At 68.8% G+C, this 55287-nt stretch carries 53 protein-coding genes (2 of these 53 cut by a window edge); 23 read left to right on the top strand and 30 right to left on the bottom strand.

Annotated elements, in window-relative coordinates; translation table 11 throughout:
- Positions 1-347, top strand: the 3' portion of a protein-coding gene (rnc, locus tag ACX938_RS11085; RefSeq protein ID WP_232753782.1) for a ribonuclease III. Its footprint begins 340 nt before the window's first position; 347 of the gene's 687 nt are visible here — the last part of the coding sequence; its start codon lies beyond the left edge, outside the window; its stop codon occupies positions 345-347.
- On the top strand, positions 344-1234 hold the full coding sequence (locus ACX938_RS11080; protein WP_459431099.1) for a DMT family transporter: 891 nt from the start codon (positions 344-346) through the stop codon (positions 1232-1234). Before rnc ends, ACX938_RS11080 begins: the two co-directional genes overlap by 4 nt.
- 157 nt (positions 1235-1391) lie before the next feature.
- Here the strand turns inward: ACX938_RS11080 and ACX938_RS11075 are convergent, their stop codons facing one another.
- On the bottom strand, positions 1392-1784 hold the full coding sequence (locus ACX938_RS11075) for a DUF1801 domain-containing protein (protein WP_459431098.1): 393 nt from the start codon (positions 1782-1784) through the stop codon (positions 1392-1394).
- Positions 1785-1899: 115 nt separating this feature from the next.
- On the opposite strand from ACX938_RS11075, the gene era reads away from it, so the two are divergent.
- From era to ACX938_RS11045, 6 genes are all read left to right on the top strand, one after another.
- Entirely contained in the window at positions 1900-2808 is a 909-nt protein-coding gene (gene era / locus ACX938_RS11070; RefSeq protein ID WP_459431097.1) for a GTPase Era, read from the top strand.
- Positions 2801-3136, top strand: coding sequence for a DUF1491 family protein (locus ACX938_RS11065; protein WP_459431096.1), 336 nt, complete (start codon positions 2801-2803; stop codon positions 3134-3136). Before era ends, ACX938_RS11065 begins: the two co-directional genes overlap by 8 nt.
- A 295-nt stretch (positions 3137-3431) precedes the next feature.
- Positions 3432-4169 carry a DNA repair protein RecO gene (recO, locus tag ACX938_RS11060; protein ID WP_459431095.1) on the top strand — a complete coding sequence of 246 codons (738 nt, stop codon included), beginning with the start codon at positions 3432-3434 and terminating at the stop codon, positions 4167-4169.
- A 43-nt stretch (positions 4170-4212) separates the two neighbouring features.
- Positions 4213-4878, top strand: a complete 666-nt coding sequence (gene pgsA, locus ACX938_RS11055; RefSeq protein ID WP_232753776.1) for a CDP-diacylglycerol--glycerol-3-phosphate 3-phosphatidyltransferase — start codon at positions 4213-4215, stop codon at positions 4876-4878.
- Positions 4878-5123, top strand: a complete 246-nt coding sequence (gene moaD / locus ACX938_RS11050; protein ID WP_459431094.1) for a molybdopterin converting factor subunit 1 — start codon at positions 4878-4880, stop codon at positions 5121-5123. Before pgsA ends, moaD begins: the two co-directional genes overlap by 1 nt.
- On the top strand, positions 5123-5560 hold the full coding sequence (locus tag ACX938_RS11045) for a molybdenum cofactor biosynthesis protein MoaE (protein WP_459431093.1): 438 nt from the start codon (positions 5123-5125) through the stop codon (positions 5558-5560). Before moaD ends, ACX938_RS11045 begins: the two co-directional genes overlap by 1 nt.
- Positions 5561-5942: 382 nt before the next feature.
- Here the strand turns inward: ACX938_RS11045 and ACX938_RS11040 are convergent, their stop codons facing one another.
- The 4 genes from ACX938_RS11040 to ACX938_RS11025 form a co-directional block, all read right to left on the bottom strand.
- Positions 5943-7142 carry a surface lipoprotein assembly modifier gene (locus tag ACX938_RS11040; protein ID WP_459431092.1) on the bottom strand — a complete coding sequence of 400 codons (1200 nt, stop codon included), beginning with the start codon at positions 7140-7142 and terminating at the stop codon, positions 5943-5945.
- Positions 7143-7204: 62 nt separating this feature from the next.
- Positions 7205-8089 carry a transferrin-binding protein-like solute binding protein gene (locus ACX938_RS11035; RefSeq protein ID WP_459431091.1) on the bottom strand — a complete coding sequence of 295 codons (885 nt, stop codon included), beginning with the start codon at positions 8087-8089 and terminating at the stop codon, positions 7205-7207.
- Positions 8090-8707: 618 nt separating this feature from the next.
- Positions 8708-10102 carry an aspartate aminotransferase family protein gene (locus tag ACX938_RS11030; RefSeq protein WP_459431090.1) on the bottom strand — a complete coding sequence of 465 codons (1395 nt, stop codon included), beginning with the start codon at positions 10100-10102 and terminating at the stop codon, positions 8708-8710.
- A gap of 154 nt (positions 10103-10256) precedes the next feature.
- Positions 10257-10955, bottom strand: a complete 699-nt coding sequence (locus ACX938_RS11025) for a GntR family transcriptional regulator (RefSeq protein WP_459431089.1) — start codon at positions 10953-10955, stop codon at positions 10257-10259.
- Positions 10956-11121: 166 nt separating this feature from the next.
- On the opposite strand from ACX938_RS11025, the gene ACX938_RS11020 reads away from it, so the two are divergent.
- The 5 genes from ACX938_RS11020 (at position 11122) to ACX938_RS11000 (ending at position 16427) form a co-directional block, all read left to right on the top strand.
- The gene (locus ACX938_RS11020; protein ID WP_459431088.1) at positions 11122-12207 is read left to right on the top strand and encodes a polyamine ABC transporter substrate-binding protein; all 1086 of its coding nucleotides are present in this window, start codon (positions 11122-11124) and stop codon (positions 12205-12207) included.
- Positions 12208-12277: 70 nt separating this feature from the next.
- A complete protein-coding gene (locus ACX938_RS11015) occupies positions 12278-13402 on the top strand; it encodes an ABC transporter ATP-binding protein (protein ID WP_232753768.1) in 1125 nt (374 codons plus the stop codon).
- A gap of 3 nt (positions 13403-13405) precedes the next feature.
- Entirely contained in the window at positions 13406-14296 is an 891-nt protein-coding gene (locus tag ACX938_RS11010; protein ID WP_232753767.1) for an ABC transporter permease subunit, read from the top strand.
- A complete protein-coding gene (locus ACX938_RS11005) occupies positions 14293-15114 on the top strand; it encodes an ABC transporter permease (protein ID WP_459431087.1) in 822 nt (273 codons plus the stop codon). The genes ACX938_RS11010 and ACX938_RS11005 overlap by 4 nt, the downstream gene beginning before the upstream one ends.
- Positions 15111-16427, top strand: coding sequence for an NAD(P)/FAD-dependent oxidoreductase (locus ACX938_RS11000; RefSeq protein WP_459431086.1), 1317 nt, complete (start codon positions 15111-15113; stop codon positions 16425-16427). Before ACX938_RS11005 ends, ACX938_RS11000 begins: the two co-directional genes overlap by 4 nt.
- Before the next feature lie 467 nt (positions 16428-16894).
- On the opposite strand, the gene ACX938_RS10995 is transcribed toward ACX938_RS11000, so the two are convergent.
- From ACX938_RS10995 to ACX938_RS10980, 4 genes are read right to left on the bottom strand one after another with little or no spacing between them, the layout of a single operon-like run.
- On the bottom strand, positions 16895-17911 hold the full coding sequence (locus ACX938_RS10995) for a phosphotransferase family protein (RefSeq protein WP_459431085.1): 1017 nt from the start codon (positions 17909-17911) through the stop codon (positions 16895-16897).
- Positions 17908-19143, bottom strand: coding sequence for an acyl-CoA dehydrogenase family protein (locus tag ACX938_RS10990; protein ID WP_459431084.1), 1236 nt, complete (start codon positions 19141-19143; stop codon positions 17908-17910). Before ACX938_RS10990 ends, ACX938_RS10995 begins: the two co-directional genes overlap by 4 nt.
- Positions 19143-19595 (bottom strand): MaoC family dehydratase, encoded by a 453-nt coding sequence (locus tag ACX938_RS10985; protein WP_459431083.1) that lies wholly within the window; start codon positions 19593-19595, stop codon positions 19143-19145. The genes ACX938_RS10990 and ACX938_RS10985 overlap by 1 nt, the downstream gene beginning before the upstream one ends.
- On the bottom strand, positions 19585-21216 hold the full coding sequence (locus ACX938_RS10980; protein WP_459431082.1) for a long-chain-fatty-acid--CoA ligase: 1632 nt from the start codon (positions 21214-21216) through the stop codon (positions 19585-19587). The genes ACX938_RS10985 and ACX938_RS10980 overlap by 11 nt, the downstream gene beginning before the upstream one ends.
- Before the next feature lie 104 nt (positions 21217-21320).
- On the opposite strand from ACX938_RS10980, the gene ACX938_RS10975 reads away from it, so the two are divergent.
- Positions 21321-22337, top strand: coding sequence for an NADP-dependent oxidoreductase (locus tag ACX938_RS10975; protein WP_459431081.1), 1017 nt, complete (start codon positions 21321-21323; stop codon positions 22335-22337).
- 217 nt (positions 22338-22554) lie between these two features.
- Here the strand turns inward: ACX938_RS10975 and ACX938_RS10970 are convergent, their stop codons facing one another.
- The 4 genes from ACX938_RS10970 to ACX938_RS10955 all read right to left on the bottom strand — a co-directional run bounded on the left by ACX938_RS10970 (position 22555) and on the right by ACX938_RS10955 (position 28519).
- Entirely contained in the window at positions 22555-23283 is a 729-nt protein-coding gene (locus ACX938_RS10970) for an SDR family oxidoreductase (protein ID WP_459431080.1), read from the bottom strand.
- Entirely contained in the window at positions 23280-24818 is a 1539-nt protein-coding gene (locus tag ACX938_RS10965) for an ATP-dependent DNA helicase (RefSeq protein WP_459431079.1), read from the bottom strand. The genes ACX938_RS10970 and ACX938_RS10965 overlap by 4 nt, the downstream gene beginning before the upstream one ends.
- Before the next feature lie 910 nt (positions 24819-25728).
- Complete coding sequence (gene ccrA / locus ACX938_RS10960) at positions 25729-27012, bottom strand: crotonyl-CoA carboxylase/reductase (RefSeq protein ID WP_459431078.1); 1284 nt, start codon at positions 27010-27012, stop codon at positions 25729-25731.
- Between the two features lie 142 nt (positions 27013-27154).
- Entirely contained in the window at positions 27155-28519 is a 1365-nt protein-coding gene (locus ACX938_RS10955) for a 1-acyl-sn-glycerol-3-phosphate acyltransferase (protein ID WP_459431077.1), read from the bottom strand.
- Between the two features lie 303 nt (positions 28520-28822).
- Between ACX938_RS10955 and ACX938_RS10950 the strand changes: the two genes are divergently transcribed.
- The 3 genes from ACX938_RS10950 (at position 28823) to deoD (ending at position 31979) form a co-directional block, all read left to right on the top strand.
- Positions 28823-30817, top strand: a complete 1995-nt coding sequence (locus ACX938_RS10950) for a methylmalonyl-CoA mutase family protein (RefSeq protein WP_459431076.1) — start codon at positions 28823-28825, stop codon at positions 30815-30817.
- 146 nt (positions 30818-30963) lie between these two features.
- On the top strand, positions 30964-31275 hold the full coding sequence (locus tag ACX938_RS10945; RefSeq protein ID WP_232753755.1) for an H-NS histone family protein: 312 nt from the start codon (positions 30964-30966) through the stop codon (positions 31273-31275).
- Positions 31275-31979 carry a purine-nucleoside phosphorylase gene (deoD, locus tag ACX938_RS10940; protein WP_232753754.1) on the top strand — a complete coding sequence of 235 codons (705 nt, stop codon included), beginning with the start codon at positions 31275-31277 and terminating at the stop codon, positions 31977-31979. The genes ACX938_RS10945 and deoD overlap by 1 nt, the downstream gene beginning before the upstream one ends.
- A 218-nt stretch (positions 31980-32197) precedes the next feature.
- Here deoD and ACX938_RS10935 read toward each other — a convergent pair whose 3' ends face one another.
- The 16 genes from ACX938_RS10935 to ACX938_RS10860 form a co-directional block, all read right to left on the bottom strand.
- Entirely contained in the window at positions 32198-33046 is an 849-nt protein-coding gene (locus ACX938_RS10935) for an urea carboxylase-associated family protein (RefSeq protein ID WP_459431075.1), read from the bottom strand.
- A gap of 169 nt (positions 33047-33215) precedes the next feature.
- On the bottom strand, positions 33216-34385 hold the full coding sequence (locus ACX938_RS10930) for a type III PLP-dependent enzyme (protein WP_232753752.1): 1170 nt from the start codon (positions 34383-34385) through the stop codon (positions 33216-33218).
- Positions 34386-34645: 260 nt separating this feature from the next.
- Positions 34646-34840, bottom strand: coding sequence for a hypothetical protein (locus ACX938_RS10925; protein WP_459431074.1), 195 nt, complete (start codon positions 34838-34840; stop codon positions 34646-34648).
- Complete coding sequence (locus ACX938_RS10920; RefSeq protein ID WP_459431073.1) at positions 34840-36477, bottom strand: FAD-binding dehydrogenase; 1638 nt, start codon at positions 36475-36477, stop codon at positions 34840-34842. The genes ACX938_RS10925 and ACX938_RS10920 overlap by 1 nt, the downstream gene beginning before the upstream one ends.
- A gap of 352 nt (positions 36478-36829) precedes the next feature.
- A complete protein-coding gene (locus tag ACX938_RS10915; protein WP_459431072.1) occupies positions 36830-36991 on the bottom strand; it encodes a hypothetical protein in 162 nt (53 codons plus the stop codon).
- Positions 36992-37667: 676 nt separating this feature from the next.
- Positions 37668-38447, bottom strand: a complete 780-nt coding sequence (locus tag ACX938_RS10910; protein WP_232753748.1) for a succinate dehydrogenase iron-sulfur subunit — start codon at positions 38445-38447, stop codon at positions 37668-37670.
- Between the two features lie 5 nt (positions 38448-38452).
- The gene (locus ACX938_RS10905) at positions 38453-39298 is read right to left on the bottom strand and encodes a hypothetical protein (RefSeq protein ID WP_459431071.1); all 846 of its coding nucleotides are present in this window, start codon (positions 39296-39298) and stop codon (positions 38453-38455) included.
- Between the two features lie 90 nt (positions 39299-39388).
- Positions 39389-39703 carry a hypothetical protein gene (locus tag ACX938_RS10900; protein WP_459431070.1) on the bottom strand — a complete coding sequence of 105 codons (315 nt, stop codon included), beginning with the start codon at positions 39701-39703 and terminating at the stop codon, positions 39389-39391.
- Entirely contained in the window at positions 39703-41508 is a 1806-nt protein-coding gene (sdhA, locus tag ACX938_RS10895; RefSeq protein WP_459431069.1) for a succinate dehydrogenase flavoprotein subunit, read from the bottom strand. Before sdhA ends, ACX938_RS10900 begins: the two co-directional genes overlap by 1 nt.
- 22 nt (positions 41509-41530) lie before the next feature.
- The gene (sdhD, locus tag ACX938_RS10890; RefSeq protein ID WP_459431068.1) at positions 41531-41902 is read right to left on the bottom strand and encodes a succinate dehydrogenase, hydrophobic membrane anchor protein; all 372 of its coding nucleotides are present in this window, start codon (positions 41900-41902) and stop codon (positions 41531-41533) included.
- A 14-nt stretch (positions 41903-41916) separates the two neighbouring features.
- The gene (sdhC, locus tag ACX938_RS10885; protein ID WP_232753743.1) at positions 41917-42300 is read right to left on the bottom strand and encodes a succinate dehydrogenase, cytochrome b556 subunit; all 384 of its coding nucleotides are present in this window, start codon (positions 42298-42300) and stop codon (positions 41917-41919) included.
- 240 nt (positions 42301-42540) lie between these two features.
- Complete coding sequence (locus ACX938_RS10880) at positions 42541-43584, bottom strand: MaoC family dehydratase (protein WP_459431067.1); 1044 nt, start codon at positions 43582-43584, stop codon at positions 42541-42543.
- A complete protein-coding gene (locus tag ACX938_RS10875) occupies positions 43581-43784 on the bottom strand; it encodes a DUF1737 domain-containing protein (protein ID WP_459431066.1) in 204 nt (67 codons plus the stop codon). Before ACX938_RS10875 ends, ACX938_RS10880 begins: the two co-directional genes overlap by 4 nt.
- 19 nt (positions 43785-43803) lie before the next feature.
- Entirely contained in the window at positions 43804-44349 is a 546-nt protein-coding gene (locus ACX938_RS10870) for an NnrU family protein (protein WP_459431065.1), read from the bottom strand.
- 5 nt (positions 44350-44354) lie between these two features.
- Positions 44355-45206, bottom strand: coding sequence for an HpcH/HpaI aldolase/citrate lyase family protein (locus ACX938_RS10865; protein ID WP_459431064.1), 852 nt, complete (start codon positions 45204-45206; stop codon positions 44355-44357).
- A gap of 398 nt (positions 45207-45604) precedes the next feature.
- A complete protein-coding gene (locus ACX938_RS10860; RefSeq protein ID WP_232753738.1) occupies positions 45605-46357 on the bottom strand; it encodes a sulfite exporter TauE/SafE family protein in 753 nt (250 codons plus the stop codon).
- Between the two features lie 174 nt (positions 46358-46531).
- Here ACX938_RS10860 and mdh point away from each other — a divergent pair, with 174 nt between their 5' ends.
- Positions 46532-47494 (top strand): malate dehydrogenase, encoded by a 963-nt coding sequence (gene mdh, locus ACX938_RS10855; RefSeq protein WP_232753737.1) that lies wholly within the window; start codon positions 46532-46534, stop codon positions 47492-47494.
- 87 nt (positions 47495-47581) lie between these two features.
- Here mdh and ACX938_RS10850 read toward each other — a convergent pair whose 3' ends face one another.
- Positions 47582-48544, bottom strand: coding sequence for a glycosyltransferase family 2 protein (locus tag ACX938_RS10850; protein WP_459431063.1), 963 nt, complete (start codon positions 48542-48544; stop codon positions 47582-47584).
- 371 nt (positions 48545-48915) lie between these two features.
- On the opposite strand from ACX938_RS10850, the gene sucC reads away from it, so the two are divergent.
- The 5 genes from sucC to odhB form a co-directional block, all read left to right on the top strand.
- Positions 48916-50109, top strand: coding sequence for an ADP-forming succinate--CoA ligase subunit beta (gene sucC, locus ACX938_RS10845; RefSeq protein WP_459431062.1), 1194 nt, complete (start codon positions 48916-48918; stop codon positions 50107-50109).
- A 219-nt stretch (positions 50110-50328) separates the two neighbouring features.
- A complete protein-coding gene (locus ACX938_RS10840) occupies positions 50329-50673 on the top strand; it encodes a hypothetical protein (RefSeq protein ID WP_232753734.1) in 345 nt (114 codons plus the stop codon).
- A gap of 52 nt (positions 50674-50725) precedes the next feature.
- On the top strand, positions 50726-51613 hold the full coding sequence (gene sucD / locus ACX938_RS10835) for a succinate--CoA ligase subunit alpha (RefSeq protein ID WP_232753733.1): 888 nt from the start codon (positions 50726-50728) through the stop codon (positions 51611-51613).
- A gap of 309 nt (positions 51614-51922) precedes the next feature.
- Positions 51923-54898 (top strand): 2-oxoglutarate dehydrogenase E1 component, encoded by a 2976-nt coding sequence (locus ACX938_RS10830; RefSeq protein WP_459431061.1) that lies wholly within the window; start codon positions 51923-51925, stop codon positions 54896-54898.
- A 5-nt stretch (positions 54899-54903) separates the two neighbouring features.
- Positions 54904-55287, top strand: the start of a protein-coding gene (odhB, locus tag ACX938_RS10825) for a 2-oxoglutarate dehydrogenase complex dihydrolipoyllysine-residue succinyltransferase (RefSeq protein WP_459431060.1). Its footprint extends 1230 nt past the window's final position; only the first 384 of its 1614 coding nucleotides appear in the window; its start codon is at positions 54904-54906; its stop codon lies beyond the right edge, outside the window.

The following is a 55287-nucleotide window of genomic DNA, read 5'->3' as shown; positions in this document are numbered from 1 at the left end:
CGCTTCTGGGCGACGCCATGGAGGCGGTGATCGCCGCGGTCTACATCGACCAGGGTTTCGAGACCGCCAAGGACTTCGTGCTGCGGCTCTGGGGCCAGCGCATCGACAGCGTCGAGACCGACGCCCGCGACCCCAAGACCGCGCTGCAGGAATGGGCCCAGGCGCGCGGGCTGCCGCCGCCGGCCTATGTCGAGACCGCGCGCTCGGGCCCCGACCACCAGCCGATCTTCACCATCGAGGCGCGGCTCGAAAGCGGCGAGACCGCCGAGGCCAGCGCCGGATCGAAACGCCAGGCCGAGCAGAGCGCGGCCAAGGCCCTTCTGGACGCGCTCGAAGGCGGGGCATGAGCCCCAACCTGCAAGGCAGCCTCTTCATGGTGGCGGCCATGCTGGGCTTCGCCATCGAGGACGCTCTGTTCAAGGCCGCGGTGGCGGGCATCTCGCCGGGGCTCGGCACCTTCTTCTTCGGGGTGATCGGCCTGACGATCTACGCGGGCCTCGTGCGCCGCGCCGGCGAGCGGGTCTGGACCCGCGCCTATCTGTCGAAAACCCTGCTGGTGCGCTCGGGCTTCGAGGTCATGGGCCGGCTCTTCTTCGCGCTGGCGCTGGCCTTCGCGCCCCTTTCGGTGACCTCGGCGATCCTGCAGGCGGCGCCCCTGGTGGTGACGCTGGGCGCGGCGCTGGTCCTCGGCGAAAAGGTCGGGCCGATGCGCTGGACGGCCATGGCGGTGGGCTTCGCGGGCGTGCTTCTGATCCTGCGCCCGACGCCCGCGGGCTTCGAGGCCAGCGCGCTTTTCGCGGTGCTGGCGATGATCGGCTTTGCCTGCCGGGATCTCGCCACCCGCGCCAGCCCGCCGGAGATCTCGGCGATGCAGCTCGGCATTCCGGGCTTCCTGACGGTGACGGCAGCGGGGCTGGTGATCCTGGCCTTCGAGCCCGGCGCGCCGTCGCTGCCCACGGGCTCCTCGGCGCTGCTGATCCTGGCGACCGGCGTCACCGGGGTCTGCGCCTATACCGCGCTGACCCGGGCGATGCGCAGCGGCGATGTCGCGGTGGTGGCGCCCTTCCGCTATTCCCGGCTGCTTTTCGCGCTGGTCATCGCGGTCCTGGTCTTCGCCGAGACGCCGGACGCGCCGATGCTGGCCGGGGCGGCGCTGATCGTGGGGTCTGGCCTCTTCACGCTCTGGCGCTCGGACCGGGCCGCGCGGGCCGCCCGCGCCGCACGCTCGAGCTGAGCCGATCGGGTCGGGCCGTCCGGCCCCGCGCTGCCAGCTCTGGCCAAGCGGTTCCAACCGCCCGTCACGACCTCGCCCCGCGCGCAGATCCAGCGACCCTTCCGGGCCCGGCGCCGTGCGCCCTCGCTGACCTGCTCCAACCGCGTCCGGCCGCGCCCTAGTTCAACCGCTCCAACCGCCCCTTCCGGGCGACGATGTTCTTGTAGTCCCATTGCACCGCCCGCGCCTCGGCGAGCCAGGCTTTCAGGGCCCCGAGGTCGATCTCGCCCACCGCCGTGTAGCGCCGCTCGGCGGCCTTGAAGTTGCCGGTCGCCTCCAGCCCCGGCGTCTCGAAGCCCTGGCCGCTCCAGAACATCAGCCGCAGCGCGTCGCGCAGGCGGCTGTAGCCCACCACCGGGTTGTCGGCGAGGAACCAGACCGGATGGGCATGCCAGATCCGCCCCTGGGCCTCGGGCAGCACCTCCGAGATCGTCTCGCGCAGCACCGCGCAGATCGCCTGGTCGCCGGGGGCGAGGCGCGCGTGATAGGCGGAGATCATGTCCCGTGGCATGGCCCCAGTCTAACCGCTTCGCGCGCGGAAATCCCGCCTTTCGCGACACCGGGGCCTCTGGCCAGCGACATTGGCTTCCGCTAGAAGGCACATCTTGAGTTTCAGGAGACTGCCCATGACCACCCGCGCCGGTTTCATCGCCCTCATCGGCGAGCCCAATGCGGGCAAGTCGACGCTGACCAACCGCATGGTGGGCGCCAAGGTGTCGATCGTCACCCACAAGGTGCAGACCACCCGCACGCGCATCCGCGGTGTCTCCATCGAGGACGACGCCCAGCTGATCTTCGTCGACACCCCCGGCCTCTTCAAGCCGCGCCGCCGGCTCGACCGCGCCATGGTCGCCGCCGCCTGGGGCGGGGCCGCCGATGCCGACATCGTGGTGCTGCTGGTCGAGGCCCACCGCGGCGTGACCGAGGGCGTCGAGGCGATCCTCGAAGAGCTCGACACCGTCGGCCACGGCCGCCCCGTGGCGCTGGCGATCAACAAGATCGACCGGGTGAAGGCCGAGACGCTGCTGGCGCTGTCCAAGGCGCTGAACGACCGCTTCACCTTCGCCGAGACCTTCATGATCTCGGCCGAGAAGGGCTACGGCGTCGATGACCTGCGGACCTGGCTGGGCCAGACCCTGCCCGAGGGGCCCTGGCTCTATCCCGAGGACCAGATCGCCGATCTGCCGATGCGCATGATCGCCGCCGAGATGACCCGCGAGAAGCTGACCCTGCGGCTGCACCAGGAGCTGCCCTACCAGCTCACCGTGGAGACCGAGAGCTGGCAGGAGCGCAAGGACGGCTCGGCCCGCATAGACCAGGTGATCTACGTCAGCCGCGACGGCCACAAGGGCATCGTGCTGGGCCACCGGGGCGAGACGGTGAAAGCGATCTCCAAGGCCGCGCGCGAGGAGCTCGAGGAGTTCCTGGGCCGCCGGGTGCATCTCTTCGTGCAGATCAAGGTGCGCGAGAAGTGGCTCGAAGAGGCCGAGCGCTATTCCGAGATGGGTCTCGACTTCCGCGACGGCGATGGCTGAACCCCGGCTGACGGCGCGCTTCTGGGTCGATGCCTACCGGCGGCGGCTGGCGCTGATGGACATCCCCTGTTTCGTGGTCGCCCATGGCGACGACACCGCGGGCGCGGTGCTGGTGAAGCTCTCCACCCTCGACGGGCGGGCGCGGGCCTTCACCCGGGCCTTCGACCTTCAGACCGGCGCGCGCATCTGGACCGAGCTGACCGCCGGCCCCGAGGGCGAGGTCGACGCCGCGATCTCGCGCCAGCGCGGCTTCGACCCGGACCTCTGGGTGATCGAGGTCGAGGACCGCGAAGGCCGCCACCAGCTCGACGCCGAGGGGTTGGGCTGAGCGTTTGGCGGCGGACTGCGGGGCGGGATCGCCTCGCCCGCAGGCCAGGACGTGACAGCGCCGTCGCGCTCCTCAGCTCCAAACGGGCCGACCTTTGGAGCCAGCGCGCAGCTCCCCCGGTCGCAACCGCCCGCGCGTCACTCCCGCCGCCCACCAGAGCCGCACGCCTCCCAGCAACCAGAGTCCCCAAACTCCTGCCCGCCAAAGCCCAAAGCCTCCCAACCACCAAATCCGCCACACCGCCCCTCGCCGATCCCCCCTTGCGCCCGGGCCCGGCGCATCCGACCTTGCCCTCATGGACTGGCGCGACACCGGCATCCTTCTTTCCGCCCGCCGCCACGGCGAGACCTCGGCGATCCTCGAGGTCTTCACCCGCGCGCATGGCCGCCACATGGGCGTCCTGCGCGGCGCCAGCTCGCGCCGGCTCGCCGCCGCCCGCCAGCCCGGGGCCGAGCTCGACCTCGCCTGGCGCGCCCGGCTCGAGGACCACATCGGCACATATACCGTCGAGCTGAACCGCTCGCGCGCGGCGGTGGCCATGGGCGACCCGCTGGCGCTTGCGGGGCTGAACGCGCTGACCGCGCTTCTCTCCTTCACCCTGCCCGAACGCGAGGCCCATCCCGACCTCTACACCCGCACCGGCACGCTGCTCGAACTGCTGGCCCAGCCCGAGCTCTGGCCGCTGGCCTACCTGCGCTGGGAGATGGCGCTGCTCGACGAGATGGGCTTCGGCCTCGACCTCAGCCAATGCGCCGCCACCGGGCGCGCCAACGACCTGGCCTATGTCTCGCCCAAGACCGGGCGGGCGGTCTCGCGCTCGGGTGCGGGCGACTGGGCGCCGCGGCTCCTGCCCCTGCCCGAGGTCATGCTGGGCGCCGGCCCCGGCGATGACGCCGAGGTCCTGACCGCGCTTGGCACCACCGGGCATTTCCTGGCCCACCACCTGGCGCCCTCGCTCGGCGAGAAGCCCCTGCCGCCCGCGCGGGCGCTGTTTCTCGACCGGCTGGCGCGCCGCGCCCGGGAGACGGACTGACATGCCGCTTTTCCACGGCCCCAAGGCAGGATAGGACAGGCACATGCGTTGGACCCTGCCGAATATCCTCACCGTTCTGCGCCTCGCCGCCGCGCCCGGCGTCGCGGTGATGTTTCTCTATTTCGCCCGCCCCTTCGCCGATTGGTGCGCGCTGATTCTCTTCATGGGGGCGGCGATCACCGATTGGTTCGACGGCTACCTGGCCCGCGCCTGGGGCGCGGAGACCAAGCTCGGGGCCATGCTCGACCCGATCGCCGACAAGGCCATGGTGGTGATCGCGCTCATGGTGATCGTGGGCTATTCCTCCTATTCGCCCTGGCTGGTGCTGCCGGCCACCGTGATCCTCTTCCGCGAGGTCTTCGTCTCGGGGCTCCGGGAATACCTCGGCGACACCGCCGGCACGCTGAAGGTGACCCGGCTCGCCAAGTGGAAGACCACGCTGCAGATGGTCGCCATCGCGGTGCTCTTCGCCCAGGGCATCTTCGAGCATTACCTCGTCGCCTCGACCTACGGGATGGACCAGGCGCTGGTGCAGTCGATCCTCGCGGGCGAGACGCCGGACGAGCTGGGCCTCGGCTGGAAGGAGACCGGCATGATCTGGACCGGCAACCTGGGGCTGCTGCTCCTCTGGGTCGCGGCGGTGCTGACCGCGATCACCGGGCTCGATTATTTCCGCAAGGCCCTGCCCCACCTGACGGAGGACCGCTGATGGATGTGCTCTATTTCGCCTGGTTGCGCGAACGCATCGGCGCGCCCAAGGACCACGTCGAGACACAGGCCGCCACGGTCAACGAACTGGTGGAGGAGCTGCGCGCCCGCGAGGAGCGCTACGCCTTGGCCTTCGCCGATCTCTCCGCGCTGCGCGTGGCGCTCGACCAGGAGCTCGCCGATTTCGACGCCCCGCTCGCGGGCGTGCGCGAGGTCGCCTTCTTCCCGCCGATGACGGGCGGCTGATGCGGATCCTGGTGCAGGAGAGCCCCTTCGACTTCGCCGCCGAGGCCGAGGCTTTCGCCAAGGGCCGCGCCGATCTCGGCGCCGTGGTGACCTTCAGCGGCCAGGTCCGCGACAGCGGCGGGCTCGCGCGGATGGAGATCGAGCACTACCCTGGCATGACCGAGAAAGCCCTGCGCGGCATCGCCGAGGAGGCCCGCAGCCGCTGGTCGCTCGGCGAGGTGCTGGTGATCCACCGCCACGGCCGACTGCTGCCCGGCGAGCGCATCATGATGGTCGCCACCGCCGCCCGCCACCGCCGCGACGCCTTCGAGGCCGCGGAGTTCCTGATGGACTACCTGAAGTCCCGCGCGCCGTTCTGGAAGAAGGAACACTTCGCCGAAGGCGCCGCCTGGGTCGAGGCGAAGGACGAGGACGAGGACGCGCTGACCCGCTGGTGAGCGGCGGGGCGGTGATGGGCGGAGAGGCACTCGTCCGGCGGTGAGCCCCGCCGTCGCGACCCCGCCGATGTGCTCCGCGCCGCGCTCCCACGCGCCACAGGTCAAACCCCACGCGCCAAACCGCCACCACCCAGCCAATCAAAAGCGCACCGCGCCCACCAGGGCGCCACCCCCAGCCCCTTCAGCTTGGCCAAAATACCTCGGGGGTGAATGCGGGCCGCAAAGGCCCGCAGAGGGGGCAGCGCCCCCTGCAACGGTCCGGGGGGCCACAAGCCCCCAGGACCCGCCCAAGGCGCTTTCACAAAGCGCCACGGGCCAGACATGCCCCCGCGCCCCAAAGGCGCGGGGACCGCCGGATCAAAAAACCGACCCGACCCCGCGCTCAAAACGCATTGGTCAGCCCCGCCCCAAGGCTCAGGTCGCGATAGCCATAGGCCTCGATCGAGCTTTCCCGCCGGGCCGCGCCGAGGTCGACGTAGGGTGAAAACCGCCCGAGCAGCACCACGTCGGTCTTCTCGATGCGCATCTCCACCCCGTATTCGGTCTCGATGCGCCGCTCGGACAGCCCCGCCGTGGGCTCTTCCTGGCGGAAGCCCTGCAGGTAGACCTCGGGCGCGACGCGCCAGCCGCCGGCGAACTCCTTGCTGTAGCCCAGCCGCAGCTCGGCGAAATCATAGGCCTGGCTCGGGTCCTCGGCGTTCTGGCGCTGGTAGCTGCCCTCGAGCGAGAGCTGCGCGCGGCCTTCGAGCGGCCGGGCCACCTCCAGCGCGATCTGCCCGCGCGTGGCCTCCTGGTCGCCCTCGCGGCCGAAGCGCACCTCCTGCAGCCCGGCCTCGAGGGTGGTCCGCAGCCCGCTGGCGCGCTGGAAGCTGACGCCGCTGCGCATCCCCACGCGGGTCTCGGAGAGGTCATGCGCCGCCCAGGAGCGTCCCGCCGTGGCCTCGACGAAGACCGTGCGCTGCGGCCAGGTGAACTGCAGCCCGAGCGCCAGGTCGCCGCTCTCGCGGTCGTAGGTCTCGCCTTCGGTCTGGTAGAGGTCGCCCTCGATCTGCGCATAGGCCGCGGCCCCGGCGTCGCCCGGCGCGAGCTCCAGCGCCCATTGCCGGCGCAGCCCGCCCTCGAGCGCCAGCCCGGTGTCGGGCGGGGCTTCGCGGTCCATCTCGAAGACCAGGGTCTGGCCGCCGAAGGTCACCTCGATCTCGTCGGTGTCATAGGCGCGCCCGGCGCCCGGTGGGGCCTCGAAGCCCAGGGTGAAATCCAACCGCCAGCCGCGGCGATCGTCGATCTCGCGGATGTAGCGCAACACGCGTGCGCGAACCGGATCGGGCAGCCCGCCGCCCGAGAGCACGAGGCGGAACTCGTCGCGGGCCTGACCGAACCGCCCGGCCTCGAAAAGCGCCCGCGCCAGTTCGAGACGCACGCGGACAAGGCTCGGGTCCTCGGCCAGGAGCGCCCGGAGCCGCCGCGCGGCGCTCTGGGGCCGGCCCTCTGCCATGGCGCGCAACGCGCCCTGGAACTCGGCCTCCATCTGCCCCGGCGCCCGGGCGGGCGTGGCGGCACTGGCCTGGGCCTCCGCCCGCATCGGCAGGGCGGTCGTGAAAACAGCGGCCGCCAGGGCGGCCGCTGTCAGAATGCGCAGGGCGTTCACGGCTGCTGGACCCCGCCGAAGGCGCCGATGTAGCCGTTGTCGTTCGCGTCCATCACGAAGGTGCCGCCGACTTCTTCCGCCTCGGGGCCGTAGAAGCGGCCGGTGACGGTGCCCGAGACGTCACCCTGGGACGTGGCCTCGAAGCTTGCCCGGTTCAGCTGACCGGTGGCGGTGAAGTCGAGGTCGCTGAGCGAGGTGGTGCCCGAGCTGGTGTTGCTGCTGTTCACGGTGATTGCCGAGAAATCGGTCGTCACTTCGATGTCCGAGGTGGTTTCGAAGACATTGCCGTCCGCGTCAGCGGTCTGACCGTAGCTCTGGCCGTTGTAGGTCGCCGAAGCGTCATCGTCCGGCAGCTGGCTCGCCATGGTGTAGGAGCCGAAGGAGCCGACGCCGGCCGAACCCGACAGGCCATCCACACCGGTCTGCCATGCGCCGAAGCTCTGGTATTCGAGGCCCTGCCCTTCGGGATCGGCGAAGACCGCTGCGACGCCGCGATCTTCGTCGATCGCCACGATGGTGTCGCCGTCGGTGGTGATCTCGCCGCCGTCAGCGGTGTCGACGACGAAGTCGCCCTTGGAGTTGCGGACCCAGATCTTGGTGGCTTCGCCGGTTTCAGCGTCCCAGGTGACGTCGATCACGGCGCGGTTTTCGGTTTCCGGCTCACGGGTCACTTCCACGTCGCCGTTCTCGTCCGCGGCGAAGTCCGCCGAGGTCACCTGGCCCGCGGCGCGATAGGTGCCGCCGTCTTCCTGGGAGGCCTGGAAAGACTTGAATGCCGGCTGTTCGGGCAGGACTGCGGGGCTATCGGAGCTGCTCCCGCCACCGGTGCTGCAGGCCGCAAGAAGAGAGAGCGCGGAAGCGCCCAGAATAAGAACTCGCATGTATTCCTCGTTCACGTTGCTTGAATAACGCCGGTCTCATGGCACAAAAAATCGTGCCTCCGGATCAATTCCGGAGCGGGGTTTTCTTTATTGTTCTGGAAATCCCGCTTTTCTTTCCGACGCGCCCGGTGAGCCCGAGCAATCGCAAAGAACCACAAGCGAAAGTAGAGTGTAAACCCCGGTGCATTTGAATTTTTCAATTGCCCGGATTTGCATATCCGCAATAAAAACAATCGTTTATGCGAATATCAATATAAAACAATTCTTGAATTAGAGTGATAAATCCATGCAATTATTTATTTGCGTATTCTTGAATACGCAGATCCAAAAACCGCAAATCCCCGCCATCACCAATAACAAAAACACTCACCACCCGGGCGCACCCACAAAAGCCCGCGCCACGACCAGCCCCTTCAGCTTGGCCAAAATACCTCGGGGGTGAATGCGGGCCGCACAGGCCCGCAGAGGGGGCCGCGCCCCCTCAACCGGTCCGGGGGGCCACAAGCCCCCAGGACCCGCCCAAGGCGCTTTCACAAAGCGCCGCGGGCCAGACATGCCCCCGCGCCCCAAAGGCGCGGGGACCGCCGGATCACCGGCTTATCAGCGGGACACCACCCATCACGCCGGGGCGAAGAGCCCCTGCGCCTTGGCTTCTGCCATGGCCTCGTCGAGGCTCTTCCAGGCGCGGGCGATCAGCGCGTCGATCTCCTCGCGGGAGATCACCAGGGGCGGCGAGATGATCATCCGGTCGCCGACGTGGCGCATCACCAGGTTGTTGGCGAAGCAGCGCTCGCGGCAGAGGTAGCCGACGGTGCCGCCCTCGCCCTTGAAGGCGGCGCGCGCGCTCTTGTCGGGCGTCAGCGCCAGCGAGCCCATCATGCCGACGATCTTCGCCTCGCCCACCATCGGGTGTTCGCCCAGGCTCTTGAAGCGCTCCTTGAGGTAGGGGCCGGTGTCCTCGCGGACGCGGGTCACCACGCCTTCCTCGTCGAGGAGGCGCAGGTTCTCCAGCGCCACGGCGGCGGCCACGGGATGGCCTGAATAGGTGTAGCCGTGGTTGAACTCGCCGCCGCCGATGACCGAGGCCACCTCGGAGGAGACGATCGAGCCGCCGATCGGCTGGTAGCCCGAAGAGAGCCCCTTGGCCACGGTCATGATGTCGGGCGCGAGGTCCAGCGTCTGCGAGCCGAACCAGTTGCCGGTGCGCCCGAAGCCGCAGATCACCTCGTCGGCGATCAGCAGGATGCCGTAGTGCTTCACGATGCGCGAGACCTCGGGCCAGTAGGTCTCGGGGGCGACGATCACCCCGCCGGCGCCCTGCACCGGCTCGGCGATGAAGGCCGCGACGTTCTCGGGGCCGAGCTCGAGAATCTTCTCCTCGAGCTGGCGGGCGCGGGCGAGGCCGAATTCCTCGGGGCTCATCTCGCCGCCCTCGGCCCACCAGTTGGGCTGGTCGATGTGGTGCACATCGGGGATCGGCAGGCCGCCCTGGGCGTGCATGCCCTTCATGCCGCCCAGCGAGCCGGAGCCCACGGAGGAGCCGTGATAGGCGTTCCAGCGCGAGATGATCGCCTTTTTCTGCGGCTCGCCCTTCATCTCCCAATAGGTGCGCACCATGCGGATGTTGGTGTCATTGGCCTCGGAGCCCGAGCCCGCGAAGAAGACGTGGTTCAGATCGCCCGGCGCCAGCTCCGCCAGCTTCTCGGCCAGCCGGATCGCGGGCACGTGGCTGGTCTGGAAGAAGGTGTTGTAGAAGGGCAGCTCGGCCATCTGCCGGGCGGCGGCATCGACCAGCTCCTGCCGGCCGTAGCCGATGTTCACGCACCAGAGCCCGGCCATGCCGTCGAGGATGCGGTTGCCCTCGCTGTCGGTCAGCCAGCAGCCCTCGGCCGAGGTGATGATCCGCGCGCCCTTGCGGCCAAGCTCGGCCCCATGGGTGAAGGGATGCATGTGATGCGCCGCGTCGAGCGCCTGAAGCTCGGCGGTGGGAACGGTGTTGGTGAGCTGGGCCATGGGCGCGCCTCTCTGGTCTCAGGGGAGTGCGCCCAAAATATGATCAAATTCCGCGCTGTCAATCTTGCGGGCACGCGCGCGGTCACTCCCGCAGTCAGCTACGCGGGCACTCGCGCGGTCAGCCACGCGGGCACTCCCGCGGTCAGCCCCGCAGTCAGCCGCGCGCAGGCGGGACGGCCCGGGGGCCGAGCCCCTCGGCGATCTGCTCCATGCCCTGCAGCACGTCTTCGTCCATGGCCCGGGCGGCGGCCTCGGGGGCGCCGGCCTCGAGCGCGGCGATCAGCTCCTTGTGGCGGTCGGGCAGCCCTTCGGTGCCGAAACGCCCGCAGACCACCCGCAGCGAGGGGCCGAAGCGCAGCCAGAGCCCGTCGACCAGCCCGGTCAGGATCGCCGCGCCGGCAAACCCGTTCAGCGTGGCGTGGAAATGGTGGTTGCCGGTCAGATAACCGCCGACGTCGCCCCGGGCGATGGCGGCGTCGAGCGCGGCGTCGATCTCGCGCAGGCGGGTGATGCCCGCGGCGTCGATCCGGGCGGTGGCGCGGCGGGCAAGCTCGGGCTCCAGCGCCCGGCGCGCCACGGTCAGCTCCTCCAGCGCCTCGGCGTCCAACTCGGGCACCGCGATGCGCCGGTTGCCGCGGAAATCCAGCGCCCCTTCGGCGGTGAGCCGGCGCAGCGCCTCGCGCACCGGCGTCATGCCCGCGTCCAGAACCTCGGTCAGCCCCTGGATGGTCACCGCCTGCCCCGGCGCCAGCTCGCCGAACAGAATCATGTCGCGCAGCTGGCGGTAGACCTGTTCGTGCACCGGCAGCCGCGCCGCGCCCGGGGTCTCCGCCTGATCTGCCGAAGTCTTCATCTCCGCCCTCATCCTGCCGTGATGCCCGCCTGCCGGGCAATGCGGCCCATCTTGCACGGGCGCCGCACTGGTGAAAACATCCCAATGTTGCGAGGTGCCGCCGAATTTGATCAAAATAAAACGGTCAGAGCGGACAGACCGCCTCGGCATGATGGGAGAATGAAGAATGACTGCGAAACTGATGACCGGCGCCGCGGCGCTTGCGCTTGTCGCCGGATCCGCGCTCGCGCAGGAGGTCCGGGTCTACAACTGGTCCGACTACATCGACGAGGATCTCCTGACCGAGTTCGAGGAAGAAACCGGGATCGACCTGATCTACGACGTCTTCGATTCGAACGAGGTGCTCGAGACCAAGATGCTGGCGGGCTCCTCGGGCTATGACGTGGTGGTTCCCTCGGGCACCTTCCTGCAACGCCAGATCCAGGCCGGCGCCTTCCAGAAGCTCGACAAGTCGAAGCTGCCCAACCTCGACAACATGTGGGATGTGGTCGCCGAGCGCACCGCCACCTACGACCCGGGCAACGAATATTCGATCAACTACATGTGGGGCACCACCGGTATCGGCGTGAACGTCGGCAAGGTGCAGGAGCTTCTGGGCGAGGATGCCCCGATCTCCTCCTGGGACCTGGTCTTCGACCCCGCCAACATGGAGAAGCTGGCCAGCTGCGGCGTGCATTTCCTCGACGCCCCCGCCGAGATGATCCCCGCGGCGCTGAACTACATCGGCGAGAACCCCGACAGCCATGACCCCGATGTCATCGCCAAGGCCGGCGACGTCTTCGAGAAGGTCCGCCCGCACATCCAGAAGTTCCATTCCTCGGAATACATCAACGCGCTGGCCAACGGCGACATCTGCGTGGCGGTCGGCTGGTCCGGCGACATCCTGCAGGCCCGCGACCGCGCTGCCGAGGCCGAAAACGGCGTCGAGATCGCCTATAACGCGCCGGACGAGGGCGCGCAGATGTGGTTCGACCAGATGGCGATCCCCACCGATGCGCCCAACCCCGAGGCGGCCCATACCTTCCTGAACTTCATCATGGAGGCCGAGAACATGGCGCAGGCCTCGAACTACGTCTACTACGCCAACGGCAACAAGGCCGCCCAGGCGCATCTGAACGAGGACGTGATCGGCGATCCGGCGATCTATCCCTCCGAGGCGGCACTGGACAATCTCTTCACCACGACGCCCTATCCGCCGCGCGTGCAGCGCACGGTGACCCGGCTCTGGACCGAGATCAAATCGGGCGTCTGAGCCCAGCCTCCGGCCCGCGCCCCATCCCGGCGGCGCGGGCCTCGTCTTGTCCGACAATCAGGATAGCTACATGAGCCAGACCGTCTTCGCCCCCTGGGAAAACCCGGAGGAAGAGCCGCTGATCCGGTTCCGCAACGTGACCAAGCGGTTCGGCGATTTCACCGCCATCGACGATCTGACGCTCGACATCTACACCCGCGAGTTCTTCGCCCTGCTGGGCCCCTCGGGCTGCGGCAAGACCACGATGATGCGGATGCTGGCGGGCTTCGAGGCGCCGAGCGACGGCACCATCCTGCTGTCCGGCCAGGACATCGCGCCGATCCCGCCGAACCGGCGCGCGGTGAACATGATGTTCCAGAGCTACGCGCTCTTTCCGCATCTTTCGGTCTGGGAGAACATCGCCTTCGGGCTGAAGCGCGAATCCCAGGACCGCGAGGCCATCGCCGCCCGCGTCGAGGAGATGCTGCGTCTCACCCGGCTGACCAAGTTCGCCAAGCGCAAGCCGCACCAGATTTCCGGCGGCCAGCGCCAGCGCGTGGCCCTGGCGCGCAGCCTCGCCAAGGCGCCGAAGCTCCTGCTTCTGGACGAGCCGCTCGGCGCGCTCGACAAGAAGCTGCGCGAGCAGACCCAGTTCGAGCTGATGGACATCCAGGAGAAGACCGGCACCACCTTCGTCATCGTGACCCACGACCAGGAAGAGGCGATGACCGTGGCCAGCCGGGTCGCAGTCATGGACGAGGGCAAGCTGATCCAGGTCGCCACGCCGGACGTGATCTACGAGGCGCCCTCTTCGGTCTATGTGGCCGATTTCATCGGCGACGTGAACATCGTCGAGGGCCGCGGCACCCGCGAGGGCGAGCGCATCCGCCTCGACTGGGCCGAGGGCCAGCCGCCGATCTGGGGCACCCCGCGCGGCGCGCTCTCGACCGACCGGGCGGTCTATTTCGCCATCCGCCCCGAGAAGGTCTCGATCTCCAAGGAAAAGCCCGCCGACCGGCGCAACATGCTCGAGGGCGAGGTCGTCGACATCGCCTATCTCGGCAATATCTCGACCTATCACGTCCAGCTCGCCAACGGGCAGATGATGAAGGCCCAGACCGCCAACACCCGGCGGCTCGCCAACCGCGACATCACCTGGGAGGACCGGGTCTGGCTCTCCTTCACCGAAACCGCCGGCATCCTGCTGGAGCACTGAGCCATGCGCCGCCTGTTCCTCATCGCCGTGCCCTACATCTGGCTTCTGGCGCTGTTCCTGGTGCCCTTCGCCATCGTGCTGAAGATCGCGCTTTCGGACATCGCGCTGGCGATCCCGCCTTACACGCCGACGCTCGACCTCTCCGAGGGCTGGGCCGGCATCCGCGCTTTCCTCTCGGGGCTCGACTTCGAGAACTTCGTCTTCCTGACCACCGATGACCTCTACTGGCGGGCCTATCTTTCCTCGCTGAAGATCGCGGCGGTGGCCACGGTGATCACGCTCCTGATCGGCTATCCGATCGCCTATGCCATGGCCCGGGCCGCGCCCGAATGGCGGCCGACGCTCCTGATGCTGGTGATCCTGCCGTTCTGGACCTCCTTCCTGATCCGGGTCTACTCCTGGATGGGGATCCTCTCCTCGGAAGGGGTGCTGAACCAGTTCCTGATGGCGCTGGGGCTGATCGACACGCCGCTGCAGATCCTCTCGACCAATACCGCGGTCTATATCGGCATCGTCTACACCTATCTGCCCTTCATGATCCTGCCGATCTACGCGACGCTCGAGAAGATGGACGACTCCCTGCTCGAGGCCGCCGAGGACCTGGGCTGCTCCCGGCTCGAGGCCTTCTGGCTGGTGACCATCCCGCTGTCGAAGGGCGGCATCATCGCCGGCTGCTTCCTGGTGTTCATCCCGACCATCGGGGAATTCGTGATCCCCTCGCTCCTGGGCGGCTCGGACACGCTGATGATCGGCAAGGTCCTCTGGGAAGAGTTCTTCTCCAACCGCGACTGGCCGGTGGCCAGCGCCGTGGCGATCATCCTGCTGATGATCCTGATCGTGCCGATCGTGCTGTTCCAGCGCAACGAGCAGAAGGCACGGGAGGCCGAGGGATGAGACGCTTTTCCTGGTTCAACGCGACCTCGCTGACGCTGGGCTTCGCCTTCCTCTACCTGCCGATGATCCTGCTGGTGATCTACAGCTTCAACGCCTCGAAGCTGGTCACCGTCTGGGCGGGCTTCTCGACCCGCTGGTATGGCGAGCTTTTCGCCGACCAGGAGTTCCTCGACGCCGCCTGGGTGACGATCCGCGTCGCGGTCTTCTCCTCGACCATCGCCACGGTGCTGGGCACCATGGCGGCCACGGTCATGGTGCGCGCCGGGCGCTTCGCCGGTCGGACGCTGTTCTCGGGGATGATCTACGCGCCGCTGGTCATGCCCGAGGTGATCACCGGCCTGTCGCTGCTCCTGCTGTTCATCGGCATCGGGCTCGACCGGGGGATCTTCACCATCGTGCTGGCGCATACGACCTTCTCGATGTGCTACGTCTCGGTGGTGGTCTCCTCGCGGCTCGCCACCTTCGACCGCGCGCTCGAGGAGGCGGCGCTGGACCTCGGCTGCTCGCATTTCCAGGCCTTCCGGCTGGTGACCCTGCCGATCATCGCGCCGGCGGTGATCTCGGGGTGGCTCCTGGCCTTCACCCTCTCGCTCGACGACCTGGTGATCGCGAGCTTCACCACCGGGCCCTCGGCCACGACGCTGCCGATCAAGATCTTCTCGGCGGTCAGGCTGGGCGTCAGCCCGCAGATCAACGCGCTGTCGACGCTGATGATCGCCATCGTGACGGTTGGGGTGATCACCGCCTCGCTGATCTCCAAGCGCGCCGCCGTCGCCCAGGCCCGCGACGAACAGGCCGCGGCCCGCGCCACCGCATGAGGCGGCTCTACGAGCCCGCGGCCTACGGGCCCGCCCCCGGCTGCTTCTGGGCCGAGGGGGTCGCGCCGCCCGACTGGCCCAGCCTTGCGGGCGCGCATCAGACCGACGTGGCGGTGATCGGCGGCGGCTACACCGGGCTCACCGCCGGGCTCTCCCTGGCCGAGGCGGGCACCGACTGCCTCCTCCTCGAGGCCGAAGCCCCGGGCTGGGGCGCCTCGGGGCGGAACGGCGGCTTCTGCTGCCTCGGCGGCGCCAAGGCGCCCGAGGCGCTCCTGCGCCGCCGCTTCGGGGCTGAGGGGCTGGCCGAATGGCACGCCACCCAGGCCGCCTCGATCGAGACCGTCGCCGGGCTGATCGCGCGCCACGGCATCACCTGCGACACCCATTCGCGCGGCGAGACGCAGCTCGCCCACAATCCGCGCGCCGCCCGGGGCTTCGAGGCCGAGGCCCGCGCCACCGAAGCCGCCTATGGCGTGACGCCCGAGATCCTGCCCGCCGAAGCGCTGCCAGGCGCGGGCCTCGGCGGCGGCTTCCACGGCGCGCTGACCACGCCTCTGGGTTTCGCGCTGCATCCAAGGAAATACCACCACGGCCTGGCCCGCGCCGCGACAAAGGCGGGGCTCCGCGCCTTTGGGTCCAGCCCGGTCATCACGCTCACCCGCGACGGCGCGGGCTGGCGGCTGGACACGCCCCACGGCCAAGTCCGCGCCAAATCCGTGCTGATCGCCACCAACGGCTATTCCTCCGAGGACCTGCCGGACTGGCTCGCGGGCCGCACCCTGCCGGTGCAAAGCTCGATCATCCTCACCCGCCCGCTCGAGGCCGCCGAGGCCGAGGCCCAGGGCTGGCACTCCGACCAGATGTGCTACGACAGCCGCGAGCTCTTGCATTACTTCCGCCGCCTGCCGGACGGGCGCTTCCTCTTCGGGATGCGCGGCGGGCTGCATGCGACGCCGCGCGCCCAGGCGCGGATCGCGCGGAAGATCCGCCGCGATTTCGCGCGGCTCTTCCCGGCCTGGTCTCACGTCGAGATCACCCACGAATGGTCCGGGCTCGTTTGCCTGATGGCCAATCTGACGCCCTTCGCCGGCCCGGTGCCGGAGCATCCCGGCCTCTTCGCCGCGCTGGGGTATCACGGCAACGGCGTCGCCATGGCGAGCCACCTCGGCAGGGAGGTCGCACGGAAGATCCTCTCGCCCGAGACGACGCTGCCCCGCGCCGTCGCCGCGCCGCCGCGTCGCTTCCCGCTCGGCCGCTTCCGCCGCGCCCTGCTCGCCCCCGCCTATCTCGCCGCCGAAACGCTGGGCCTCTGAGCCGCGGCAGAGGCGCGCGCCGCTCGGGCACCCGGGCGCCGGGCTCCGACAGCCTCCAACCCGCCACTCCGTCCGCCCCTCTCCGCTTGGACAGTCCAAGCGCCACTCACATCACCGCCGCCACCACACCAGCAATCCACCACACCGCCCGGCAAAAAATTCAAAACCCGCGCACACCCGACGCGCGGCACCAGCACCCCACCACACCGCCCGGCCCAACCCAAAACCCGCGCCGCGCCCGACCCCAAGCGCGCCCCGCACCACAAGCCTCTCACCCACCAACAAACACCAGCACCCCGCCCCGGCGCGCCCCCGCAGCAGCCAGCACCACCCCACATGCTTCAGCTTGTCCAAATACCTCGGGGGTGAATGCGGGCGGCACGCCCGCAGAGGGGGCAGAGCCCCCTACCCGGTCCGGGGCGCCGCAGGCGGCCCGGACCCCACCAAGGATGCCCAAGAGACAACCCCTACCGGTCGAGCCACTCCAGCCCCATCTCCGCGAAGCGGGGCACATAGGCGCCGAGGCGCAGCGCGCTTTCGGGGTTCGAGGCATTGCCGTCGAGCGCGCGCTTCTTCACCCCTTGCAGGATCGCGCCCATGCGGAAGAAGGCGAAGGCCACGTAATAGCCGAAGCGCGCGGGCCGGGCGATGCCGCGGGCGGCGCAATAGGCTCCGACGAACTCTTCGTCCGTAGGCAGCCCCAGGGCCTTGCGGTCGAGCCCCGCGAGCCCCCGACCCTCGGCGCCGGGGGGCATCTGCCACTGCATCACCACGCCCGCGAGATCCGCGAAAGGATGGCCCAGGGTCGAGAGCTCCCAGTCGAGCACCGCGGTCGCCCGCGCGCCCTCGGTCTCGAAAAGCATGTTGTCGATGCGGTAGTCGCCATGCACCAGCGTGCGGGTGCCGTCGTCCTCGGGCATCTCCTCGCCGAGCCGGGCGATCAGCCGGTCCATGGCGGGCAGGCTCTCGGTCTCGCTGGCGGCATATTGCCCGGCCCAACGCTTGAGCTGCCGGGCGTAGTAGTGCCCCGGCGGGCCGTAGTCCGAGAGGCCCACCGCCTCGAGGTCGACCTCGTGGATCGCCGCCAGCACCCGGGCCATCTCGGCCATGATGTCGGCGCGTTCGCCGGGCACCAGGCCGGGCATGGCGGGCTCGTCGAGGCTGCGGCCCGAGACATGTTCCATCACGTAGAACATCGAGCCGATGACGCTCTCGTCCTCGCAAAGGGCGATGACCCGGGGCACGGGAACGTCGCTGTCCCAAAGTGCCCGCTGGACGCGGAACTCCCGGTCGACCGCATGGGCGGATTTCAAGAGCGCCCCCTCGGGCTTGCGGCGCAGCACGTAGGAGCCCGATCCGGCGTTCAGCCGGTAGGTCGGGTTCGACTGGCCGATCTCGAACTTGGTCACCGAAAGCGGGCCCGCGTAGCCCGGAATGTTGTCCTCCATCCAGGCGGCGACGGCCTGCCGGTCGAGCTCGCTCATCCCGCCTCCCGCTGGCTCAGCTTGCGCAGCTCGGCGCGGGCGACCTGGCGGCGGTGCACCGCGTCGGGCCCGTCGGCGAAGCGCAGGGTGCGCAGATGGGTCCACATATGCGCCAGCTCGGTGTCCTGGCTGATGCCGGCGGCACCGAACATCTGCATGGCCTCGTCCAGCACCCGGCCCGCCATGAGCGGCGCGATGACCTTGATCTTGGAGATCCAGGGCTGCGCCGCCCGCACCCCCTGGGTGTCCATCATCCAGGCCGCCTTGAGGCAGAGGAGCCGCGCCATCTCGATCTCCATCCGGGCGTTGGCGATGATGTCGTAGTTGGCGCCCAGTTCGACCAGCGGCTTGCCAAAGGCCTCGCGGTCGAGCCCGCGGCGGCACATCATCTCGAGCGCCTTCTCGGCCTGGCCAATGGCGCGCATGCAGTGGTGGATGCGCCCGGGTCCGAGCCGCCCCTGGGCCACCTCGAAGCCGCGTCCGGGGCCGAGGACGACGTTTTCGACCGGGACCTTTACGTCGGTGAAGCGGATGTGCATATGCCCGTGCGGCGCGTCATCGGCCCCGAAGACGGTCATCGGGCGCAGGACCTCGATGCCGGGCAGGTCGGGGTCGAGGACGAACATCGTGTGGCGCTGGTGCTTGGGCGCCTCGGGATCGGTGCAGGCCATGAGGATGTAAAGCCCGCAGCGCGGGTCGCCCGCCCCCGAGATCCACCATTTCTCGCCGTTCAGCAGGTAGTGGTCGCCCTCGCGCCGGGCCTCGAAGGCAAGCTGCGCGGCATCCGAGGAGGCCACGTCCGGCTCGGTCATCACATAGGCCGAGCGGATCTCTCCGTTCAGAAGCGGCGTCAGCCAGCGGGTCTTCATCCAGTCCTCGCCGTAGCGCTCCAGCACCTCCATGTTGCCGGTGTCCGGGGCGTTGCAGTTGAAGACCTCGGCGGCGAGCGGCACCTTGCCCATCTCCTCGGCGAGATAGGCGTATTCGACGGTGGTCAGCCCGTAGCCGCGCTCGCTGTCGGTCAGCCAGAAGTTCCAGAGCCCGCGCGCCCGGGCCATCTCCTTCAGCCCGTTCAGGATCTCGAGCTGGCGGTCGGTGTGGAAGAACCGGCCCTTGGGGTGCTTGCCGACCTCGGCGTGAAACTCCCGGTCGAGCGGCGCGATCTCGTCCGTGACCATCTCGCGCACCGCCTCGATCAGCGGGCGCACCCGCTCCGTGACACCCAGATCCATCAGCTCTCGTCCTCCGTCCAGTTGACCAGCGTCAGCCAATCGGCCGCCAGCGCCGGTTTCTCTTCGCCCTCGCGTTCGACCGTCACGTCCCAGCGCAGCAACATGCCGCCGCCCTCGCGGGGGCGCATCTCGGACATCTGGAACTGGCCGCGCAGCCTCGTGCCGACCGCGATGGGCGCGAGGAAGCGCACGCGGTCGAAGCCGTAGTTCACCGACCAGGCCCCGCACGGCAGCTCCGGCAGCACGTCGTAAAGCATGGTCGACAGGAGCGAGAGCGCCAGGAACCCATGGGCCACCGGCCCCGGGAAGCCCGCCGCCCGCGCCGCCTCGTCCTCCAGGTGGATGCCCTGCCAGTCGAGGCTGGCATCGGCGAAGGCCCGCACCTGGTCGGGCGTGACCTCGTACCAGCGCGAGGCGCTTGGTCCGAGGCTGCGCAGGCTCTCAGCCCACATCGGGCAGGGCGTGATCGCCGAAGCGGTCGCGCAGGGTCAGCTTGGAGACCTTGCCGGTGGCGGTCAGCGGCAGCTCTTCGACGAAGACCATGTCGTCGGGCAGCTGCCAGCGCGCCACATGCTCGAGCAGCATCTCGTGCACCTCGGGCAGGGTCGGCTTCTCGCCGCCCTCGGGCACGACCACCAGGAGCGGGCGCTCGTCCCACTTCGGATGCGGCACCGCGATCACCGCGCAGCTCGCCACCTTGGGGTGGGCGATCACGATGTTCTCGAGGTCGATCGAGGAAATCCATTCGCCGCCCGACTTGATCAGGTCCTTGGTGCGGTCCTGGATCACCAGGAAGCCCTTCTCGTCGATCGAGGCGACATCGCCGGTGCCGAACCAGCCCTCGTCGTCGAAGGCGGCGGCGCTGGCCTCGGCGTTGTTGAAATAGCCCGAGATCACGCCGTTGCCGCGCACGAACAACTCGCCCGCCGCGCGGCCGTCGTGCGGCAGCGGCTTGCCGCCCTCGTCGACGATCTTCAGCTCGACCCCGAAGAGCCGCCGGCCCTGTTTCGACTTCAGGTCGATCTGCTCGTCGAAGGGCAGCTCGCGCATCGGCTCGGAGAGCAGGCCATGGGTGCCGACCGGGCTCATCTCGGTCATGCCCCAGGCGTGGCAGACGTCGACGCCGCTTTTCTCGAACCCCTCGATCATCGAGCGCGGCGCGGCGGAGCCCCCGACCACGACATGGCCGAAGCCCTCGGGGTTGCGGCCCTTGGCATCGATCTCGGCGCGCAGGCCCAGCCAGACGGTGGGCACGCCCCAGGCCGAGGTGACCTTTTCGCCGTCCATCAGCTCGAAGAGCGAGGGCCCGTCGAGCTTCGGCCCCGGCATGATCAGCGAAGCGCCGGTCAGCGGCGCCGCATAGGGCAGCCCCCAGGCGTTGACGTGAAAAAGCGGCACCACAGGCAGGACGCGCCCGCCCTCCTTCAGGGATTTTGACAGCGCCACGGCGACCGAGAAGGCGTGCAGCACGGTCGAGCGGTGGGAATAGAGCGCGCCCTTGGGATTGCCGGTCGTGCCCGAGGTGTAGCAGAGCGCCGCGGCGGCCTCCTCGTCGAGCTCGGGCCAGTCGTAGGTCTCTGGCTGGCCCTCCAGCAGCTCCTCGTAGCACAGCAGGTCTAGCTTGCTGTCGGGCATATGCGCCCGGTCGGTCATGGCGACGAGCACCAGGTCCTCGGGCAGATGTTCGGCCAGCCCCTCGATCAGCGGCGTGAAGGTGACGTCGAAGCAGAGCACCCGGTCGTCGGCGTGGCGGATGATATAGAGCATCTGCTCGGCCGAGAGCCGCGGGTTGATGGTGTGGCAGACCGCCCCCATGCCCGAGACGCCGTAATAGAGTTCGAAGTGGCGGTAGCCGTTCCAGGCCAGCGTCGCCACGCGGTCGCCCTCGCCGACGCCGAGCCCCTCGAGCCCATGGGCGAGCTGCGCGGCGCGGCTGAAGGCCTCTGCATAGGTTTCGCGGTGGATGTCGCCCTCGGTCCGCACCGATACGATCTCGCCGCCGGGATGCGCCCCCGCCGCGTATCGCAGGATCTCGATGATCGAGAGCGGCTGGGTCATCATCATTCCGTGCATCTGGCCCTCCCTTGCCGTCTGCGCGTCAGAACACCACCTCACTGTGCGAAGCCAGCCGCGCTTCCGCAACCAATAAGCCAGACGACGTAACGAAAAGGCATTTCATGTCCGATACCTATCGCCGCATCGCGCTCGCCCGCCGACCCCAGGGCGCCGCCGTCCTCGAGGATTTCTCGCTCGAGACCGACCCCATGCCGACCCCCCAGGACGGCGAGGTCCTGGTCGCCGTCGAGTGGATGTCCCTCGATCCCTACATGCGCGGGCGGATGGATGACGCCAAGAGCTATGCCGAGCCGGTCGAGATCGGCGGCACGATGACCGCCCAGGGCGTCGGCCGGGTCATCACCTCCAAGGCCGAGGGCTTCGCCGAGGGCGACCGCGTCACCGGCATGACCGGCTGGGCCGACCACGCGGTCCTGAAGGCCGCCGAGATCCGCAAGCTCGACGAAGGCACGCCGCCCTCGGCGGTGCTGGGCGTCCTCGGCATGCCGGGCTTCACCGGCTGGCGCGGCCTGCACGAATACGGCCGTCCGAAGAAGGGCGAGACCCTGGTCGTCGGCGCCGCCACCGGGCCGGTCGGCTCCATGGTGGGCCAGCTCGCCAAGTCCATGGGCCTACGCACCGTCGCCGTCGCCGGCGGCGCGGAGAAGTGCCGCATCGCGACCGAGACCTTCGGCTTCGACGCGGCGATCGACCACCGCGCCCACGGCGACGCCAAGAGCCTGCGCGCGGCACTTTCCGAGGCCGCACCTGACGGCGTCGACATCTACTGGGAGAACGTCGGCGGGAACCTCCTCGAGGCCGTGCTGCCGCTGATGAACACCCATGGCCGCATCCCGCTCTGCGGCGCCGTGGCCTGGTACAGCGGCGAGGTCGGCGAGGCGAACCTGCTGCCGATGGCCTGGCGCTCGATCCTGACCAAGCGGCTCTCGGTCGACGGGTTCATCATCTTCGACCACTGGGACCACTACCCGGCGTTCCTGAAGGACGTCGGCCCGCGCGTCGGCCAGGGCGAGATCGCCTATCTCGAGGATGTGGCCGAAGGGCTTGAAAACGCCCCCGAAGCCTTCCTGAACATGCTGAAGGGCGGCAACACCGGCAAGCAGGTGGTGAAGATCTGAAGCCGCGGGGCGCGGGCGGTGCTGGGGGCTTGCCCTCACGGCGCGGCCCGCGCTTGGCGATTTTTTCAGAGAATGAGACGCGGCCCGGCAGCGTTCCGGGCCGCGTTTTTTTGGGGGTGTCTTTGCGCCGTCTACGCGGGGCGCCGGTCAGGCACCCGGCGCAGGACATCCTCTGGCCACCCGTCCGGGCTGCCGCCTGCTCCCGCTAAGAAGTGGCTCAGCCGCGCCCGATATAGGGCATGGTCGTCGCCATCACCGTCATGAACTGCACGTTGGCTTCGGGCGGCATCTCCGCCATGAGCCGCACCGAGCGCACCGCCTCGGCCACGTCCATCACCGGCGGCTCCGGCTGGCCCTTGGCGCGGTTGCTCTCGATGATGCCTTCCAGAAGCTCGGTCCTGGCATTGCCGAGGTCGATCTGCCCGCAGGCGATGCCGTAGCCCCGCCCGTCGAGGCTGAGCGAGCGCGTCAGCCCGGTGATCGCGTGTTTCGTCGTGGTGTAGCAGACCGAGGTCTCGCGCGGGACATAGGCCGAGATCGAGCCGTTGTTCACGATCCGCCCGCCCTGCGGCTCCTGCGCGCGCATCTGCGCGAAGGCCGCGCGGGCGCAGAGGAACATGCCGGTGAGGTTCACGTTCACGACCTTCAGCCAGTCCTCGACGGGAACCTCGTCGATGGTGGCGGCGGGCCCGAAAGCCCCGGCGTTGTTGAACAGCACGTCGAGCCGCCCGGCGGCGCGGTGGAAGGTGGCGAAGGCCCCTTCGACCGCCTCGGGGTCGGTAACATCGGCGGGCAGCACCACGGCGCCCTCGCGGCCCGCGGCCACCTCTTCGAGCGCCTCGGCGCGGCGGGCGAGAAGCCCCACCTGCCAGCCTGCGTCCAGGAAATCGCGGGCCACCGCCGCGCCGATGCCGGAGCTCGCCCCGGTGATCAGGATGGATTTCATCGCTCCTCCTCTCCGCTGGTCAGTTCGAGCGCGGGCGCCGGTGCCTCGGCGCGCAGATCCGCGACCGTCAGGGGTTGGCTGGGCTTGGCCAGCCGGTTGCGCACCACCCAGATCAGACGCTCCTGCGCCCGGGTGATCGCCACATAGGCAAGCCGCTTCCAGAGCGGCTGCCCCGCCTCGGTGCGTCCGGCCCGCGCGGCGGCGTAGAGATCGGGCGCGAAGACCTGCACCGCGTCCCATTGCGAGCCCTGCGCCTTGTGGATGGTCACCGCCGCGCCATGCAGGAAGGTCGCCCCCATGCGCGCGGCATAGGGGATGAAGGGCTCCTCCTCGTCGGGCTTCTCGATCTTCACGATCGAGGCCGCCGAGATGCGCGGATCGGGCGCGCCCATGACGTGCAGCCGCGAGAAACCCGGCTTGCGCCCGGGGCCGAGGTAGACCACCTGCGCGCCCTTGATCAGCCCGCGGGCCTCGAGGTCGAGGCGCTTCTTGCGGTGCTTGAGCGGCAGCTCGATGCCGTCGCAGATCAGCGGCTCACCTTCCAGAAGCTCGGTCTCGGGCGCGCCGTAGACCGCGCGGAAGGCGTTGATCAGCCGGATCCGCGTGGCGTTGCGCCAGACCAGGACCGGCGAGCGCGCCATGAGGTCGACCTCGACCCGCTGGCCCCAGACCACGCGGTCGTCGCGGCGGGCGGTCTCTTCGACCATGCGTTCGAAATCCTCGAAGCGCAGCGCCGGGTCGGCCAGCGCATGGGCCAGGTCGAGGATCGGGTTGTCCGCCTCCTGCCGGTGCACGCGGGCCAGTTCGAGCTTCTGCTCCTCGCGCATGCCGTCGAAGACCATGGCGCCCGATTGGTTCACCGGGGCGAGCTGCGCGGGATCGCCGAAGAGGATGAGGTTGGGGAAGATCTCCTGCAGGTCCTCGAACTGGCGCGCGTCGAGCATCGAGGCCTCGTCGACGAAGCCGATGTCGAGCGGCTCTTCGCGGCGCTTCCAGCCGGTGATGAAATCCGACCCGCGCAGGCCCGCCGCCGCCAGCGCCGCGGGCACCGACTTGTGGGTTGCGAAAGAGCCCTGCGCGCGGTCGAGCGCCTCGGGGGTGAGCCCCTCGATCTCGGGTTTCTCGCCGTTGCCCATGAGCCATTCGGCGATCTTCTCGTATTCCGGGTCGTAGACCGGGGTATAGAGAATGCGGTGAATGGTGGTCGCCGGCACGCCGCGGTTGCGCAGGACGCTGGCCGCCTTGTTGGTCGGCGCGAGGATCGCCAGCGTGCGGCGCTCCTTGCGCTTGCGGCCCTCGTAGTCGCCCGAGACGGTCTCGACGCCGGCGTCGTCCAGCGCCTTGGCAAGCGCGGCCAAGAGCATGGTCTTGCCCGAGCCCGCCTTGCCGATCAGCGCCATGACCCGGGAGCCGCCGTCGCGGGCGGGCTGGGCATAGCCCTCGTCGAGGTCGACGCCGGCCTCCTTCATCATGGCGGAGACGCGGTCGAAGGCCTCGGCCTGGTCGTCGGAGAAGGTCAGAGCGGGCAGGGTCATGCCGCGGACCCTACCGGGCGTGCGCGGGAGGCGCCAGAGAGAGCGGAGGCTCGAGGGCGCTGCGGTGCGTCGCAGGGGGCTGCGGTGGGGTGTCGGTGATGGGGCGCTGCGGTGGGGCGCTGCAATGGCTCGGCCGGTTTGAGAGCCCACCGCTGAAAGCTTGCCCACTTGCGCCCGAATAGCATCGAAGATGCCGGGCGCGCGCCGGACCGGCCCCTTGGGCCGGCGCTCCTTGGGGTGGCGTGCATAGATCCCCATTAGTCCTGACCTTGTGAGGATAAAGCGCGCAGCTCGGAGGGCGGCAGCGCCGGCCCCCGGTCCGGTGCGCGCCCTCTGTTGGGATGTGTTGTTAGCGGGGGTGGGCTTAGCCCGAGGTGGTGATTTCAAACCGGACGTTGGGTTCTGGCTGAGAGGGTTTGTGCCGCGCTCAACTGGAGACGCCTGCGGGCCGGATCGAATGGGGCGTCAGACACCCGTGGGTCCAACGGGAGGGGGCGGCAGAGCCTTGGGCATCGCTTGGAGCGGATCATTCCAGCGAGCCGCATGAATGGGGGGCGATAGAGACTTTCACGTCGTATGGAGCGGATCACGTCTGTGAGTCACATCGACGGGAGCGACAGCTCTTATGCGTCTCAAAGCGCGGATGACGCCCGAGAGACAGCGCCCACAATAAGGACCGTCTGCCACACGGCCCGTCTGCCATCGCCGCGCCGGTCTCCGGCCCCAAAACACCACCCCCCCAAACCACCACGGCCCGCGTCCGATCGGGCGGGACGCGGGCCGTGGGTCGGGCGCGGGGCATGCGCCGGGCCAGGGGCGGGCACAAGCCCACGCCAAGGCCCAGATCGGGGCGGCAGACCAGCTGCCGCCCCAAGGTCGGGCGCGGCAGGGAAGCCCGCGCCCGGAGGGATCAGCGCGCCTCGAGAGCGTCCTCGAGCGTCCGCAGACCGGTGCGCGGCGCCTGCACCAGGACCGACATGTTCCCGGGCTTATGCTCGTTGCGATACATCTTCATATGCGCCTCGGGGATCTCGGCCCAGGGGAAGACCTCGGACATGCAGGGATCGAGGCGGCGCTCCATCATCAGCTTGTTGGCCGCCGCCGCCTGCTTGAGATGGGCGAAATGCGAGCCCTGCAGCCGCTTCTGGTGCATCCACATGTAGCGCACGTCGAAGGTGGTGTTGTAGCCGGTGGTGCCGGCGCAGATCACCACCATGCCGCCCTTCTTCACCACCAGGGTGGAGACCGGGAAGGTCGACTCGCCGGGGTGCTCGAAGACCATGTCGACGCTGACGCCCTTGCCGGTGATCTCCCAGATCGCCTTGCCGAAGCGCCGGGCCTCCTTCAGCCACTCGTTGTATTCCGGCGAATTGACCGTCGGCAGCTGGCCCCAGCAGCTGAAGTCCTTGCGGTTGATCACCCCCTTGGCGCCGAGCGACATGACGAAGTCGCGCTTGTCCTCCTCGGAGATGACGCCGATGGCATTGGCCCCGGCGGTATTGGCCAGCTGGATCGCGTAGGAGCCAAGGCCCCCCGAGGCGCCCCAGACCAGGACGTTCTGGCCCGGCTTCAGCTCGTGCGGGTGGTGCCCGAAGAGCATCCGGTAGGCGGTGGCCAGCGTCAGCGTGTAGCAGGCCGATTCCTCCCAGGTCAGGTGCCGGGGACGCGGCATGAGCTGCTGGGCCTGCACGCAGGTGAACTGCGCGAAGGAGCCGTCGGGCGTCTCGTAGCCCCAGATCCGCTGCGTCGGCGAGAACATCGGATCGCCGCCGTTGCACTCCTCGTCGTCGCCGTCGTCCTGGTTGCAGTGGATCACCACCTCGTCGCCGACCTTCCAGTTGCGCACCTTGTCGCCCACCGCCCAGACGATGCCCGAGGCGTCGGAGCCGGCGATATGGAAGGGCGCCTTGTGCACGTCGAAAGGCGAGATCGGCTGGCCGAGGCCGGCCCAGACGCCGTTGTAGTTGACGCCCGCGGCCATCACCAGGACCAGCACGTCATGGCTGTCGGGCTTGGGGACGTCGACCACCTCGACCTGGAAGGAGCTGTCGGGCAGGCCGTGGCGCTCGCGGCGGATCGCCCAGGCATACATCGACTTCGGCACATAGCCCATCGGGGGCATTTCCCCGATCTCGTAGAGGTCTTTCTCGGGCGCATCGTATTGCGCGATGCCGGGTTGCTGGTCGAGAGCCATGACTGCCTCCTCAGGTAAATCTCGGGCGGCGCCGCATCGCGGCGTGGATTCGATGTGTTCCCACGGGATATAAGGGGCCGCGCAACTATTCAATCATATTTACGCTCAGTTTGTAATTTTATGACCGAGCGACTGCAGAAAATTACGCTGCACCTGCACAGTCGGGCAGCAGGTGGCGCACCGAGTTGGCGTAGAAGCGCAGGATCGGCTCGGCCTCCTCGGTGGGGGCATGGAGCCCGTCGTCCACGCTCAGAAGCCCGCGCGCGCCCAGCCGTTCGAGCGCGTGATCGACCGCCGCCTCGGCGGTGCCGCGCGGCAGGACCAGCCGCTCGCCCAGCCCCTGCCCGACCGTCTCCACCGCCTCGATCAGCGCCTCGCGGCGCATCGGGCCGCGGGTGAGAAGGAGATGCGCCACCAGCGGCACCGGCAGCACCGGCACGGCCTCGGCGATGCGGGACATGATCTCGCGGCCGAGCGCCTCGGGCGTGGCGGCCAACCCGGGGTTCTCGCGCAGCGACAAGGGCGCGCCGATCCGCACGGCGGTGCTGCCGAAGCGCCGGAAGCGCCCGGTCGCCCGCCGCCACAAAAGCGCCAGCGCATTGAAGATCGCCGAGACCACCGAGGCGCGAAACTTTCGTTCGCCGCGCCGGTCGGCGTCGATCAGGATCCGGTCCTCGAGCACGCGCTCGTAGTTCAGCGCCACCGGCACGAAGACCAGGTCGCGGGCCTCCAGGTTGGCCCCCTCGGCGAGGTATTTGATCAGCCCGACCTTGGGCGTCTTCAGCCCGCCGTCGAGGGACAGCCCGCCCTCGGGGAAGATCGCCTGGGCCACCCCGCCCCGGGTCGCCATCTGCACGTATTTCTCCAGCACCTTGCGATAGAGCGCCGTGCGCGAACGGCGCCGGATGAAATAGGCCCCCATGGCCCGGATCAGCGCCGAGAGCGGCCAGACCCGCGCCCATTCGCCCACCGCGTAGGACAGCGCCGAACGCTGGGCGGCGAGGTAGGTGACCAGCACGTAATCCATGTTCGAGCGGTGGTTCATCACGAAAACCACCGTCGCCTCGCGGTCCACCTGCGCCAGCGGGCCCGCGCCGCTTTCGTCCACGTCGACGCGGTAGAGCTCGTTCGAGAGCCAGCGGGCGGCGCGGATCGCGAAGCCGAAATAGGCCGAGGCCGAGAAGGCCGGGACGATCTCGCGGGCGTAGCGGCGGGCATCCTCGAAGGCGACATCCTCGCGCAGCCCGTTCTCGCGGGCATGGGCCAGGACCGCCTCGGTGACCTCGGGGTCGTAGATCAGCCGCTGGATCAGGTCGTAGCGGCGCGCGAGCTTGAAGGGCTGGATCGGACGCTCGAGCCGCTGGTTCAGCCGCGCCACGATGCGCTCGGCCCTTCGGCGGAAGAACCAGCGCACCGAGGGGAACAGGAAATGCGAGGCGAAGGTCACGCCGGCAAAGGCGAGAATCAGCGCGAAGAGCCAGACAGGAAGCGTTACGGTGCCGGTCATGGGCTCAGATAAGCAGGTCATGTCTCCACGCTCCACCCGCGAGTTGCGCCGAAAGGCGCGCGCGGGGGCGCGTGAGGATGTCGCGCGGTGGGCGTCGGGGCCGGGACAGGGAGGGGAGGGCGCGCGCCGGGGCCGGACCGCCCCGGCCCTCTCGGCTGAGAGACCCCGGCCCGCACCGGGCCATGGCTGCGCCGCAGCGTTTCGCGCTCTGCCGCAACGCAGCGAATTGACACCGCCACATTCTTTCGCCTACCTGTGCCCTAGCGCAATTTTATTACCGTTCCGACTCGTTTGCGAGGAGCCATGACCCAGACCCCACCCGCCGCCGCCGAAAGGGCGCCGCAGAAAGACAAGCCCTGGCTGATCCGCACCTACGCGGGCCACAGCACCGCCGAGGCGTCCAACGCGCTCTATCGCGGCAATCTCGCCAAGGGGCAGACCGGGCTGTCGGTGGCCTTCGACCTGCCGACGCAGACCGGCTACGACAGCGACCACCTGCTCGCGCGCGGCGAGGTCGGCAAGGTCGGCGTGCCGATCTGCCACCTGGGCGACATGCGCACGCTATTCGACCAGATCCCGCTCGAGCAGATGAACACCTCGATGACGATCAACGCGACCGCGCCCTGGCTCCTGGCGCTCTACGTCGCGGTGGCCGAGGAACAGGGCGCGGATCCCGCCAAGCTGCAGGGGACGGTGCAGAACGACCTGATCAAGGAATACCTCAGCCGGGGCACCTATATCTGCCCGCCGAAACCCTCGCTCAAGATGATCGGGGACGTGGCGGAATATTGTTACCGGAACATCCCCAAGTGGAACCCGATGAACGTCTGCTCCTACCACCTGCAGGAGGCGGGCGCGACGCCGGAACAGGAGCTGGCCTATGCGCTGGCCACCGCCATCGCGGTGCTCGACGAGCTGAAGCCGCGCGTCCCCGAGGAAGACTTCCCGGTGCTCGCCGGGCGGATCTCCTTCTTCGTGAACGCGGGCATCCGCTTCGTCACCGAGATGTGCAAGATGCGCGCCTTCGTCGATCTCTGGGACGAGCTTCTGCACGACCGCTACGGCATCGAGGACGCGCGCTACCGCCGCTTCCGCTACGGGGTGCAGGTCAACTCGCTGGGGCTGACCGAACAGCAGCCCGAGAACAACGTCTACCGCATCCTGATCGAGATGCTGGCCGTCACGCTGTCGAAGAAGGCCCGCGCCCGGGCGGTGCAGCTGCCCGCCTGGAACGAGGCACTTGGCCTGCCGCGCCCCTGGGACCAGCAGTGGTCGATGCGGATGCAGCAGATCATGGCCTATGAGACCGACCTTCTGGAGTTCGACGACCTCTTCGACGAGAATCCCGCGGTCGAGCGCAAGGTCGCGGCGCTGAAGGACGGCGCGCGGGCGGAGCTGGCCAATCTCGACGCCATGGGCGGCGCGATCGAGGCCATCGACTACATGAAGTCGCGCCTGGTGGAGAGCAACGCCGACCGCGTGGCCCGCGTCGAGGCCGGCGAAACCGTGGTCGTCGGCGTCAACCGCTGGACCGAGAGCGAGCCCTCGCCGCTGCTGGGCGAGGACGGCGGCATCATGACCGTCGACCCGGCGGTCGAGGCCGACCAGATCGCCCGGCTGACCGCCTGGCGCGAGGCGCGCGACGCCGATGCGGTGGCCCGGGCCCTGGCCGATCTGCGCGCCGCCGCGCGCGAGGGGCAGAATGTCATGCCCGCCTCCATCGCCGCCGCCCGCGCCGGGGTGACCACCGGCGAATGGGCCGCCGAGATGCGCGCCGCCCATGGCGAATACCGCGGGCCGACCGGGGTCTCGCCCTCGGCCTCGAACCGCACCGAGGGGCTCGAGGACCTGCGCGCCGCGGTCGACGCGGTCTCGGACAAGCTCGGCCGGCGGCTGAAGCTGCTGATCGGCAAGCCGGGGCTCGACGGCCATTCCAACGGAGCCGAACAGATCGCCGTGCGCGCCCGCGACTGCGGGATGGAAATCGATTACGAGGGCATCCGCCTCACCCCCGAACAGATCGTCGCTGCCGCCCGCGAGGGGCGCGCCCATGTGATCGGCCTGTCGATCCTCTCGGGCAGCCACCTGCCGCTGGTCGAGGACACGCTGGCGCGGCTGCGCGCCGAGGGGCTCGGGGATCTGCCGCTGATCGTCGGCGGAATCATTCCCGAGGAAGATGCCCGCCGGCTCCGGGCCATGGGCGTCGCCCGGGTCTATACGCCCAAGGACTTCGCGCTGAACGGAATCATGCGCGATATCGTGACCCTCGCCGACCCCGAAGCGGTCGCGGCGGAATAACAACTCACCCTTTTCACGAATTTCCGCCCCGCACGTCGCCATTAAGGCGTGCGGGGTTTTTCTTTTTTGTGACTCGGGGTTTTTAATGACTTGTCATTCAGGAATTCCTGTTAAAAGAAGGCATACCCCTTTTTAGGAGCGATCAAATGGATATCGATCTCGAGAAACTTTCCCGCGAGGACCTCGAACAGTTGAAAAAAGACGTGGATAAGGCGCTGAAATCCGTCGACGCCCGCCGCAAGGCCGAAGCGAAACGCGCCGCGGATCACGCCGCCCGCGAATTCGGTTTCTCGCTCGAGGAACTCTACGGCGCCAATGCCCCCAAGGCCTCGAAGGGCGTTCCGAAATACGCCAATCCCGCCGATGCCAGCCAGACCTGGACCGGCCGGGGCCGCAAGCCGAAATGGCTGAACGAGGCGCTGGCCGCCGGCAAGTCACTGGACGACATGAAGATCTGATGTCGATTCATATTGGTGCGAAACCCGGCGATATCGCCGAAACCGTGCTCATGCCCGGCGATCCCTATCGGGCCCGCTGGGCGGCGGAAACCTATCTCGAAAACCCCCGGCTTGTGAACGAAGTGCGGGGGATGCTGGGCTATACCGGCACCTGGAAGGGTCATCCCGTCACCATTCACGGCAGCGGCATGGGAATGCCCTCGCTGTCGATCTACGCGAATGAACTGATCCGCGACTACGGCGCGAAAACCCTGATCCGCATCGGCTCTTGCGGCGGAATGCAGGAGAAGGTGGCCATTCGCGATGTGATCGTCGCGATGACCGCCTCTTCCATTTCCACCCCGTCGCGCGGCATTTTCCGCGAATTCAACTTCGCGCCCCCGGCCGATTGGGAGCTCTTGCGCAACGCGGTGACCTCGGCCGAGGCGAAAGGATCGCGGGTGCATGTCGGCGGGATCTATTCGGCGGATGTCTTCTATGACGAACGCCCGGACCTGAACGAACAGATGACCCGCCACGGTATTCTGGGCGTCGAGATGGAGGCCGCCGAGCTTTACAATCTCGCCGCGCGCCATGGCATCCGGGCGCTTTGCGTGCTGACCGTCAGCGACCACCTCATCACCCATGAGGCGCTGCCGTCCGAGGATCGCGAAAAGAGCTTCGGCGAAATGGTCGAGATCGCGCTGGAAGCCGCCTTCCCCTAAGCGCAGGACAAAGGCCGGGAAAGGCTATTGCGAGAATTGAAATGCGCCGGCCGGGTTATTCTCGGGCCGGCGCATTTTCTTTTTTCGGTGGGGGTGGGGCCGAGAGGCGCGCGCCTTGGTCAGGGTCCGAGGGGCGGTCAGGGGCGCCACCCTGTGGCCCCCTGCCCCCATGGGTCGGACGGCCCCGGCGCGCCCTCGAGGCGCGCCCAGGCCCCGCCCTACCGCCCGTGGCTCCGGTCGTAGCCCGCCCGCGCGGGGCTCTGCCACTCGCCCAGCGCGCCCGCCTCGGGGGCCAGGATCTCCACCCGCAGCGGATAGCAGGGCGCGCTGTCCGAGGAATGCTCGGACCCGCAGTCGCCGCCCGGACAGGCCGAGAGCGCGCCCAGGAGGTCGACCTCGGCCAGGCAGGTCAGCGCATCGCCCGGGCGCACCGGGCTCGCCTTCATGAAGTATTGCCCCGTGTCGCGGGTGAAGCCGGTGCACATGAAGACGTTGAGCACGTCGTGCACATGCGTCTCGGCCTCGGCCAGCGGCAGCCCCAGCCGGTCGGCCAGCGCCCGGGTCAGGTTCGAATGGCAGCAGTGGTGGTAATCCTGCCCGGACAAGAGATGCGCGGTATAGGGATCGCAGCGCGTGCCGATCACGTCGTGCACCGAGCCGCCGTGGGCGTCGATGCCATACCAGTCGAGCGTGTCCGCGACCACGCTGGCCAAGGGCCGCAGATGCGGGAAGGCCGACCAGAGCCGGTCTCCGGTGCTGACATGGGTGCCGTGCAGCGCGCGGGTCTTGCCGGAATAGAACCGCTCGGAGAGGTCGGCGGCGTTCCAGAGGTTCAGATCGCCGACCTGCGGCCCCTCGACCGACACGATGCGGAAGAAATGCCCCGCTGGCACGTCGAAGGTCAGCGCCTCGCGCGGCGGCACGGTGACGCTGTCGACAAGCCGCGCGCCCTCCAGCGCCGCGGCGTAGCGGGTCAGCGGCAGCTGCGGCAGGGTCTCGGGCGGGTAGCAGATCACCGGCGGCACGGCGCGGCGGGCGGCCTGTTCCTCGGCATCGGGCTGGGGCATGGCGGCGTCTCCTTGGTCAAATCCTCAAGGCCCCCAGAGCACAAAGCAAAAGGGCCGGGCAAGTGCCCGGCCCCGGAAGGGTATTTTCTGCGGTCTGTCGGGGGCCTCCGGGCCGAAGCGCCAAAAGCCTCCCGGCCCTAGACGCCCACCGCGCCCAAGCGTCCCGCGCTCAGATCACCACCACATCGAGCGGCGGGAAGCCGTTGAACCCGACCGAGGAATAGGTCGAGGTATAGGCCCCGCAGGAGCGGATCGCGACCTTGTCGCCAGCGCGCAGGCCCAGCGGCAGCTCGACCGGGCGCTTCTCGTAGAGCACATCGGCGCTGTCGCAGGAGGGGCCGGCCATGACGCAGGGGCCCTTCGCCTCGTGCTCGCGCTGGGTGGCGAACTGGTAGCGGATCGCCTCGCCTTCGGTCTCGGCCAGGCCCGAGAAGCGGCCGATGTCGAGGTAGACCCAGCGGTGTAGGTCGCTGTCGGACTTCTTGGAGACCAGCACCACCTCGGCGGCGATGGCGCCGGCTTCGGCGACCATGCCGCGGCCGGGCTCGGCCATGATCTCGATCTCGGTGCCGAAGCGCGCTTCGACCTGGGCCATGACCTCGGCGGCATAGGGCGTCGGGCCCTGCACCGCGTCGGTGTAGAAGGCCGGGAAGCCGCCGCCGATGTTCAGGAGCGACAGCGGGAAGCCGGCGTCCTCTGCCGCGTCCCAGACCGATTTGACCTGGTCGAGGATCGGCGCCCAGGCGGCGGCACGCTTGGTCTGCGAGCCGACGTGGAAGGACAGGCCGACGGGATCGAGGCCCAGCTCGGCGGCGCGCGCGATCAGCGACACCGCCTTGTCGCGGCCGCAGCCGAACTTGCGGGTCAGCGGCCAGTCGGCCTCGCAGGCGTCGACGATCAGGCGGATGTAGACCCGCGCGCCGGGGGCGTGCTCGGCGATCTTCTCGAGCTCTTCCTCGGCGTCGGCGGCAAAAAGCGTGATGCCCACGCCATGCGCCCAGGCGATGTCCGAGGCGCGCTTGATGGTGTTGCCGAAGGAGATCTCCGAGGGCGCGGCGCCCTGGGCCAGGCAGAGCTCGATCTCGCCGCGCGAGGCGGCGTCGAAATGCGAGCCGAGGCCGACCAGCGTCTCGATGATCTCGCGGGCCGGGTTGGCCTTGACCGCATAATGGATCGAGGCGCGGCCCAGCCCGTCGCGCAGGGCGCGGAACTGGCGGGCCACCGCCTCGCGGTCGATCACGAGGGTCGGACGGTCGAAGTGGGTGTCGAAGATGAAACGCTCGACGCGGGAGGTTTCAATAGCGGAGTAAGCCGAGAAATCGGCAACGTATGCGTTCATGTCCATCTCCAATAGACCCGGCCATATATGACCGCTCAGTTCTGTCAGAGACGTTACCGTCGCTACGTAACCGTGGGGCGGACCCATGGGACAGAGGCGCGTGCGTTGGCGTCTGGTGAGGCGCATATCGGGCCTTGCCCGAGTCGTTTCAAGAGAAATTTTGCCCGGGCCGGCGGAATTTTTCCGCCCTGTCCCGCCGCGGCCGGGCGCGCGATATCCCCTTGAAGAGTTTGATCAAATTCGGGGGCCCGCGGGGCGGGTCAGTCGTCGCTTTTCAGGCAGATCTGGGGCGGCTTGCCGCTTTGGCCCTCGGTCGCGGCGCCGCATTGCACGCAGCGCCAGAGGCTCTCGCCCTCGGACTGGCGATACTCGCGCCAGCGGCAGGACCGGGTCTCGCGGTTGGCGAAGATCGCGATCAGCACGAAGGCGAGGATGAGGCCGACGACGATGACCATCAGACCGTGCGCCCCACCGCGCGGCCCGAGAACAGGCAGCCGCCGAGGAAGCTGCCCTCGAGCGCGTTCTCGCCGTGGTAGCCGCCACCGCCGAAGCCCGCGACCTCGCCCGCGGCGAAGAGCCCCTCGAACCAGCCGCCGTCCCGGTGCTGCACATGGCCCTCGAGGTCGGTCATCAGCCCGCCCAGCGATTTGCGCGTCAGGATGTTGAGCCTGACGGCGATCAGCGGCCCATGCGCGGGGTCGAGGATGCGGTGCGGCCTGGCGGTGCGGATCAGCCGGTCGCCGCGATAGGCCCGCGCCTGGCGCAGCGCGGTGACCTGGGCGTCTTTGCAGAAGGGATTGTCGATCTGGGCGTCGCGCGCCTCGATCTGGGCCCTAAGCCGCGCGGGATCGAGCGGCGCCTCGGGGGTCAGCGCGTTCATCCCGTGCACGAGGTCGCCGAAGTCCCGCTCCACGACGAAATCCGCGCCGTGCTCCTTGAAGGCCTCGACCGGCGGCGGCGCGCCCTTGGCGCCGAGCCGCGCGCGCAGCACCTCGGTCCAGCGGCCGGAGGTCAGGTCAGGGTTCTGTTCGGAGCCGGACAGGGCGAACTCCTTCTTGATGATCGACTGTGTGAGGATGAACCAGCTGTGGGCATGTCCGGTTTCAAGGATGCGCCGCAAGGTCGCACGTGTGTCGAAGCCCGGCATGCAGGGCGCCTCGAGCCGGTTGCCCAGCGCGTCGAACCACATCGAGGAGGGCCCGGGCAGGATGCGGATGCCGTGGTCGGGCCAGATCGGGTCCCAGTTCCTGAGCCCCTCGGTGTAATGCCACATCCGGTCCTCGTTGATCGCTCGGGCGCCGGCGCCCTTGGCGGCCTCCCCCATCTGCCCGTCGACGTAGTCGGGCACGCCCGCGACGAGGCTTTTGGGCGGGGTGCCCAGGTCCCTGGGCCAGCGGCGGCGCACCAGCTCGAGGTTGCCGCCGATGCCGCCGGTGGTCAGCACCACGGCCTCGGCGTTGTGCTCGAAGTCATCCACCACCTGGCGGCTGCTCGGCGCGCCGCGGCTGGCCTCGTCGGGGGCGAGGACCGCGCCCGCGACGCCCTTCACCGCGCCGCCCTCGACGATCAGGTCGGTGACGCGGTGGCGGAAGGCGAAGGTGATGCGGCCGGCCTCCTCGTGGGCGCGGGCGCGACGCTCGAAGGGGGCGAGGACGCCCGGGCCGGTGCCCCAGGTCAGGTGGAAGCGCGGCACCGAGTTGCCGTGCCCCTGGGCCAGCCCGCCGCCGCGTTCGGCCCAGCCGACCACGGGAAACCAGCGCATGCCCATGCCGCGCAGCCAGGAGCGCATCTCGCCCGAGGCGAAGTCGAGGTAGGCTTCGGCCACCCGGGCGGGCATCTCGTCCTCGGGGCGGTGGAAGCCCGCGCTGCCCATCCAGTCCGAGCGCGCCAGCGCGTGGCTGTCGCGGATGCCCATGCGGCGCTGTTCGGGGGTGTCGACCATGAAGAGCCCGCCCAGCGACCAGAAGGCCTGCCCGCCGAGGCTCTGCGGCCCCTCCTGGTCGACGATCAGCACCCGCCGCCCGCGATCGGCGGCCTCGGTTGCGGCGGTGAGCCCGGCCAGACCGGCCCCGACGACGATGACATCGTGCATGAACTGCCTCCCAACTGGTCACGCGACACACCGGTGCAGGCTAGGCGGAGGGCCGCTTCACTGCCAAGGCGGCAAGGCGGTTGACGCCGCGTGAGGGGGTGGGGGAGTGGGGGTCGGGGTGGTGAGGTGACCGGACACCGCTCGGCGCGTTTTGGCCGTCGCGCACCTATTGGAGCGGGCAGGCCAAATTGATCATATGGCTCCGCCTAGCGCCGCAAACGCTGCTGCCAGCGCTGTGGTGAGCGCGTGCCGTTCGTTGGCGCAACAAGCAACGGTGCGATCGAAGGCCCACTGTCTGGAGATCACCGCCCCGGCGCGCGGCCTCGGCCCGCGCCGGAGCGGTGTCGCTGTCTCAGGCCGCCTCGCGGTCGCTGTCTTCGCTCGGAGCGGAGGCCAGGTTGGCGGCGGGCGCCTCGGCCTCGGCGCCGAGATCGCTCGGGTCGTAATAGGCCAGCGCGTCTTCGAGAAGGCTCAGGGCGTCCTGCGGACTGTGCTTGGCTGCGGTAGTGGTCATGTCAGACCTCTTTCTGCTGATCCGACCTCCCTTTGCGTGAAACTGACCTATGCCCGGGGCCCGGGGGCCACAATCGCGCCGGGCGCATGGGCGGCATGAGCTGTGTTCAAGGCGGCGGGGTAGAGGGTCTGGGGCAAGCAGGTTGAGGGCCGATGCACAGAAATGCCGGTGCGCCTCTGTGCCTGCAATCCGGCGGGTGGATTCCCGAGGATTCGTCTGCCGGTGAGGCAGTCAGGTCTTTGGCCAAGACGTCCGCACTTGAGGTGGACGGCACAACGTCCAACCCGCCCCTACGATGCAAAGCGAGCCGGTCCAGCTCGCCCCTCTTGCGCCCGAATAGCACCGAAGGTGCCGGGCGCGCGCCGGACCGGCCCCTTGGGCCGGCGCTCCTTGGAGTGGCGCGCTTGGCATGCCCCTAGCCCTGACCTTGTTGGGATAAAGTGCGCCGATCGGAGGTCAGCAGCGCCGGCCCCCGGTCCGGCGCGCGCCCTATCTTTGGTGGAGCGCCAGGTGCGGGGGCCTCTGGGGCGTGTCGCGGCCCCAGCGGTGGACGTGACCGACGGTCAGGCGACCAAGCCCAACCGGCCCGCTCACACCCCGCAGACCAAGGCCGCACCCCAGCGCAGACCAAGGCACCCCCCCCAAAAGGCAGCCGCCCCGGCCCCCGACGCCGCGATCAGATCGCCCGCTCGACCATCATCTTCTTGATCTCCGCGATGGCCTTGGCCGGGTTCAGACCCTTCGGGCAGGTCTTCGCGCAGTTCATGATGGTGTGGCAGCGGTAGAGCTTGAAGGGATCCTCCAGGTCGTCCAGCCGCTCGCCGGTGGCCTCATCGCGGCTGTCGATGATCCAGCGGTAGGCGTGCAGCAGCGCCGCGGGCCCGAGGTAGCGGTCGCCGTTCCACCAGTAGGACGGGCAGGCCGTCGAGCAGGAGGCGCACATCACGCATTCATAGAGACCGTCGAGCTTCTCGCGGTCCTCGATCGACTGCCGCCATTCCTTCGCGGGGCGGTTCGTCTTGGTCTCGAGCCAAGGCATGATCGAGGCGTGCTGCGCGTAGAAATGCGTCAGGTCCGGGATCAGGTCCTTGACCACCGGCATATGCGGCAGCGGGTAGATCTTCACGTCGCCCTTCACCTCGTCGATGCCGTAGATGCAGGCCAGCGTGTTGATCCCGTCGATGTTCATCGCGCAGGATCCGCAGATGCCTTCGCGGCAGGAGCGGCGGAAGGTCAGCGTCGGGTCGATCTCGTTCTTGATTTTGATCAGCGCGTCCAGAACCATCGGGCCGCAGGCGTCGAGATCGAGGAAATAGGTGTCCACGCGCGGGTTTTCCCCGTCGTCCGGCGACCAGCGGTAGATCTTGAAGGTCTTGAGACGGGTCGCCCCCTCCGGCTTCGGCCAGGTCTTGCCGGTGCGGATGGTGGAGTTCTTGGGAAGCGTCAGTTGGACCATGTCTGTTACTCCGGATGTGTCGCTTCGAGGGTGGTCTGGGCGGCGCTTTGTTCGAGCTGCCAGCGAAGGTGCTTGCGGTGGCCAAGCATGGTGCGCAGCCAGCGCAGCCGCCCGACCCGGTTCGGCGTCAGGTAGACGGGCGAATTCAGGGACCGCAGCATCCGCGGACGCATCAGCCGCGCATGCTTGCGTTCATATGCGTCGACCGCGGCAAGGTAACTGCGGTCGATCGTCCCCCGGCTGAGATGCCGGAGGTGGAAGTCGATGGCATAGGCGCCAAAGCCCCGCGCCCGCGCGTTCTGGACCAGATCCAGACCGTAGAGGTGGAAGCCCTGCAGATCCACCGAAGGGGCCACGAGGCTCTCGCGCTTGAGGACCAGGAAGTTCTCGTCGAGCGCCTCGACGGGATGCGGCAGGCGGCCCATGCGGCGATCCTCGCCGACGGGGTCGGAGATATGCAGGTGATAGTCCTCGCCCTGCCGCCCGGCGTTGCCCGCGACCGCCCAGTCGGGATGCGCGGCCTCGAGCGCCTCGAGCCGGGCCAGGAGCGTGTCGGCATCGTCGAACTCGGCGCGGACGTCCTGATGCGCGAGGATCACGTAACGCGCCCGCGCCCCGGCGATCATCCGGGTGAGCCCGGTGAAACCGTCGAAGGCATTGCCCGCGCGGTTGTCGCCGTAGAGGAACGCGCAGCGCGCCGCATCGAAGCCCCGCGCGCGGAAGCTCTCGACCATCTCGGCATAAGCCGAAGCATCGGTCATCAGCGTGAGCACCGCGAAGGGGATCTCACCCTCGAAGGGGCCCTCGGGGGCCACCGGGCGCGCGTCGAGCTGAGAAAGATCGGCACTCATGGCCGGCCTCCCGCAGCCCGCCCCGGCGCGCCGGACGCGCGATCCGGGCAGCGGCAAAGATCCCGTTGGATTGCGCGGGCCGTCATCGCCTCACCCCCCGAGCCCAGTCAGGGTGGCGGCGCCGAGGCATTGCACGGTCGTCGGGCGGCGCAGGATGGCGGTCACCACCTCGGCGCTGCTCTCGGTTGGGCCGGTCACGCTGTCGGCGGCGAGCGAGAGAAGCTGCTCGGAGGAGGCGTTGTCGATCACGCAGTTGATCGCGGGCTCCAGCGGCAGCTCCGGGTAGCGCGCCAGCACCACCCGGTTCACCGTGGATTTCGCCGCCGCCCGCGCGAGCTGGTCCTGGCTCTCGACCGTGCAGGCCGAAAGCAGGGGCACCAGGAGAGCAAGCAGCGCCAGACGCATCAGAAGGTCCGCGCCTTGGGCGCGATCTTCTGCAGCTCGATGCCGCCCTGCTGTTCCTGGGTCAGCGGGTCGGTGATCACCGGGCGATACTCGAGGTCGACCTTGGCCTCGGCGATGCGGCTGATCGTATGCACGCGCCAGGTGGTGTCGTCGCGCTCGGGGTGGTCCTCATGGGCATGGGCGCCGCGGCTCTCGGTCCGGGCCTCGGCCGAGACGATGGTCGCCAGGGCGTTGGGCATGAGGTTGGTCAGCTCGAGCGTCTCCATCAGGTCGGAGTTCCAGACCAGGCTGCGGTCGGTGACCTGGATGTCCGACATGCGGCCGGCGATCTCGGTCATGCGCTTGACGCCGTTGCCCATGGTCTCGCCGGTGCGGAAGACGGCGGCGTCCTCCTGCATGGTGGTCTGCATGTCGAGGCGGAGCTCGGCGGTGGGCGTGGCGCCCTGGGCGTGGCGCAGCCCGTCGAAGCGGTCGAGCGCCTTGTCCACCTGGCCCTTGTTCACCGCGCGGGGCGAGGCGGCGCGGTCGACGACATCGCCCGCCCGGATCGCCGCGGCACGGCCGAAGACCACCAGGTCGATCAGCGAGTTCGAGCCCAGGCGGTTGGCGCCATGCACCGAGGCGCAGCCCGCCTCGCCCACGGCCATCAGGCCGGGGACCACCTTGTTGGGGTCGTCCTGGGTCGGGTTCAACACCTCGCCCCAGTAGTTCGTCGGGATGCCGCCCATGTTGTAATGCACCGTCGGGATGACCGGGATCGGCTCCTTGGTGACATCGACGCCGGCGAAGATCCGGGCGCTCTCGGAGATGCCGGGCAGGCGCAGCTGCAGCGCCTCCTTCGGCAGATGCGAGAGGTTGAGGTGGATGTGGTCGCCGTTCTTGCCGACGCCCCGGCCCTCGCGGATCTCCATGGTCATGCAGCGCGAGACGTAGTCGCGCGGCGCCAGGTCCTTGTAGTTGGGGGCATAGCGCTCCATGAAGCGCTCCCCTTCGGAGTTGGTGAGATAGCCGCCTTCGCCGCGGGCGCCCTCGGTGATGAGGCAGCCCGCGCCGTAGATGCCGGTCGGGTGGAACTGCACGAACTCCATGTCCTGGAGCGGCAGGCCCGCGCGCGCCACCATGCCGCCGCCGTCGCCGGTGCAGGTATGCGCCGAGGTCGCCGAGAAATAGGCGCGGCCGTAGCCGCCGGTCGCCAGCACGACCATCTTGGCGTTGAAGACGTGGATGGTGCCGTCGTCGAGCTTCCAGCAGACCACGCCGGTGCAGGTGCCGTCATCGTCCATCAGAAGGTCGATGGCGAAATACTCGATGTAGAACTCGGCGTTGTTCTTCAGCGACTGGCCGTAGAGCGTGTGCAGGATCGCGTGGCCGGTGCGGTCGGCGGCGGCGCAGGTGCGCTGCACCGGGGGGCCTTCGCCGAACTCGGTGGTATGACCGCCGAAGGGGCGCTGGTAGATCTTGCCTTCCTCGGTGCGCGAGAAGGGCACGCCGTAGTGCTCGAGCTCGTAGACCGCCGCCGGGGCGTTCCGCGCGAGGTATTCCATCGCGTCGGTGTCGCCCAGCCAGTCCGAGCCCTTCACCGTGTCATACATGTGCCACTGCCAGTGGTCGGGGCCCATGTTCGACAGCGAGGCGGCGATGCCGCCCTGTGCCGCCACCGTGTGCGAGCGGGTCGGGAAGACCTTGGTGACGCAGGCGGTCTTCAGGCCCTGTTCGGCCATGCCCAGGGTCGCCCGGAGGCCCGAGCCCCCGGCGCCCACGACCACGACGTCATAATCATGCGTCTCGTATTCGTATTCAGCCATGTCTCTGTGAAACTCCGCGAATTCAGAGCGCCAGGCGCGCGACGGCGAAGAGGCCGGTCGCGGCGAGCGCATACATCAGGCAGGTCATGCCGAGGATCAGGACCTTCTCCCAGATCCCGTGGACGTAGTCCTCGACCAGGGTCTGGAAGCCGTCCTTGAAGTGCAGGCAGGTGACGAGGATCGTCAGCGCGGCCACGATCGCCGGGAAAGGCCGGGCGAAATAGTCCGTCACCTCTTCGTAGCTGCCGCCGAGCGTCGGGCCGAAGGTGAAGACGAACAGCGGCACCAGGATCAGCAGACCCACGGATTGCACCTTCATGCGCCAGAAATGCGCGGTGCCGGATTTCGCGCTGCCCCAGTTCTCGGCGCGCTTGCGGTCGGTCATATAAGCCATGTCTCGCGCCTCCTTCAGACGATCAGGGCGGTCAGGACGGTCAGCACGACCGATCCGCCGACGACGGCCCAGCCCAGCTTCTCGGCGGTCTCCAGCTCGAGCATCCGCGCGCTGTCCCAGACCAGGTGCCGGATGCCGGCGAGGAAGTGATACCAAAGCGCCCAGAGCGACAGGAACATCACCAGGTCACCGAACCAGCTGGTCACGAAACCGTCGGCCGTGGCGAAAGCCTCGGGGCCCGAGGCGGCGGCGATGAACCACCAGACGATCATCAGGATCGCGACGATCAGCGCATTGCCGGTGATGCGGGTCAGGATCGAGGTGACGGAGGTGAGCTGCGGGCGGTAGACCTGCAGATGCGGCGAGAGGGGCCGGTTGCCCCGATTCACGTCGGCCATGGACTAGTCCTTTCGGTTCCCTTGCTCGGGGTTCTAATCGAAATTGCCGCGCTGTCACGCGCTCATCGGGAAAATTGAGCCGGTTTGACGCGGTTTCGGGCCGGGTTTCCGGCTTAGTGATCACAAGGCCGATACGTGTGATCACAGAAAACGCCCCTGACGGAAATCCCCGCGAATCCGTTGGCGTTAACAGTCCGCGCCCCCTCGGGCGGGGGCGCGCGGGGGCTCCGGGGCCCGGTCTCAGACCGGCATGAGCGCCCAGTAATCGAGGTCGAGAAGCACCCCAGGCAGGTAGCGTCCCGAGGCATCCTTGAGCTCGCCCGGCGCCCCTTCCTTGGTCGCCACCAGCCGCAGCCGGATCGCGCCGACGCCCGGCGCCGCGGTCTCGGCGGTGTCCAGCACCTCGGACCAGGCGCGCAGCGTGTCGCCGGCGAAACAGGGGTTGGCATGGCTGCCCGCGTTCAGCCCCGCGACGAGCTGCGCATTGGCAAGCCCGTTGAAGGAGAGCGCCCGCGCCATGGAGATCACATGCCCGCCGTAGATCAGCCGCTTGCCGTCCTCGCGCTGGGTGGCGTCGAAATGCACCTTGGCGGTGTTCTGCCAGAGCCGGGTGGCGATCATGTGCTCGGCCTCCTCGACGGTCACGCCGTCGACATGGTCGATCACCTCGCCGGGGCGGTAGTCGCCCAGCCGGTGCGGCTCTCCGGCCAGCGCAAAGTCGTAGCCGGTGAAATCGAGCCCCGGCGGCACCGCGAGGTCAGAGGCCGAGAGCGCGGGCGCCAGCTCGGGCACATGCGGCTCGGGCGCGGGCGCGCCGGGATCGCGCTTGTTCACCATGACCCAGCGGACGTAGCTCATCACCCGCGCGCCGTCCTGGTTCAGCCCTTCGCTGCGGACCCAGACGATGCCGGTGCGGCCGTTGGAGTTCTCCTTCAGCCCGATCACCTCGGAGCGGGCGCGTAGGGTGTCGCCCTCGAAGACCGGCTGGTGCCAGCGCCCCTCGGCGTAGCCCAGGTTGGCCCGGGCGTTCAGCGAAATGTCGGGCACGGTCTTGCCGAAGACCACGTGAAAGGCGACCAGCGGGTCGATCGGGCTTTGCGCCAGCCCCGAGGCGCGGGCGAAGGCATCCGAGGAGCAGAGCGCGTGCCGGTCAGGGTAAAGCGCGTGATACAGCGCCCGCTCCCCCGCCCCGACGGTGCGCGGCACCGCGTGGTCGATCACCTGGCCAACGCGGTAGTCCTCGAAGAAGCGGCCCGCGTTGGTCTTGCTCTTGGGCTGGCTCATTGCGCGCCCAGTTTCATGTCGGGGTGGTAGTCGCCCGGCGCCTCCTTCACCACCGCCTGGCCGCAGCGCATCACGCCGTTGGCCGCGTCGAAGGCATAGGTCGGATCGCCGTAGAGCTCCCAGCCCTTGGACAGGGCCTCGGAGACCCTGTGGCAGAAGGCGGAGGTGTCGTCCTCGCTGAGGAAGCGGTAGAGTTTCATGGTCTCACCTCGGAGATTGTCAGGAGGGGAAGGGCCAGACGCCCAGCCAGGCGTGCACGCCGGTGATCACCGTGAAGACCACGAGCGTCACGATCACCAGGGTGACATCCTTCTTGGCGGGGCCCGGTTCGGGGCGGTCCCAGGTGGTGCTGCGATTGATCACCACGACCTCGGCCACGGCCCAGGCCAGCATCGAGCCGAAGAGCAGGATCGAGGCCAGGTCGCCGTTGACCAGAAGATGCGCCACAGCCCAGACCTTCACGGCGGTGAGCTGCGGGTGCCGCATCTTGCCGCGCAGCCGGCCCTTGGTGGCGCTCATCCCGAAGAGGAAGACCGCCCCCAGCATCAGCAGGTTGTTGATGTGGACCATGAAGGCCGGCGGGGTCCAGACCGGGATGAAGGCCGCGCCCCGGTAGCCCAGGACGATCAGCGCGAGCCCCGCGAAGACGCCCGCGGCGACCAGCCCCTTGCCGGCGCCGCCCAGCCCTTCGAAGGCCGCGGGCGCGGCGCGTTTGAACAGATGGGCCGCGCTCCAGAGGAGGATGCCGAGGACAAGCAGAACCATGGGGATCACCCTTTTTCGATGGCGTCGATTGCCTCTGCTTGTGCCAAGAGTTTGCGGGCCGTGTCTACGTGCAGATTCTCCACGATCTTGCCGTCGACCACCGCGACCCCCTGTCCTTCGGCCTTGGCGGCCTCATAGGCGGCGATCTGGCGGCGGGCGAGGTCGAGGTCATCTTCCGAAGGTCCGAAGGCGGCATTGGCGGTCTCGACCTGGGCGGGGTGGATCAGCGTCTTGCCATCGAAGCCCATGTCGCGGCCCTGGCGGCATTCGGCGGCGAGCCCCTCGGTGTCCTTGAAGGCGTTGTAGACGCCGTCGACCGTCGCGATTCCATAGGCACGGGCGGCGAGCAGGCACTGGCCCAGCGCCGGCAGCATGGCCAGCCGGTCGGGCGTGGCCCGGGCGCCGAGCTCCTTCACCAGGTCGTTGGTGCCCATGACGAAGCCGTCCATCAGCGGATGGGCGGCGATCTCGCCGGCGTTCAGGATGCCGCGCGGGGTCTCCATCATCGCCCAGAGCCGGGCCTCGACGGTGATCTTTGCCAGCGCATCGAGCTGGGCCGTGCTTTCGACCTTGGGCAGGAGCACCGCGTCGGCCTGCATCCCGGCGGCGGCGCGGGCGTCGTCTTCGCCCCAGTCCGTCTCGAGCCCGTTGATCCGCACGAGCTTCAGGCGCGGGCCGAAGCCGCCCTTCTCCAGCTCCTCGGCGAGCGTCGCGCGGGCCGCGGCCTTCTCCTCGGGCGAGACCGCGTCTTCGAGGTCGAAAATGATCGCATCCACCGCGAGGCCCCGCGCCTTCTCGATCGCCCGGGGTTTGGAGCCGGGAATATACAGCACCGATCGAAGCGGACGGGTCATCATGGCGGGGCCTCTCTGGATTGCGCGCGAAATAATGTTGCGCGGAGACAGCCAGTTTTTGGCGAAACATTCAAGGAGAAATTGCCGCGGTGCAGAGAGGTGTGGTGGGGGGTGGTCGGTTGGGGGGGCAGAAGGGCACGCATTTTGCGGAGCAGCCGGCATGTCTTTGGACGGTAGAGATGCGCCTCCCTTCTCACGCTAAAACAACCACGCCCGCCCCCTTCCGCGCGGAATAGCCGGCCGCAGGCCGCCGCGCACCGCCGGGCCGGCCGGACGGCACGGCGATTTGGCAGAGCGAGGCGCGCCGCTCGCCCCTCGCCCGAACATGGCAGCTATAAAGCGCCGCCGCCCGACCGTCGGATCGCCGCGCCCCGGCCCGGCGCTGCGCGGCTCCACACCGCTCACGTCAGCGCGTCGAAGATCAGCTTGCTCCCGGTCACCGCCAGCAGGACGTAAGTCACCCCGAAGAAGACCCGCTCGGGCACCAGCCGGTGCGCGCGGATGCCGAGCCAGGTGCCCAAAAGCGCTGCGGGCACCAGCGCCAGGCCGAGCAGCAGCGTCTCGCGGCTGAAGATGCCCATCGCCCCGTAGATCCCGACCTTGGAGAGGTTGATCGCCCAGAAGACCAGCACGGTGGAGGCCTGGAAGGCCGTCTTGTCGAGCTTCCGGCCCAGGAGATAGACCGCCGCCGCCGGCCCGCCGGCATGGCTCACAAAGGAGGTGAAGCCCAGCGTCACCCCCGCCAGCACGCCCGCGCGGCGCCCCATGGCGCGCTCGATCCGCACCAGCCCGGATTTCTGCGCCCAGGCCCAGCCGATGAAGAGCAGGCAGACCAGCCCGATCACCAGCCGGATCGCGTCGGCGCTGGTCCATTGGTAAAAGAGCGCCCCGAGCCCCACGCCGGGCAGCCCCGCGTAGATCAGGAGCCGCGATTCGGGCCAGCTCCAGCGCCGCCAGTAGGCCGGCAGGCTGACCACGTCGATCACCATCAGAAGCGGCAGCATCAGCCCCAGCGCCGCGCCCGGCTCGAGCACCAGCGCCAGAATCGAGGCCGAGGCAAAGGCCGCCCCGGAGCCGAATCCGCCCTTCGAGATGCCCGCGAAGATCACCGCGGGCACGGCCAGGGCGAAGACCGGCCAGCTTAGAATCTCCATGTGAAAACGGTCCTGAAATCAACAGCGTCGGGCCAGTGTTAGCGGCGGCGCGCGGCGGTGAACAGCCCCGCACCCGGGGCTCCGGGGGCACCACGGCCCGAGGGGCAGGCTTGCGCGCGGGGATTTCATTGCTTACGCCAGCGGGCGACATTTGACCCAACCGGAGAACTTTCCATGGCCAGACCCAAGATCGCGCTGATCGGTGCGGGGCAGATCGGCGGCACGCTCGCGCATCTCGCCGCGCTCAAGGAACTCGGCGACGTCGTGCTCTTCGACATTGCCGAGGGCACGCCCGAGGGCAAGGCGCTCGACATCGCGGAATCCGGCCCCGCCGAGGGCTTCGACGCGCATCTCAAGGGCACCTCGGACTACGCCGACATCGCCGGTGCGGATGTCTGCATCGTGACCGCCGGTGTCCCGCGCAAGCCGGGCATGAGCCGCGACGACCTGCTGGGCATCAACCTCAAGGTCATGAAGGCCGTGGGCGAAGGCATCCGCGACAACGCGCCGGACGCCTTCGTGATCTGCATCACCAACCCGCTGGACGCCATGGTCTGGGCGCTGCGCGAGTTCTCGGGCCTGCCCCACGCCAAGGTCTGCGGCATGGCCGGCGTGCTGGACAGCGCGCGCTTCCGCCACTTCCTGTCGCTGGAGTTCGGCGTCTCGATGAAGGACGTCTCGGCCTTCGTGCTGGGCGGCCACGGCGACACCATGGTGCCGCTGACCCGCTATTCCACCGTCGCCGGCGTGCCGTTGCCGGACCTCGTGAAGATGGGCTGGACCACCCAGGACAAGCTCGACGCGATCGTGCAGCGCACCCGTGACGGCGGCGCCGAGATCGTGGGCCTCCTGAAGACCGGCTCGGCCTTCTACGCGCCCGCCACCGCGGCGATCGAGATGGCGGAAGCCTACCTGAAGGACCAGAAGCGCGTCCTGCCCTGCGCGGCATGGTGCGACGGCGAGTTCGGCCTGAAGGGCATGTATGTCGGCGTGCCGACCGTGATCGGCGACGGCGGCGTCGAGCGCATCGTCGAGATCGAGATGAACAAGGACGAGAAGTCCATGTTCGACAGCTCGGTCAACGCGGTGAAGGGCCTGGTGGACGCCTGCAAGGGCATCGACGAGACCCTGGCCTGAGCGATCTGGCTTAGAGACTTCGGAGAAGGGGCTGCCGCGGGCGGCCCCTTTTCTTTTGGGCGATGGGGCGTCCCGACGCGCCTTTCGTCAGGCGAGCCCCAGCGCCCGGTCGAACGCCTCGGGCGACAGGTCCAGCCCCTCTCCGAACAGCGCCCGCGCGGCGCCTGCCGGGTCGCAGGGCATGGGTTCGAGCAGGCTCTCGGCCTGCAGCGCCTCGGCCTCCGCCGCGCCCAGGACCCGCAGCCGGTCGTGCAGTGCCTCCGCCGCGGCGCGCCCGCCCGCCTCGGTCACATGGGCGATCTGCGCCGCGCGGAACCGCTGCGCCGGGCGCGCGGCATCATAGAGCCCCTGCTCCGCGTAGCGCATCAGCTTGGCGCACCAATGCGCCCGGGTGAGCCCGTCGAAATGCACGATCCGCGCGTCAGGCATCTCCGCGATCTGCGCCACGGGCTCGCGGCGCGGCGCGTGCAGCCCCAGCCGCAACCCCCGCCCGGTGCGGGTCACGCTTTTGCCCAGCGCATGGCCGCAGAACCCCCGGTCGGTGAAGCGCATGACCTCGGGGCCGAGCCGCGCCCGGACGGCGGGCCGCGGGCCCGGCACCTGCCAGCGCAACACGCCCTCGAAGATCGTGCGCGGCGGCGGCCCCGCGAGCCAGGCGCGCTCGCCATTGGCGATGCGCAAGCTGTCGACCTCGGGCGGCTGAACGTCCAGCCGCGCGACGAACTCCGGCGCGGCGAGGAATTCATCGGCATCGACATGCAGGAGCCAGTCGACCGGCAGGGTGGCATAGGCGTGGTCGATGTTCATCCGCTGCCTCCGGTTCAGGTGATCGGGCCGCCGCCGGCGTCCGAGGGTGCGAAGATAGAACGCCGCATCCGCGCGGATCAGCTCGACGCCCGGAAGGCCGGACAGGAGCGCCTCGGCCTCGGGCTCGGGGCGGTCGAGGTAAAGCCGCACGGGATCCGCGCCGAGCGAGAGGTAATGCGCCACGAAAGCGGCCAGGAGCGCAGGCGGCTCGGCGACCGTGGCGGCGACGCCCCATCGGGTCATGCGCGGCCCCGGGCGGGCGGCGCCACCGGCCGCGCGTGAGCGCCGCGACGCGCGCCAACCCCACCCCGCGAACGGGCGGCGAACCTCTTCATATGACGCGCAGGGCGGGCTTTCATCGCGCCAAGCTGCGCGCTGACGCCCGGGCTGTCAAAACGCCGAACCGCCTTTCCCGCCCCGGTGATGCAGCGCCGCACGGGCTCATGCGCGACCGAGTCACGCAGGGCGCGCAACTTGTGATCACAGCTGCAAAGCCAGTGATCACAAATGTCGGTTTTTTGTCGTGTTAGCGCCCGTCCATCACGATTTGACTGCAAGTGCCCCCGCGCGATTGGGTATAGCGGCACGAAAGGCAGTAACACGGGACGGATGACATGAATATCCACGAGTATCAGGCCAAGGCGCTCCTGCGCAGCTATGGCGCGCCGGTCTCGGATGGCCGCGTCGTGCTGAAGGCGGCGGATGCCAAGACCGAGGCCGCGAATCTCGACGGCCCGCTCTGGGTGGTGAAGGCCCAGATCCACGCCGGCGGCCGCGGCAAGGGCAGCTTCAAGGAGGCCGACGCCGGCGAGAAGGGCGGCGTGCGCCTGGCCAAGTCGGTCGAGGAGGCCGCCGAGGAAGCCCGCAAGATGCTCGGCAAGACGCTGGTCACCCATCAGACCGGCCCGGCGGGCAAGCAGGTCAACCGCATCTACATCGAGGACGGCTCGGACATCGAGCGCGAGCTCTACCTCGCGCTGCTGGTCGACCGGGTCACCAGCCGGGTGTCCTTCGTCTGCTCCACCGAGGGCGGCATGGACATCGAGGAGGTCGCCGCCTCCACGCCCGAGAAGATCCTGTCGTTCAGCGTCGATCCCGCGACCGGCTACCAGGCCTTCCACGGCCGCCGCATCGCCTTTGCGCTGGGGCTCGAGGGCCAGCAGATCAAGCAATGCGTCAAGTTGATGGGCATCCTCTATACCGCCTTCGTCGAGAAGGACATGGAGATGCTCGAGGTCAACCCGCTGATCGTCACCGACAAGGGCGACCTGAAGGTGCTCGACGCCAAGCTCTCCTTCGACGGCAACGCGCTCTACCGCCAGTCCGACGTGGCCGAGCTGCGCGACGAGACCGAGGAAGACCCCAAGGAGCTCGAAGCCTCCAAGTACGACCTGAACTACATCGCGCTCGACGGTGAGATCGGCTGCATGGTGAACGGCGCGGGCCTGGCCATGGCGACCATGGACATCATCAAGCTCAACGGCGCCGAGCCAGCGAACTTCCTCGACGTGGGCGGCGGCGCCACCAAGGAGAAGGTGACCGAGGCCTTCAAGATCATCACCTCGGACAAGAACGTCAAAGGCATCCTGGTGAACATCTTCGGCGGCATCATGCGCTGCGACGTGATCGCCGAGGGCGTGGTCGCCGCGGTCAAGGAAGTCGGCCTGAAAGTGCCGCTGGTCGTCCGCCTCGAGGGCACCAACGTCGAGAAGGGCAAGGAGATCATCAACACCTCCGGCCTCGACGTGATCGCCGCCGACGACCTCAAGGACGGCGCCGCGAAGATCGTGAAGGCGGTAAAGGGGTAAGGCGCCCTGAGGCGCGCGCCGGCGGGTCTTCCGCCGCGCGGGCCCTGGCGAAGGGACGGAAACGTGTCGATGACCATGGCAGTCGCAGTGAACAAACCTAGGGTCCCGGGGGTTCGTCCCTCGAACCTCGGGGCGCCCCGCGCCCCGGTCCCGACGGTTCTGCACCGCCTGCGCGTGCCGCGCGCCGCGCCGGTCCACCGCCTGCCAAGGAGCCTTGCCATGTCGCGCCTCTTCCCGTCCAAGACCCCCGATCTGCCCAGCCTGCCGCGCTCCGCGCCGAGCTACACGCCGTTCCTCCTGGGCCTGGCCCTGGTGGGATGCGGGCTCGCGCTGCGGCGCAGCGACCCCGCGCCCCTTCGCCTGCCGGAACCCGGCGGCGCGCCCGAGGCGCGCAAGGCGAGATCCGGCCGCGACGCGGCCCGCGTGGCGCGCGACGGTATCGCGCGTTTCATTCCATCCAATCTGACCGGGTCGCTCGGCCGCACGCTCATCCTGATGGGAGGCGCGACCATCGCCGTCCGCGCCCTCGACGAGCTGGTGGACGACGACCAGGCCGAATACTGACTGAAACACCGGCGGGCCGGACAGGGCCCGCCAGAGGGACGAAGGAACTCAAATGGCCGTTCTCGTAGACGAAAACACCAAGGTGATCTGCCAGGGCCTGACCGGCTCGCAGGGCACCTTCCATTCGGAACAAGCCATCGCCTACGGCACCAAGATGGTCGGCGGCGTGACGCCGGGCAAAGGCGGGCAGACCCATCTCGATCTGCCGGTCTTCAACTCCGTGCACGAGGCCCGGCACGCCACCGAGGCCAATGCGTCGGTGATCTACGTGCCGCCGCCCTTCGCCGCGGATTCGATCCTCGAGGCGATCGACGCCGAGATGGAGCTGATCGTCTGCATCACCGAGGGCATCCCGGTCGCCGACATGATGAAGGTCAAGCGCGCGCTGGAAGGCTCGAAGTCGAAGCTGATCGGCCCGAACTGCCCCGGTGTCATCACCCCCGACGCCTGCAAGATCGGCATCATGCCCGGCCACATCCACAAGCGCGGCAAGGTCGGCGTAGTCTCGCGCTCGGGCACGCTGACCTATGAGGCCGTGAAGCAGACCACCGACGTCGGCCTCGGCCAGTCGACCTGCGTCGGCATCGGCGGCGACCCGATCAAGGGCACCGAGCACCTCGACGTGCTGGAATGGTTCCTCGACGATCCCGAGACCGAGGCCATCATCATGATCGGCGAGATCGGCGGCTCGGCCGAAGAGGATGCCGCGCAGTTCCTCGCCGACGAGAAGAAGAAAGGCCGCTGGAAGCCCACCGCGGGCTTCATCGCCGGGCGCACCGCGCCTCCGGGCCGCCGCATGGGCCACGCGGGCGCGATCGTCGCCGGCGGCAAGGGCGGCGCCGAGGACAAGATCGAGGCGATGAACTCCGCCGGGATCGTGGTCGCCGACAGCCCCGCCACGCTCGGCGAGGCGGTCCTGGCCGCGATCGACAAGGGCTGAGGCCCGCATGATCTTCGCACCGTCCCGGGCCCGGTCCCGGGGCGGCGCACCCGCAAGAGCCTCCCGACCGGCGCCCGCAAGGCGGACCCCGCTCCGGAGGCTTCAAGACGGCAAACCCGGGAAGGACCCCTCGCCCATGCTGACCGCCGCGACATCCCGCGCGGGCGCCCGACGCGCCCCGGACCCGGCCCGAGGCCCGGCCCAGAGCGGCGCCGCGCCGCCCGGCGCCTCCGGTTCCACCCTCGTTTCCCCGTTGCCGGCGGCCCCCGGCGCGCACACATACGGTCCCCAGCCTCGTGAGGTGACACAATGACCGACCAGAGCCCCAACGATCAGTTCCACGCCTCGAGCTTCATGCAGGGGCACAACGCGGAATACCTCGAACAGATGTATGCCCGCTACGCCAACGACCCCAATGCGGTCGACGAGGCCTGGCAGCGCTTCTTCGAGAGCCTGGGCGACGACGAGAAAGAGGTGAAGCGCGAGGCCGCGGGCCCCTCCTGGGCGAAACCCGGCTGGCCGCCGCAGCCGCAGGACGAGCTGACCGCCGCGCTGACCGGCGAATGGCCGATGCCGATGATGCCCGCCGAGGCCAAGGGCGCCGCCGACAAGATCAAGTCGCGCGCCGAGGACGCCAAGGTCGAGCTGACCGATGACGACGTGCAGCGCGCGGTGCTCGACTCGATCCGGGCGCTGATGATCATCCGCGCCTACCGCATCCGCGGCCACCTGGCCGCGCAGCTCGACCCGCTGGGCATGCGCAACATCGACGAGGAGCACCCCGAGCTCGATTACCGCTCCTACGGGTTCACCGATGCCGACCTCGACCGGCCGATCTTCATCGACAAGGTGCTGGGCCTCGACATCGCCTCGCTGCGCGAGATCATCAGCGTGCTGAAGCGCACCTACTGCGGCACCTTCGCGCTGCAATACATGCATATCTCCGACCCCGAGCAGTCGGCCTGGCTCAAGGAGCGGATCGAGGGCTACGGCAAGGAGGTGAAGTTCACCCGCGAGGGCCGGAAGGCCATCCTCAACAAGATGGTCGAGGCCGAGGGCTTCGAGAAGTTCCTGCACGTCAAATACATGGGCACCAAGCGCTTCGGCCTCGACGGCGGCGAAAGCCTGATCCCGGCGATGGAGCAGATCGTGAAGCGCGGCGGCGCGCTGGGGCTGCAGGAAGTGGTGATCGGCATGCCGCACCGTGGACGGCTCTCGGTCCTGGCCAACGTGATGAGCAAACCCTACCGGGCGATCTTCAACGAGTTCCAGGGCGGCAGCTTCAAGCCCGACGACGTGGACGGCTCGGGCGACGTGAAATACCACCTCGGCGCCTCCTCGGACCGCGAGTTCGACGGCAACGAGGTGCACCTTTCGCTGACCGCCAACCCCAGCCACCTCGAGGCGGTGAACCCGGTGGTCCTGGGCAAGGTCCGCGCCAAGCAGGACCAGCTCAAGGACCCGACCCGCACCAAGGTCCTGCCGGTGCTCCTGCACGGCGACGCGGCCTTCGCGGGCCAGGGCGTCGTGGCGGAATGTTTCGCCCTTTCGGGCCTGCGCGGCCACCGCACCGGCGGCACCGTGCATATCGTGGTGAACAACCAGATCGGCTTCACCACCGCGCCGCATTTCTCGCGCTCCTCGCCCTATCCGACCGACAACGCGCTGGTGGTCGAGGCGCCGATCTTCCACGTCAACGGCGACGACCCCGAGGCAGTGGTGCATGCCGCCAAGGTCGCCACCGAGTTCCGCCAGAAGTTCGGCAAGGACGTGGTGATCGACATCTTCTGCTATCGCCGCTTCGGGCATAACGAAGGCGACGAGCCGATGTTCACCAACCCCCTGATGTACAAGCAGATCAAGGGGCACAAGACGACGCTGACGCTCTATACCGAGCGGCTGGTCAAGGACGGGCTCATCCCCGAGGGCGAGATCGAGGACATGAAGGCCGCCTTCCAGTCCCACCTCAACGAGGAGTTCGAGGCCGGCAAGACCTACAAGCCCAACAAGGCCGACTGGCTGGACGGGCGCTGGTCGCATCTCGACAAGCAGAAGCAGGGCAAATACCAGCGCGGCAAGACCTCGATCAAGAAAGAGACCATGGAGGCCGTGGGCCGGGCGATGACCAGCCCGCCGGACGGCTTCCCGCTGCACAAGACCGTCGGGCGCCTGCTCGACGGCCGCAAGAAGATGTTCGAGACCGGCAAGGGCTTCGACTGGGCGACCGCCGAGGCGCTGGCCTTCGGCTCGCTCCTGACCGAGGGCTACCCGGTCCGCCTCTCGGGCCAGGATTCGACCCGCGGCACCTTCTCGCAGCGCCATTCGGCCCTGATCGACCAGGAGACCGAGGAACGCTACTACCCGCTGAACCACATCCGCGACGGCCAGGCCCGGATCGAGGTGATCGACAGCGCGCTGTCGGAATACGCGGTCCTGGGCTTCGAATACGGCTACTCGCTGGCCGAGCCCAACGCGCTGACCCTCTGGGAGGCGCAGTTCGGCGATTTCGCCAACGGCGGGCAGATCATGTTCGACCAGTTCGTCTCTTCGGGGGAATCGAAGTGGCTGCGGATGTCGGGCCTCGTCTGCCTCCTGCCGCATGGCTACGAGGGCCAGGGGCCGGAACACTCCTCGGCGCGGCTCGAGCGCTTCCTGCAGATGTGCGGCCAGGACAACTGGATCGTGGCGAACTGCTCGACCCCGGCGAACTACTTCCACATCCTGCGGCGCCAGCTGCACCGGTCGTTCCGCAAGCCGCTGATCCTGATGACGCCGAAGTCGCTCCTGCGGCACAAGCTCTGCGTCTCGGACGAGAAGATGTTCGTCACCGGCTCGTCGTTCCACCGCGTCCTCTGGGACGACGCCGAGGCGGGGCTCTCGGAGACCGAGCTGAAGCCCGACAGCGAGATCAAGCGCGTCGTCCTGTGCTCGGGCAAGGTCTATTACGACCTGCTCGAGGAACGCGACGCCCGCGGTATCGACGACATCTACCTGATGCGGATCGAGCAGTTCTATCCTTTCCCGGCGGTCTCGGCGGTGAACGAGCTGGAACGCTTCAAGCAGGCCGAGGTGATCTGGTGCCAGGAAGAGCCCAAGAACCAGGGCGCCTGGTCCTTCATCGAGCCCAACATCGAATGGGTCCTGGGCCGCATCGGCGCCGATTACCCGCGCCCGCGCTACATCGGCCGGCCGACCTCGGCCTCGCCGGCGACCGGGCTTGCCAGCGCGCATAAGGCACAACAACAGGCGCTCGTGGACGAAGCGCTGACGATCGAAGGAAAGTGAGTGAGATGACCACCGAAGTCCGAGTGCCCACCCTGGGCGAATCCGTCTCCGAGGCGACCATTTCCACCTGGTTCAAGAAGCCCGGCGATCGCGTCGAGGCCGACGAGATGCTCTGCGAGCTCGAGACCGACAAGGTCACCGTCGAGGTGCCCTCGCCGGCCGCCGGCACGCTCTCCGAGATCGTCGCCGAGGAAGGCGCGACCGTGGGCGTCGACGCGCTTCTCGCCAATATCGAGGAAGGCGCGGGCGCGGGTGACGCATCCGCCAAGTCCGACAAGGGCGGCAGCGCAAAGGAGGCCGAGGCCAAGCCCGCCCAGGGCGCCGGCGATGCCGCGCCCAAAGCCGAGGACGGCGACGGCGACGGCGAACGGGTCGACGTGATGGTCCCG

It is taken from the genome of Roseivivax sp., assembly GCF_054552075.1.
This window is presented reverse-complemented; position numbering and strand designations above follow the sequence as displayed.

Bases quoted from the DNA above. Each gene is read 5' to 3' on its own strand.
- ACX938_RS11080 (WP_459431099.1), top strand. From the start codon at position 344: ATGAGCCCCAACCTGCAAGGCAGCCTCTTCATGGTGGCGGCCATGCTG.
- ACX938_RS11075 (WP_459431098.1), bottom strand. From the start codon at position 1,784: ATGCCACGGGACATGATCTCCGCCTATCACGCGCGCCTCGCCCCCGGC.
- era (WP_459431097.1), top strand. From the start codon at position 1,900: ATGACCACCCGCGCCGGTTTCATCGCCCTCATCGGCGAGCCCAATGCG.
- ACX938_RS11065 (WP_459431096.1), top strand. From the start codon at position 2,801: ATGGCTGAACCCCGGCTGACGGCGCGCTTCTGGGTCGATGCCTACCGG.
- recO (WP_459431095.1), top strand. From the start codon at position 3,432: ATGGACTGGCGCGACACCGGCATCCTTCTTTCCGCCCGCCGCCACGGC.
- pgsA (WP_232753776.1), top strand. From the start codon at position 4,213: ATGCGTTGGACCCTGCCGAATATCCTCACCGTTCTGCGCCTCGCCGCC.
- moaD (WP_459431094.1), top strand. From the start codon at position 4,878: ATGGATGTGCTCTATTTCGCCTGGTTGCGCGAACGCATCGGCGCGCCC.
- ACX938_RS11045 (WP_459431093.1), top strand. From the start codon at position 5,123: ATGCGGATCCTGGTGCAGGAGAGCCCCTTCGACTTCGCCGCCGAGGCC.
- ACX938_RS11040 (WP_459431092.1), bottom strand. From the start codon at position 7,142: ATGCGGGCGGAGGCCCAGGCCAGTGCCGCCACGCCCGCCCGGGCGCCG.
- ACX938_RS11035 (WP_459431091.1), bottom strand. From the start codon at position 8,089: ATGCGAGTTCTTATTCTGGGCGCTTCCGCGCTCTCTCTTCTTGCGGCC.
- ACX938_RS11030 (WP_459431090.1), bottom strand. From the start codon at position 10,102: ATGGCCCAGCTCACCAACACCGTTCCCACCGCCGAGCTTCAGGCGCTC.
- ACX938_RS11025 (WP_459431089.1), bottom strand. From the start codon at position 10,955: ATGAAGACTTCGGCAGATCAGGCGGAGACCCCGGGCGCGGCGCGGCTG.
- ACX938_RS11020 (WP_459431088.1), top strand. From the start codon at position 11,122: ATGACTGCGAAACTGATGACCGGCGCCGCGGCGCTTGCGCTTGTCGCC.
- ACX938_RS11015 (WP_232753768.1), top strand. From the start codon at position 12,278: ATGAGCCAGACCGTCTTCGCCCCCTGGGAAAACCCGGAGGAAGAGCCG.
- ACX938_RS11010 (WP_232753767.1), top strand. From the start codon at position 13,406: ATGCGCCGCCTGTTCCTCATCGCCGTGCCCTACATCTGGCTTCTGGCG.
- ACX938_RS11005 (WP_459431087.1), top strand. From the start codon at position 14,293: ATGAGACGCTTTTCCTGGTTCAACGCGACCTCGCTGACGCTGGGCTTC.
- ACX938_RS11000 (WP_459431086.1), top strand. From the start codon at position 15,111: ATGAGGCGGCTCTACGAGCCCGCGGCCTACGGGCCCGCCCCCGGCTGC.
- ACX938_RS10995 (WP_459431085.1), bottom strand. From the start codon at position 17,911: ATGAGCGAGCTCGACCGGCAGGCCGTCGCCGCCTGGATGGAGGACAAC.
- ACX938_RS10990 (WP_459431084.1), bottom strand. From the start codon at position 19,143: ATGGATCTGGGTGTCACGGAGCGGGTGCGCCCGCTGATCGAGGCGGTG.
- ACX938_RS10985 (WP_459431083.1), bottom strand. From the start codon at position 19,595: ATGTGGGCTGAGAGCCTGCGCAGCCTCGGACCAAGCGCCTCGCGCTGG.
- ACX938_RS10980 (WP_459431082.1), bottom strand. From the start codon at position 21,216: ATGCACGGAATGATGATGACCCAGCCGCTCTCGATCATCGAGATCCTG.
- ACX938_RS10975 (WP_459431081.1), top strand. From the start codon at position 21,321: ATGTCCGATACCTATCGCCGCATCGCGCTCGCCCGCCGACCCCAGGGC.
- ACX938_RS10970 (WP_459431080.1), bottom strand. From the start codon at position 23,283: ATGAAATCCATCCTGATCACCGGGGCGAGCTCCGGCATCGGCGCGGCG.
- ACX938_RS10965 (WP_459431079.1), bottom strand. From the start codon at position 24,818: ATGACCCTGCCCGCTCTGACCTTCTCCGACGACCAGGCCGAGGCCTTC.
- ccrA (WP_459431078.1), bottom strand. From the start codon at position 27,012: ATGGCTCTCGACCAGCAACCCGGCATCGCGCAATACGATGCGCCCGAG.
- ACX938_RS10955 (WP_459431077.1), bottom strand. From the start codon at position 28,519: ATGACCGGCACCGTAACGCTTCCTGTCTGGCTCTTCGCGCTGATTCTC.
- ACX938_RS10950 (WP_459431076.1), top strand. From the start codon at position 28,823: ATGACCCAGACCCCACCCGCCGCCGCCGAAAGGGCGCCGCAGAAAGAC.
- ACX938_RS10945 (WP_232753755.1), top strand. From the start codon at position 30,964: ATGGATATCGATCTCGAGAAACTTTCCCGCGAGGACCTCGAACAGTTG.
- deoD (WP_232753754.1), top strand. From the start codon at position 31,275: ATGTCGATTCATATTGGTGCGAAACCCGGCGATATCGCCGAAACCGTG.
- ACX938_RS10935 (WP_459431075.1), bottom strand. From the start codon at position 33,046: ATGCCCCAGCCCGATGCCGAGGAACAGGCCGCCCGCCGCGCCGTGCCG.
- ACX938_RS10930 (WP_232753752.1), bottom strand. From the start codon at position 34,385: ATGAACGCATACGTTGCCGATTTCTCGGCTTACTCCGCTATTGAAACC.
- ACX938_RS10925 (WP_459431074.1), bottom strand. From the start codon at position 34,840: ATGGTCATCGTCGTCGGCCTCATCCTCGCCTTCGTGCTGATCGCGATC.
- ACX938_RS10920 (WP_459431073.1), bottom strand. From the start codon at position 36,477: ATGCACGATGTCATCGTCGTCGGGGCCGGTCTGGCCGGGCTCACCGCC.
- ACX938_RS10915 (WP_459431072.1), bottom strand. From the start codon at position 36,991: ATGACCACTACCGCAGCCAAGCACAGTCCGCAGGACGCCCTGAGCCTT.
- ACX938_RS10910 (WP_232753748.1), bottom strand. From the start codon at position 38,447: ATGGTCCAACTGACGCTTCCCAAGAACTCCACCATCCGCACCGGCAAG.
- ACX938_RS10905 (WP_459431071.1), bottom strand. From the start codon at position 39,298: ATGAGTGCCGATCTTTCTCAGCTCGACGCGCGCCCGGTGGCCCCCGAG.
- ACX938_RS10900 (WP_459431070.1), bottom strand. From the start codon at position 39,703: ATGCGTCTGGCGCTGCTTGCTCTCCTGGTGCCCCTGCTTTCGGCCTGC.
- sdhA (WP_459431069.1), bottom strand. From the start codon at position 41,508: ATGGCTGAATACGAATACGAGACGCATGATTATGACGTCGTGGTCGTG.
- sdhD (WP_459431068.1), bottom strand. From the start codon at position 41,902: ATGGCTTATATGACCGACCGCAAGCGCGCCGAGAACTGGGGCAGCGCG.
- sdhC (WP_232753743.1), bottom strand. From the start codon at position 42,300: ATGGCCGACGTGAATCGGGGCAACCGGCCCCTCTCGCCGCATCTGCAG.
- ACX938_RS10880 (WP_459431067.1), bottom strand. From the start codon at position 43,584: ATGAGCCAGCCCAAGAGCAAGACCAACGCGGGCCGCTTCTTCGAGGAC.
- ACX938_RS10875 (WP_459431066.1), bottom strand. From the start codon at position 43,784: ATGAAACTCTACCGCTTCCTCAGCGAGGACGACACCTCCGCCTTCTGC.
- ACX938_RS10870 (WP_459431065.1), bottom strand. From the start codon at position 44,349: ATGGTTCTGCTTGTCCTCGGCATCCTCCTCTGGAGCGCGGCCCATCTG.
- ACX938_RS10865 (WP_459431064.1), bottom strand. From the start codon at position 45,206: ATGATGACCCGTCCGCTTCGATCGGTGCTGTATATTCCCGGCTCCAAA.
- ACX938_RS10860 (WP_232753738.1), bottom strand. From the start codon at position 46,357: ATGGAGATTCTAAGCTGGCCGGTCTTCGCCCTGGCCGTGCCCGCGGTG.
- mdh (WP_232753737.1), top strand. From the start codon at position 46,532: ATGGCCAGACCCAAGATCGCGCTGATCGGTGCGGGGCAGATCGGCGGC.
- ACX938_RS10850 (WP_459431063.1), bottom strand. From the start codon at position 48,544: ATGACCCGATGGGGCGTCGCCGCCACGGTCGCCGAGCCGCCTGCGCTC.
- sucC (WP_459431062.1), top strand. From the start codon at position 48,916: ATGAATATCCACGAGTATCAGGCCAAGGCGCTCCTGCGCAGCTATGGC.
- ACX938_RS10840 (WP_232753734.1), top strand. From the start codon at position 50,329: ATGTCGCGCCTCTTCCCGTCCAAGACCCCCGATCTGCCCAGCCTGCCG.
- sucD (WP_232753733.1), top strand. From the start codon at position 50,726: ATGGCCGTTCTCGTAGACGAAAACACCAAGGTGATCTGCCAGGGCCTG.
- ACX938_RS10830 (WP_459431061.1), top strand. From the start codon at position 51,923: ATGACCGACCAGAGCCCCAACGATCAGTTCCACGCCTCGAGCTTCATG.